At 69.5% G+C, this 56,316-nt stretch carries 52 protein-coding genes and 7 pseudogenes (2 of these 59 running past the window's edge); 26 read left to right on the forward strand and 33 right to left on the reverse strand.

Annotated features, from left to right (window positions below; all coding sequences use genetic code 11):
* Window positions 1-489: pseudogene (locus ACFVV1_RS27660) on the forward strand (cellulose binding domain-containing protein) (its annotated part extends 98 nt beyond the left edge of the window); the annotation flags it as partial.
* 115 nt (window positions 490-604) lie between these two features.
* Here the strand turns inward: ACFVV1_RS27660 and ACFVV1_RS27665 are convergent.
* The gene (locus ACFVV1_RS27665) at window positions 605-2,209 is read right to left on the reverse strand and encodes an alkaline phosphatase D family protein (protein WP_389994358.1); all 1,605 of its coding nucleotides are present in this window, start codon (window positions 2,207-2,209) and stop codon (window positions 605-607) included.
* A gap of 319 nt (window positions 2,210-2,528) precedes the next feature.
* Between ACFVV1_RS27665 and ACFVV1_RS27670 the strand changes: the two genes are divergently transcribed.
* From ACFVV1_RS27670 to ACFVV1_RS27695, 6 genes are all read left to right on the forward strand, one after another.
* A complete protein-coding gene (locus tag ACFVV1_RS27670; RefSeq protein ID WP_389994361.1) occupies window positions 2,529-5,453 on the forward strand; it encodes a family 78 glycoside hydrolase catalytic domain in 2,925 nt (974 codons plus the stop codon).
* Complete coding sequence (locus tag ACFVV1_RS27675; RefSeq protein WP_389994364.1) at window positions 5,450-6,757, forward strand: extracellular solute-binding protein; 1,308 nt, start codon at window positions 5,450-5,452, stop codon at window positions 6,755-6,757. The genes ACFVV1_RS27670 and ACFVV1_RS27675 overlap by 4 nt, the downstream gene beginning before the upstream one ends.
* Window positions 6,754-7,716, forward strand: coding sequence for a carbohydrate ABC transporter permease (locus ACFVV1_RS27680; RefSeq protein WP_389994367.1), 963 nt, complete (start codon window positions 6,754-6,756; stop codon window positions 7,714-7,716). The genes ACFVV1_RS27675 and ACFVV1_RS27680 overlap by 4 nt, the downstream gene beginning before the upstream one ends.
* A complete protein-coding gene (locus ACFVV1_RS27685) occupies window positions 7,713-8,597 on the forward strand; it encodes a carbohydrate ABC transporter permease (RefSeq protein ID WP_389994370.1) in 885 nt (294 codons plus the stop codon). Before ACFVV1_RS27680 ends, ACFVV1_RS27685 begins: the two co-directional genes overlap by 4 nt.
* Window positions 8,598-8,606: 9 nt before the next feature.
* Window positions 8,607-12,674 (forward strand): hypothetical protein, encoded by a 4,068-nt coding sequence (locus tag ACFVV1_RS27690; protein WP_389994373.1) that lies wholly within the window; start codon window positions 8,607-8,609, stop codon window positions 12,672-12,674.
* A gap of 321 nt (window positions 12,675-12,995) precedes the next feature.
* A complete protein-coding gene (locus ACFVV1_RS27695; RefSeq protein ID WP_389994376.1) occupies window positions 12,996-13,889 on the forward strand; it encodes a serine hydrolase in 894 nt (297 codons plus the stop codon).
* A gap of 55 nt (window positions 13,890-13,944) precedes the next feature.
* Here the strand turns inward: ACFVV1_RS27695 and ACFVV1_RS27700 are convergent, their stop codons facing one another.
* Window positions 13,945-14,523 (reverse strand): TerD family protein, encoded by a 579-nt coding sequence (locus ACFVV1_RS27700; protein ID WP_389994379.1) that lies wholly within the window; start codon window positions 14,521-14,523, stop codon window positions 13,945-13,947.
* 101 nt (window positions 14,524-14,624) lie between these two features.
* Between ACFVV1_RS27700 and ACFVV1_RS27705 the strand changes: the two genes are divergently transcribed.
* Complete coding sequence (locus ACFVV1_RS27705; protein ID WP_389994382.1) at window positions 14,625-14,861, forward strand: hypothetical protein; 237 nt, start codon at window positions 14,625-14,627, stop codon at window positions 14,859-14,861.
* A 19-nt stretch (window positions 14,862-14,880) separates the two neighbouring features.
* On the opposite strand, the gene tatA is transcribed toward ACFVV1_RS27705, so the two are convergent.
* A complete protein-coding gene (gene tatA / locus ACFVV1_RS27710; protein WP_389994385.1) occupies window positions 14,881-15,156 on the reverse strand; it encodes a Sec-independent protein translocase subunit TatA in 276 nt (91 codons plus the stop codon).
* 146 nt (window positions 15,157-15,302) lie between these two features.
* Here tatA and ACFVV1_RS27715 point away from each other — a divergent pair, with 146 nt between their 5' ends.
* Window positions 15,303-16,841, forward strand: coding sequence for an LCP family protein (locus ACFVV1_RS27715; RefSeq protein ID WP_389994388.1), 1,539 nt, complete (start codon window positions 15,303-15,305; stop codon window positions 16,839-16,841).
* Here ACFVV1_RS27715 and ACFVV1_RS27720 read toward each other — a convergent pair.
* Both ACFVV1_RS27720 and ACFVV1_RS27725 read right to left on the reverse strand, forming a co-directional pair.
* Window positions 16,832-17,113, reverse strand: a complete 282-nt coding sequence (locus ACFVV1_RS27720; protein WP_389994391.1) for a cation-transporting P-type ATPase — start codon at window positions 17,111-17,113, stop codon at window positions 16,832-16,834. The two genes, ACFVV1_RS27715 and ACFVV1_RS27720, sit on opposite strands and share 10 nt — an antisense overlap.
* A 107-nt stretch (window positions 17,114-17,220) precedes the next feature.
* Entirely contained in the window at window positions 17,221-17,598 is a 378-nt protein-coding gene (locus ACFVV1_RS27725; protein WP_389994394.1) for an ArsR/SmtB family transcription factor, read from the reverse strand.
* Between the two features lie 237 nt (window positions 17,599-17,835).
* Here ACFVV1_RS27725 and ACFVV1_RS27730 point away from each other — a divergent pair, with 237 nt between their 5' ends.
* The 3 genes and pseudogenes from ACFVV1_RS27730 to ACFVV1_RS27740 all read left to right on the forward strand — a co-directional run bounded on the left by ACFVV1_RS27730 (window position 17,836) and on the right by ACFVV1_RS27740 (window position 19,475).
* Window positions 17,836-18,102, forward strand: a complete 267-nt coding sequence (locus ACFVV1_RS27730; protein ID WP_389994397.1) for a GlsB/YeaQ/YmgE family stress response membrane protein — start codon at window positions 17,836-17,838, stop codon at window positions 18,100-18,102.
* A 29-nt stretch (window positions 18,103-18,131) separates the two neighbouring features.
* Window positions 18,132-18,296, forward strand: a pseudogene (locus ACFVV1_RS27735) (Tellurite resistance TerB); the annotation flags it as partial.
* A 328-nt stretch (window positions 18,297-18,624) separates the two neighbouring features.
* A pseudogene (locus ACFVV1_RS27740) lies at window positions 18,625-19,475 on the forward strand (acyl-CoA dehydrogenase C-terminal domain-containing protein).
* 18 nt (window positions 19,476-19,493) lie between these two features.
* Here ACFVV1_RS27740 and ACFVV1_RS27745 read toward each other — a convergent pair.
* Together ACFVV1_RS27745 and ACFVV1_RS27750 are read right to left on the reverse strand one after the other, a co-directional pair.
* Window positions 19,494-20,282, reverse strand: coding sequence for a thioesterase II family protein (locus tag ACFVV1_RS27745; protein WP_389994399.1), 789 nt, complete (start codon window positions 20,280-20,282; stop codon window positions 19,494-19,496).
* A gap of 70 nt (window positions 20,283-20,352) precedes the next feature.
* A pseudogene (locus ACFVV1_RS27750) lies at window positions 20,353-20,882 on the reverse strand (long-chain fatty acid--CoA ligase); the annotation flags it as partial.
* Between ACFVV1_RS27750 and ACFVV1_RS27755 the strand changes: the two are divergent.
* Window positions 20,795-21,064 (forward strand): annotated as a pseudogene (locus ACFVV1_RS27755) (ISAzo13 family transposase); the annotation flags it as partial. The pseudogenes ACFVV1_RS27750 and ACFVV1_RS27755 overlap by 88 nt on opposite strands.
* Before the next feature lie 49 nt (window positions 21,065-21,113).
* Window positions 21,114-21,542: a hypothetical protein gene (locus ACFVV1_RS27760; RefSeq protein ID WP_389994401.1), complete on the forward strand. Its 429-nt coding sequence runs from the start codon at window positions 21,114-21,116 to the stop codon at window positions 21,540-21,542.
* A gap of 242 nt (window positions 21,543-21,784) precedes the next feature.
* Here ACFVV1_RS27760 and ACFVV1_RS27765 read toward each other — a convergent pair whose 3' ends face one another.
* A complete protein-coding gene (locus ACFVV1_RS27765; protein WP_389994403.1) occupies window positions 21,785-22,132 on the reverse strand; it encodes a transposase in 348 nt (115 codons plus the stop codon).
* Window positions 22,133-22,404: 272 nt separating this feature from the next.
* On the opposite strand from ACFVV1_RS27765, the gene ACFVV1_RS27770 reads away from it, so the two are divergent.
* On the forward strand, window positions 22,405-23,640 hold the full coding sequence (locus tag ACFVV1_RS27770) for a hypothetical protein (RefSeq protein WP_389994406.1): 1,236 nt from the start codon (window positions 22,405-22,407) through the stop codon (window positions 23,638-23,640).
* Window positions 23,641-23,763: 123 nt separating this feature from the next.
* Here ACFVV1_RS27770 and ACFVV1_RS27775 read toward each other — a convergent pair whose 3' ends face one another.
* The 5 genes from ACFVV1_RS27775 to ACFVV1_RS27795 form a co-directional block, all read right to left on the reverse strand.
* The gene (locus tag ACFVV1_RS27775; RefSeq protein ID WP_389994409.1) at window positions 23,764-24,744 is read right to left on the reverse strand and encodes a LuxR C-terminal-related transcriptional regulator; all 981 of its coding nucleotides are present in this window, start codon (window positions 24,742-24,744) and stop codon (window positions 23,764-23,766) included.
* A 207-nt stretch (window positions 24,745-24,951) separates the two neighbouring features.
* Complete coding sequence (locus tag ACFVV1_RS27780; protein ID WP_389994412.1) at window positions 24,952-25,152, reverse strand: hypothetical protein; 201 nt, start codon at window positions 25,150-25,152, stop codon at window positions 24,952-24,954.
* Window positions 25,149-26,504 (reverse strand): serine/threonine-protein kinase, encoded by a 1,356-nt coding sequence (locus ACFVV1_RS27785; RefSeq protein ID WP_389994415.1) that lies wholly within the window; start codon window positions 26,502-26,504, stop codon window positions 25,149-25,151. Before ACFVV1_RS27785 ends, ACFVV1_RS27780 begins: the two co-directional genes overlap by 4 nt.
* Window positions 26,501-28,420, reverse strand: a complete 1,920-nt coding sequence (locus ACFVV1_RS27790) for a tetratricopeptide repeat protein (RefSeq protein WP_389994418.1) — start codon at window positions 28,418-28,420, stop codon at window positions 26,501-26,503. The genes ACFVV1_RS27785 and ACFVV1_RS27790 overlap by 4 nt, the downstream gene beginning before the upstream one ends.
* A 2-nt stretch (window positions 28,421-28,422) precedes the next feature.
* A complete protein-coding gene (locus ACFVV1_RS27795) occupies window positions 28,423-28,848 on the reverse strand; it encodes a hypothetical protein (RefSeq protein WP_389994421.1) in 426 nt (141 codons plus the stop codon).
* Window positions 28,849-29,539: 691 nt separating this feature from the next.
* Between ACFVV1_RS27795 and ACFVV1_RS27800 the strand changes: the two genes are divergently transcribed.
* A complete protein-coding gene (locus ACFVV1_RS27800) occupies window positions 29,540-29,899 on the forward strand; it encodes a hypothetical protein (RefSeq protein WP_389994424.1) in 360 nt (119 codons plus the stop codon).
* A 231-nt stretch (window positions 29,900-30,130) separates the two neighbouring features.
* Here ACFVV1_RS27800 and ACFVV1_RS27805 read toward each other — a convergent pair whose 3' ends face one another.
* The 3 genes from ACFVV1_RS27805 to ACFVV1_RS27815 all read right to left on the reverse strand — a co-directional run bounded on the left by ACFVV1_RS27805 (window position 30,131) and on the right by ACFVV1_RS27815 (window position 34,267).
* A complete protein-coding gene (locus ACFVV1_RS27805) occupies window positions 30,131-31,078 on the reverse strand; it encodes a glycosyltransferase family 2 protein (RefSeq protein WP_389994427.1) in 948 nt (315 codons plus the stop codon).
* 81 nt (window positions 31,079-31,159) lie between these two features.
* A complete protein-coding gene (locus ACFVV1_RS27810) occupies window positions 31,160-33,610 on the reverse strand; it encodes a glycosyltransferase (protein ID WP_389994430.1) in 2,451 nt (816 codons plus the stop codon).
* 159 nt (window positions 33,611-33,769) lie between these two features.
* Entirely contained in the window at window positions 33,770-34,267 is a 498-nt protein-coding gene (locus ACFVV1_RS27815) for a hypothetical protein (protein ID WP_389994433.1), read from the reverse strand.
* A gap of 384 nt (window positions 34,268-34,651) precedes the next feature.
* Between ACFVV1_RS27815 and ACFVV1_RS27820 the strand changes: the two genes are divergently transcribed.
* The 6 genes and pseudogenes from ACFVV1_RS27820 (at window position 34,652) to ACFVV1_RS27845 (ending at window position 39,965) form a co-directional block, all read left to right on the forward strand.
* Window positions 34,652-35,416, forward strand: a complete 765-nt coding sequence (locus ACFVV1_RS27820) for a winged helix-turn-helix domain-containing protein (protein WP_389994436.1) — start codon at window positions 34,652-34,654, stop codon at window positions 35,414-35,416.
* Complete coding sequence (locus ACFVV1_RS27825; protein WP_389994439.1) at window positions 35,370-35,738, forward strand: hypothetical protein; 369 nt, start codon at window positions 35,370-35,372, stop codon at window positions 35,736-35,738. Before ACFVV1_RS27820 ends, ACFVV1_RS27825 begins: the two co-directional genes overlap by 47 nt.
* Before the next feature lie 160 nt (window positions 35,739-35,898).
* Window positions 35,899-36,845: pseudogene (locus ACFVV1_RS27830) on the forward strand (ornithine cyclodeaminase family protein).
* A gap of 469 nt (window positions 36,846-37,314) precedes the next feature.
* A complete protein-coding gene (locus tag ACFVV1_RS27835; RefSeq protein WP_389994442.1) occupies window positions 37,315-37,599 on the forward strand; it encodes a hypothetical protein in 285 nt (94 codons plus the stop codon).
* Between the two features lie 523 nt (window positions 37,600-38,122).
* Complete coding sequence (locus ACFVV1_RS27840) at window positions 38,123-38,851, forward strand: lysophospholipid acyltransferase family protein (protein ID WP_389994445.1); 729 nt, start codon at window positions 38,123-38,125, stop codon at window positions 38,849-38,851.
* 64 nt (window positions 38,852-38,915) lie between these two features.
* Entirely contained in the window at window positions 38,916-39,965 is a 1,050-nt protein-coding gene (locus ACFVV1_RS27845) for an NAD-dependent epimerase/dehydratase family protein (RefSeq protein ID WP_389994448.1), read from the forward strand.
* A gap of 83 nt (window positions 39,966-40,048) precedes the next feature.
* On the opposite strand, the gene ACFVV1_RS27850 is transcribed toward ACFVV1_RS27845, so the two are convergent.
* The 7 genes from ACFVV1_RS27850 to ACFVV1_RS27880 form a co-directional block, all read right to left on the reverse strand.
* Window positions 40,049-41,623 (reverse strand): alpha/beta hydrolase, encoded by a 1,575-nt coding sequence (locus tag ACFVV1_RS27850; protein WP_389994451.1) that lies wholly within the window; start codon window positions 41,621-41,623, stop codon window positions 40,049-40,051.
* Window positions 41,624-41,779: 156 nt separating this feature from the next.
* Entirely contained in the window at window positions 41,780-42,553 is a 774-nt protein-coding gene (locus tag ACFVV1_RS27855) for an urease accessory protein UreD (RefSeq protein WP_389994453.1), read from the reverse strand.
* The gene (gene ureG, locus ACFVV1_RS27860) at window positions 42,550-43,227 is read right to left on the reverse strand and encodes an urease accessory protein UreG (RefSeq protein WP_389994456.1); all 678 of its coding nucleotides are present in this window, start codon (window positions 43,225-43,227) and stop codon (window positions 42,550-42,552) included. Before ureG ends, ACFVV1_RS27855 begins: the two co-directional genes overlap by 4 nt.
* Window positions 43,228-43,254: 27 nt before the next feature.
* The gene (locus tag ACFVV1_RS27865) at window positions 43,255-43,917 is read right to left on the reverse strand and encodes an urease accessory protein UreF (RefSeq protein ID WP_389994459.1); all 663 of its coding nucleotides are present in this window, start codon (window positions 43,915-43,917) and stop codon (window positions 43,255-43,257) included.
* 13 nt (window positions 43,918-43,930) lie between these two features.
* Window positions 43,931-45,652, reverse strand: coding sequence for an urease subunit alpha (locus tag ACFVV1_RS27870; RefSeq protein WP_389994462.1), 1,722 nt, complete (start codon window positions 45,650-45,652; stop codon window positions 43,931-43,933).
* The gene (locus tag ACFVV1_RS27875; RefSeq protein WP_389994465.1) at window positions 45,645-45,956 is read right to left on the reverse strand and encodes an urease subunit beta; all 312 of its coding nucleotides are present in this window, start codon (window positions 45,954-45,956) and stop codon (window positions 45,645-45,647) included. Before ACFVV1_RS27875 ends, ACFVV1_RS27870 begins: the two co-directional genes overlap by 8 nt.
* Before the next feature lie 15 nt (window positions 45,957-45,971).
* Window positions 45,972-46,274, reverse strand: coding sequence for an urease subunit gamma (locus tag ACFVV1_RS27880; protein ID WP_389994468.1), 303 nt, complete (start codon window positions 46,272-46,274; stop codon window positions 45,972-45,974).
* Between the two features lie 150 nt (window positions 46,275-46,424).
* On the opposite strand from ACFVV1_RS27880, the gene ACFVV1_RS27885 reads away from it, so the two are divergent.
* Complete coding sequence (locus ACFVV1_RS27885) at window positions 46,425-46,697, forward strand: hypothetical protein (protein ID WP_389994470.1); 273 nt, start codon at window positions 46,425-46,427, stop codon at window positions 46,695-46,697.
* An 89-nt stretch (window positions 46,698-46,786) separates the two neighbouring features.
* Here the strand turns inward: ACFVV1_RS27885 and ACFVV1_RS27890 are convergent, their stop codons facing one another.
* Complete coding sequence (locus ACFVV1_RS27890) at window positions 46,787-47,071, reverse strand: type II toxin-antitoxin system Phd/YefM family antitoxin (RefSeq protein WP_389994473.1); 285 nt, start codon at window positions 47,069-47,071, stop codon at window positions 46,787-46,789.
* 441 nt (window positions 47,072-47,512) lie between these two features.
* On the opposite strand from ACFVV1_RS27890, the pseudogene ACFVV1_RS27895 reads away from it, so the two are divergent.
* A pseudogene (locus tag ACFVV1_RS27895) lies at window positions 47,513-47,794 on the forward strand (ISKra4 family transposase); the annotation flags it as partial.
* On the opposite strand, the gene ACFVV1_RS27900 reads toward ACFVV1_RS27895, so the two are convergent.
* The 6 genes from ACFVV1_RS27900 to ACFVV1_RS27925 all read right to left on the reverse strand — a co-directional run bounded on the left by ACFVV1_RS27900 (window position 47,795) and on the right by ACFVV1_RS27925 (window position 52,954).
* Window positions 47,795-48,022: a hypothetical protein gene (locus tag ACFVV1_RS27900; protein ID WP_389994476.1), complete on the reverse strand. Its 228-nt coding sequence runs from the start codon at window positions 48,020-48,022 to the stop codon at window positions 47,795-47,797.
* Window positions 48,023-48,256: 234 nt separating this feature from the next.
* Complete coding sequence (locus ACFVV1_RS27905) at window positions 48,257-48,847, reverse strand: hypothetical protein (RefSeq protein WP_389994478.1); 591 nt, start codon at window positions 48,845-48,847, stop codon at window positions 48,257-48,259.
* 380 nt (window positions 48,848-49,227) lie between these two features.
* Window positions 49,228-50,634, reverse strand: a complete 1,407-nt coding sequence (locus tag ACFVV1_RS27910) for a hypothetical protein (RefSeq protein WP_389994481.1) — start codon at window positions 50,632-50,634, stop codon at window positions 49,228-49,230.
* A complete protein-coding gene (locus ACFVV1_RS27915; RefSeq protein ID WP_389994484.1) occupies window positions 50,594-50,962 on the reverse strand; it encodes a hypothetical protein in 369 nt (122 codons plus the stop codon). Before ACFVV1_RS27915 ends, ACFVV1_RS27910 begins: the two co-directional genes overlap by 41 nt.
* 188 nt (window positions 50,963-51,150) lie before the next feature.
* The gene (locus ACFVV1_RS27920) at window positions 51,151-51,711 is read right to left on the reverse strand and encodes a hypothetical protein (RefSeq protein ID WP_389994487.1); all 561 of its coding nucleotides are present in this window, start codon (window positions 51,709-51,711) and stop codon (window positions 51,151-51,153) included.
* Window positions 51,712-51,880: 169 nt separating this feature from the next.
* Entirely contained in the window at window positions 51,881-52,954 is a 1,074-nt protein-coding gene (locus ACFVV1_RS27925; RefSeq protein WP_389994490.1) for a YHYH protein, read from the reverse strand.
* Between the two features lie 785 nt (window positions 52,955-53,739).
* Here ACFVV1_RS27925 and ACFVV1_RS27930 point away from each other — a divergent pair.
* Together ACFVV1_RS27930 and ACFVV1_RS27935 are read left to right on the forward strand one after the other, a co-directional pair.
* Window positions 53,740-53,976 (forward strand): hypothetical protein, encoded by a 237-nt coding sequence (locus tag ACFVV1_RS27930; RefSeq protein ID WP_389994634.1) that lies wholly within the window; start codon window positions 53,740-53,742, stop codon window positions 53,974-53,976.
* Between the two features lie 111 nt (window positions 53,977-54,087).
* Window positions 54,088-55,011, forward strand: a complete 924-nt coding sequence (locus tag ACFVV1_RS27935) for an NADP-dependent oxidoreductase (protein ID WP_389994493.1) — start codon at window positions 54,088-54,090, stop codon at window positions 55,009-55,011.
* A 183-nt stretch (window positions 55,012-55,194) separates the two neighbouring features.
* On the opposite strand, the gene ACFVV1_RS27940 is transcribed toward ACFVV1_RS27935, so the two are convergent.
* The 3 genes in view from ACFVV1_RS27940 to ACFVV1_RS27950 are tightly spaced (each overlapping or abutting the next) and all read right to left on the reverse strand, a layout consistent with a single transcriptional unit that may run on beyond the window.
* On the reverse strand, window positions 55,195-55,560 hold the full coding sequence (locus tag ACFVV1_RS27940) for a TIGR02391 family protein (protein ID WP_389994496.1): 366 nt from the start codon (window positions 55,558-55,560) through the stop codon (window positions 55,195-55,197).
* Entirely contained in the window at window positions 55,454-56,185 is a 732-nt protein-coding gene (locus ACFVV1_RS27945; RefSeq protein ID WP_389994499.1) for a restriction endonuclease, read from the reverse strand. Before ACFVV1_RS27945 ends, ACFVV1_RS27940 begins: the two co-directional genes overlap by 107 nt.
* Window positions 56,182-56,316, reverse strand: the 3' portion of a protein-coding gene (locus ACFVV1_RS27950; protein ID WP_389994609.1) for a hypothetical protein. 75 nt of this gene lie beyond the right edge of the window; only the last 135 of its 210 coding nucleotides appear in the window; its start codon lies beyond the right edge, outside the window; the stop codon is at window positions 56,182-56,184. The genes ACFVV1_RS27945 and ACFVV1_RS27950 overlap by 4 nt, the downstream gene beginning before the upstream one ends.

Consider the following 56,316-nt stretch of genomic DNA (forward strand, 5'->3'; position numbering starts at 1 on the left):
GGTCTCGGCCACGACCGACCAGGGCGGCGGCACCGGGACCGGGACGCTCAAGGTCCAGTACAAGAACACCGATTCCTCGGCCACCGACAACCAGATCCGGATGGGTCTGCAACTGGTCAACACCGGGTCCGCCGCGGTGGATCTGTCCACGGTGAAGATCCGGTACTGGTTCACTCCGGAAGCGGCGCGAGTACCTTCGACACCGCGTGCGACTACGCGGTCATCGGCTGCTCCGACGTGACCCGCGGTGTGTCCTCGTCGGGCGGTTCCGCCGCCGGGGCCAGCCACTGCCTGGAGGTCGGCTTCTCCAGCGGCACTCCGGCCACGGGAGCCTCCACCGGGGAGCTCCAGCTGCGGCTGAACAAGAGCGACTGGTCGAACTTCGACGAGACCGACGACTACAGCCGCGCCACCAACACGGCCTATGCCGACGCCTCGAAGATCGCCGTCTACGCGGGCGGCACCCACTCCTGGGGCACCGCTCCCTGACCGGGTCTCGCCGTCGCAGTCCGCGCGGGCGGCGACGGGCCGGGCGCCGGACGAGGGACACACCCGGCACCGGCCGCCCCCTGCCGCTCTCCCGGCAGGGGGCGGCCGGTGTTTCTCAGGCGGGCTGGATCCCGGGGCGGCCCGCCTCGGTCACGAGCGAGGTGCGGGTCGAGATGGGGGCGCCGGGGGTGGTGACGTACGGGAGGACCCGGAAGTCGGCCCGGCAGCTCTCCCGGGTCAGTGCGCAACGTACGTAACCACGCTGGAAGTTGGTGAACTTGATGTGATCGTTGGCCGCGAGGAGCCGGGCGCCGGACGGGTCCAGGTCCATCCCGTCCTTCGTGGTGGAGATGGACGAACCGACGAACTCGACGCCGATCGTGGGCGATTCCGGGTCGTCGAAGTTCTGCTTGAGATCGGCGGCGAGGTGACGGTGCATGTCACCGGTGAGGACGACGGGGTTGCTGACGCCGCGGTCGGTGATCTCCTTGAACAGCCGTTGGCGCGCGTCCACATATCCGTCCCAGAAGTCCATCACGAACGACTGGCCGGGGCCGGGATCGGTGTCGACCTGGGTCACGGGGATCTGCTGGGAGATCATGTTCCATGTCGTGTCGGAGTGTCCGAGGCTGCGGTGGAGCCACTGCTCCTGTTCCGGGCCGAGGATGGTGCGGCCGGGGGTGAGCCGTTCGTCGCAGCCGCTCTTCGTGCCGTCGCCGCAGGGCTGGTCGTCGCGGAAGAGCCGGGTGTCGAGGATGTGGAAGGTGGCCATCCGGCCGTAGCGCAGGCTGCGGTACATCCGGGCCTCGAAGCCGTTCGGCTTGTTCGGCAGCCGCAGCGGCAGGTGTTCGTAGTACGCCTGGAAGGCCGCCGCCGCGCGTTGCCGGAAGACCGCCGGGTCCTGATCGGGTTCGTTGTCGGCCTTGGACTTGTCGCGTGCCCAGTTGTCCTCGACCTCGTGGTCGTCCCAGACGACGGCGAACGGGTGGACCTGGTGGGCGGCGATCAGGTCGGGGTCGAAGCGGTGGAGGGCGTGGCGGTTGCGGTACTGCACGAGGTCCATCGGTTCGGGGCGCAGTTCGGCGGCGACGGGGACGTTGCGTACGCCGCCCATGGCGTCGATGGCGTTCTCGTAGATGTAGTCGCCGAGGTGCAGGACCAGGTCGACGTCCTCCTCGGCGAGGTGCCGGTAGGCGGTGTAGAAGCCTTCGAACCACGCCTGGCAGGAGACGAAGGCGAAGTCGAGTTCCTTGGGGCGGCTGTGCGGCGGGGGTGCGGTGCGGGTGCGGCCGACGGGGCTGTGCACACCGCCCGCGCGGAAGCGGTAGTAGTAATGCCTGCCCGGTTGCAGTCCGGAGACCTCGATGTGGACGGAGTGGGCCAGTTCGGGCACCGCCCGGGTCCGCCCCCGGCGTACGACGGACCGGAAGCGTTCGTCGCGGGCGACCTCCCACTGGACGTCGACGGCGTACGGCGGCATGCCTCCGGCCCCGTCGGGAGCGAGGGGCTGGGGCGCGAGACGGGTCCACAGAACGAATCCGTCCGGCCAGGGATCGCCGGAGGCGACTCCCAGGGTGAACGGGTCGTCGTGGAAAGGCGTGTCACCCCAGGCGCTGCCCGTCGACAGGCCGGCCGCGGCGAGGGCCATGCCGACCGTCCCGCCGAGCATCACCCGTCTGCCGAACCCTCCGGTGCCGCCTGCCCCACTGTTGAGTCGCATGAAACTCGTCCCTTCGTCGGGCGGGATCCCGTGCGGTACGAAGTGGGATCGGCGCGTGATTTCACGTCCGCCCATGTGGTAATCACATGCTGGATATCACAGGGGAATCACAGGCCACAAGACCACGCACCGGTGGCCGCAATGCCGTTCACAAGCGGTTAGTTGGGGAGACATCGGCCATCCCCCGAGGCGACCGGGCGTGGCGTCGGCGACACCCTTGACACCCTTGACACCCTTCAGGGTGACTCATAGTCTCCACGCCACAGAATTAACGTTAGATTTCACATCGGGAAATTCGGTGCGACGGAAGGACGTGCTCGTGTCCGGTTCCTCGGCAGCGGATGTGCCCGCCTCCCGCCCCGCCGAAGGAACAGCGGCCGGGCACCGTCCCGGAGACCGGACGCTCCGGCCGTACGGCCTGCGGTGCGAGCACCGCACCACCCCGCTGGGGATCGACGAACCCGCGCCCCGGCTCTCCTGGCGGCTGGCGTCCGACCGTCGTGGCGACGACCCCGTGGCCTACCGGGTCCGGGTCGCCGAACACCCCGAGGACCTGGACGGGTGCGGTCAACTCCTGTGGGACACGGGCCGGGTGACGGACCCGGGCGCGACCGGTGTCGGGTACGCGGGGCCCGCCCTCCGGAGCCGTACGCGCTATCACTGGCGGGTCTCCGTCTGGCCGGCCGGATCGGCGGCGCCCGCCGAGGCCACGTCCTGGTTCGAGACGGCCGTCACCGACGCGCGGGCGTGGCGGGCGTCCTGGATCACTCATGATTCGCGGCCGGTCGAGGTCATGGACGCGCCCACCGAGGGTGAGTTCGCGCTCGACGACCACGGGCTGGCCCCGTGCCCCGTTCTGCGACGCGCCTTCACCGCTTCGGCAGACGCGCACGCCCGGCTCCATGTCAGCGCGCGCGGCCTGTACGAGGTCCGGCTCAACGGCGTACGGGTCGGCGACGCCGAACTCGCGCCCGGCTGGACCGATTACCACCACCGCGTCCAGTACCAGACGTACGACGTGGGCGAGTTGCTGCGCGAGGGCGAGAACGTGCTCGCCGCGACCGTCGCCGACGGCTGGTGGAGCGGATTCGTCGGCTTCGAACCGCGCCGGTCCGGGGCCCACTACGGCACGTTTCCCCAGTTCCTGGCCGAACTTCACCTCACCGGTCCGGACGGCCGGAGCACCGCGCTCGTCACCGACGGGACATGGCGCAGCAGTACGGAAGTCATCCGTCACGCGGATCTGCTGATGGGCGAGTGCCATGACCTGCGCCACGCCGCCGATGGCTGGGACCTGCCCGGCTTCGACGACTCCGGCTGGTCGCCGGCCCTGGTCACGGACGCCGATCACCGTCTGCTCGTGGCGTCCGTCGACGAGCCCGTGCGGGTGACGGCCGAGCTGCGCCCGCGCTCGGTCACGCGGATTTCTCCGCACACCCACATCGTCGACTTCGGCCAGAACCTGGCCGGGCGGGTGCGGCTGCGGGTCGGTGAACTCGCCGCCGGGGCGCGGGTAGTGATTCGCCATGCCGAGGTGCTGGACGACTCGGACCGGCTGTACACGGCCAATCTGCGCACTGCCGCCGCGACCGATGTGCTCATCGGGGACGGGCGCGCACACATCGTGTTCGAGCCGCGCTTCACGTATCACGGGTTCCGGTACGTCGAGATCAGCGGGATTCCGGAGCCGGCCGAGTCCGATGTCGTCGCCGTGGCGCTGCACAGCGACACCCCGTGGGCCGGGGAGTTCGACTGCTCGGACGCGGAGCTGCGCCGGCTCCACGAATGTGTCGCGTGGGGGCAGCGCTCGAACTTCGTCAGTGTGCCCACGGACTGTCCGCAGCGCGACGAGCGGCTCGGCTGGCTGGCCGACGCGCAGGTGTTCCTGCCCACGGCGGCGCTCAACGCGGACGTCGCCGCGTTCTTCACCAAGTGGCTGCGCGACATCGATGACGCCCGCACCCCCGACGGTGGCTTCTCCAACGTCGCCCCGCGTCTCGTGGGCGTCTGCGACGAGGGCGCACCGGGCTGGGGCGACGCGGGGGTGATCATCCCGTGGCACCTGTACCGCTGCTACGACGATCCGCGGTTCCTCGCCCGGGCGCTGGAGGGCATGTGCGCCTGGATCGACCTGATTCACCGTCATAATCCGGATCTGGTCTGGCGCAGGCGGGTGGGTCCGCACTTCTCGGACTGGCTCGCCCCCGGCACCCCCACTCCGCGCGACGTCGTCGCCACGGCCTGTTTCGCGCACAGTACCCGCCTCACGGCGAAGGCCGCCGATGCCCTGGGCCACAAGGACGTCGGGGACCGCTACCACCGCCTGGCCGACGACATCCGGAGCACGTTCGCCGAGCACTTCGTCACCGTCGAGCGAGCCGGTGCCGGGCCTCCCACCGTGCGGATCGCCGGGGACACCCAGACCGGTTACCTTCTCGCGCTCGCCTTCGAGTTGCTGTCCGGGGACCTCGTCGACGCCGCCGCGGACCGTCTCGCCGCACTCGTCGAGTCCGCCGGACCTGCCCTCCTGACCGGATTCCTCGGGGTCGCTCTCGCCGCGCCCGTCCTCGACGCGCACGGGCGGGCCGACCTCGCCCACGCACTGCTGAACCGTGCCGAAGTGCCGTCGTGGCGGTTTCCGCTGCGGCACGGCGCCACGACGATCTGGGAACGCTGGGACGGATGGACCCCCGGGGCAGGGTTCCGCGCACCGTCGATGAACTCCTTCAACCACTACGCGCTCGGGTCGATCGGCGAGTGGCTCTACCGCGGTGTCGCCGGCCTCGACCAGACGCCGGACTCCGCCGGATACCGGCAGCTGCGGATCCGGCCCCGCCCCGGTGCACTGCACCGCGCGAGTGCCCGCCACGAATCGGTCCGCGGCACCGTCGAGGTGAGCTGGGAGCGGCAGGGCGACCGGTTCACCCTGTGCGTACTGGTGCCGCCCGGCGCCACCGCCGATGTGTACGTGCCCACCACGGACCCGCGCTCGATCCGCGAATCGGGTGTGCCGCCGAGGGCCGACGACCGCCACATCACATGGATCGCGACCGCCTCGGACCACGTTCTCCACCGCGTGTCCTCGGGCGCGTACCGCTTCACCGCGACCTGTCCACCGGCAGACGGCCACGCCGGGACGCCTCCGAAGGCCCGGGTCCGGCCGTCGCTCACTCCGAGCCGACGCACATCAGGACCGGCGGCGAATCCCTCGCCCGCCCGTTCGCACGAGGAGGGCACACCATGACGACGGGTTCTCACAGCCGGCCGGACCGGGGCGCGGTCGGCCGCCGGGGGTTTCTCCGTATCGGCGGCGGGGTCGCGGCGCTCGCCGCCCTTCCGCCCGCGCTGACGGCCTGCTCGGATTCGGGCGGCGGCTCCGGCAAGCTGCGCATCGTCGGCGTCGCCGACCAGCAGAAGCCGGTCGAGGAGCTGGTCGGGCTGTATCGCAAGTCCCACCCCGACGACGAGTTCGCCACCTCCTTCGCGCCCACGGACCAGGTGCAGACAGTGGTGCGCACCCAGCTCGCGGGGGGCAACGCCCCCGATGTCCACGTGCTCTATCCCGGCAGCGGCAGTGCCATGTCCATGGTCGAGCTGGCCAAGGCCGGACTGCTCGCCGACCTGAGCGACCAGGCATGGACGAAGGAGGTCCCGGCGAACTTCCACCCCGCGTACCGGCACCAGGGCAAGACCTATCTGTATTCGGCGGGAAGCAGCACCATCGGCGTCATCTACAACAAGAAGGCCTTCGCGAAGGCCGGCGTCCAGCCGCCCAGGACGTGGAGCGAACTGCTCCATGTCTGCGCCGAGTTGAAGGCAAAGGGCGTGATTCCGATCGCGCTCGGCGCCCAGACTCCCTGGGTCACCCAACTGATCACGTACGCGCTGGTCCCCAACGCCGTCTACGCGAAGAACCCCGGCTTCGACGCCGAGATGGCCGCCGGAAAGGCGCACTTCCGCGGCTCCGGCTGGGCCGACGCGATGGGGAAGTACCAGGAGTTGCAGCGCCGGGGCTTCTTCAACGACAACCCCAACGGAACGACGTACGAGCAGCAGACCTCGATGGTCGCGAGCGGCAAGGCCGCGATGGCCGTCCAGGTCTCCGCCGTACTCGCCAACTTCCGTCAGGCCACGAGGACACCGGACGATCTCGGCATGTTCCCCTTCCCCGGCGGTGACGATGCCGCGAATCTGTGGATTCCGGCAGGCATCGTCGTCGGCCTCGGCGTCTCCGCACGGTCCAAGAAGGACGCCGGGGCGAAGCAGTTCATCGAATTCCTCGGCAAGCAGGAGAACGTGAACCGCTGGGCGCAGTCCGTCGCCGCGATTCCGTTCAAGCGTGACGCGTCCACCAGGATCGACCCCGTGCTCAAGGACTTCCTGCCCATCATCGACGACAACCGGGCCGTCCCGTTCATGGACCAGAGCTGGCCCAACGCCGAAGTGCAGCCAGCCCATTTCGCCGCCGTACAGAACCTCCTCGCAGGCAAGACGGACGTCGACGGCGCGCTCGGGCAGATGGACGAGGCCTACGGGAAGAAGTCGTGACGAGCACCTCCCAGAAGGCCGACCCGGGCACGGTCGGCGAGGCCGGAGGCGGACCGCGGACCGGCTCCGGCCGCCCGGTCCGGCACCGCGACCACACCACCCCGTCGTGGATCTTCGTGGTCCCGGCGCTCGTCGTGTACGGCGTCGTCGTCCTGTACCCGAGCCTTGCCGGGGTGATGTACGCCTTCACCGACTGGTCCGGCATCGGCGGCTTCTCCTTCACCGGCCTCGACAACTTCCGCACGCTGCTCGACGACAGCCGGGCCCTGGAGTCCGTCAGCAACACCCTGCTCCTCACCATCGCCGTGGTCGTCGTCCAGAACGGCGTCGGCCTGCTGCTCGCGCTCGGCGTCCACACCAACATCAAGTCCCGTGCGCTGCTGCGGCTGATCTTCTTCGCGCCGGCCGTCGTCAGCCCGGTCATGGTCGCGATCCTGTGGAAGTACGTCTACAACCCCGAGAACGGCGCCGGACTCAACGGTGTCCTCGGCGCGGTCGGGCTCGGCGGTCTGCGTCAGGACTGGCTCGGCGATCCGTCGCTCGCCCTGTGGTCCGTCGCGGCGATGGTCGTGTGGCAGTACGCCGGATACTCGATGGTCGTCTTCCTCGCCGGCCTCCAGGGCGTACCCGCCGAACTCCACGAGGCCGCGCGGATCGACGGCGCGGGCTCGTGGCAGCGCTTCCGCTACGTCACCTGGCCGCTGCTGGCCCCGGCCCTGACGATCAACCTCATGCTGTCGACCATCGGCGGTCTCAAACTCTTCGACCAGGTCTACGCCGCCACCAACGGCGGCCCCGGCACCTCCAGCGAGACGCTGTCGACCGTGCTGTACAAGGAGGCTTTCGTCTACGGGAAGTTCGGCTACAGCACCGCCGTCGCCCTCGTCCTCGCGCTGTTCGTCGCCGCGGTCTCCCTGGTCCAGCTCCGCTATCTGCGCGCGAGGGAGGTCACCGCGTGAGCATCGCAACGACCCGCGGGCCCGCGAAACAGAGCCCCGAACGCGGAGTGCGCCCGGGCCGCAGACCGCGGTACGGGCGGTACGCCCTCGAACTGCTCATGATCGCGGTCGCCGTCGTGTTTCTGTTCCCGGTGTACGCCCTGGTCACGCTGGCGATGAAGGACCCCCGGCAGATCTCCGAATCGCCCCTCTCGCCGCCCTCCCCGCCCACCTTCGCCAATTTCGGCGATGCCTGGTCCTCCGCTTCGCTGGGGCCCGCCCTGCTCAACAGCACGATCATCACCGTCGCGAGTCTGCTGCTCCTCATCGTGCTGGGTTCCACGGGGGCCTACTACCTCGCGCGCCGCGCCCGCGGTCTTGGCTACGGGCTGTACATCCTGTTCCTGCTGGGCATCGTGCTGCCGTTCCAGCTCGGCATGATTCCGCTGTACAAACTCGTCGACGACCTGGGCTGGCTCGGCACGTACCAGGGCATGGTGTTCTTCTACACGGGGATCCAGTTGCCGTTCACCGTCTTCCTCTACACCGGATTCATCCGGGCCCTGCCGCAGGACTACGCGCAGGCCGCGCTCATCGACGGCTGCAACCACCGGCAGGCGTTCACCCGGATCGTCTTCCCCCTGCTGCGTCCCATCACCGGCACCGTGATCATCCTGAACGCCGTGTTCATCTGGAACGACTTCTTCACGCCACTGCTCTACCTGGGCGGCTCCGACAAGGAGACCGTGCCCGTCGGCGTGTTCGCCTTCGTCGGCCAGTACGTCTCCGACTACGGGCTCGTCTTCGCCGGACTGGTGCTGGCGGCGCTGCCGATCCTGGTGGTGTTCGTGCTCCTCCAGCGCTATGTGATCAAGGGCTTCGCAGGCGGTCTCAAAGGCTGAGGACATCTCATGACACAACCGGTGCACCCACCGCTCCCCCCGGGCATCGCCGCGGTCCTCGCGGAGCCGCCGCGCGCCTTCTCGCCCACCGCCATCTGGTGGTGGAGCGGGGAACGGCTCGACCGCGCACGGCTGCGGGCGCAGTTGGAACGGTTCGCCGAGGGCGGTGTGCACAACCTCGTTCTCCTCAATCTGGCGCCTTCGGGCCCCCTGTTCGGCTCCGACGCCGACGACCCGCCCTTTCTGTCCGACGCGTGGTGGGCTCTGCTCGACGGCGTGTGCGAGGACGCCCGCGAACTGGGTGTGAGCCTGTGGTTCTACGACCAGCTCGGCTTCTCCGGTGCCGACCTCCAGGCGCGCCTCGTCGACGAGCAGCCCGCCCACGCGGGCCGTCGGCTCGACCGCGTGCGGGCCGACGTCGACACCACGGCGCCGCGGACCGGAGAGCTGCGGTGTCCCCCCGACGGGAGGCCCCTCGCCGGCCGCGCCGAACCCGTCGACGCAGCCGGCCGTGCGGTCGGCCCGGCGGTCCGGGTCGCGGTGGACGACGGGGTCGTACGGGCGCCCGGTCCGGGACGGTGGCGTCTGACGCTCCATCATCATGTGCCGCTCGGCTTCGACTACCTCGGTTCGACGGCGTGTGCGGCGCTGCTGGACCGCGTGCACGGGGAGTTCGAACGCCGGCTCGGCGACCGGCTGGGGACGGTCGTCGTCGGCTCGTTCCAGGATGAGTTGCCGTCCCTGCCCACCTGGTCGACCGGTTTCGCCGACGCCTTTCTGCGCCTTCACGGGTACGACATCACCGCGCGGCTCGACGCCCTGTACGACGACAGCGGGGACACGGACGCCCACCGGATCCGCCGTGACTATCAGGTGACCCGCGCCGAGCTGGCCGAGCAGGCGTTCTTCCGGCCGCTGGCCGCGTGGCACGACCGGCACGGCCTGCGCATCGGCTGCGACCAGCAGGACCCCGCCCGCGCCGGACACCCCCTGGCGGGCGTGGAGTTGTACGCCGATTACGCCCGTACGCACCGCTGGTTCTCCGCCCCCGGCTCCGACCACCACGGGGACGCCCGTATCCACTCCTCGCTGGCCCATCTCTACGGCCACCCCCGCACCTGGATCGAGGCATTCCACTCCACCGGCTGGGGCGTCACGCTGGAGGAGACGTTCGACTGGCTGCTGCCGTGGCTCCGCGCCGGTGCGACCCTCTACAACCCGCATGCCGTCTACTACACGACGAAGGGAGGCTGGTGGGAGTGGGCGCCGCCCGCGACCGACTGGCGTCAGCCGTACTGGCGCCACCACCGCGTCTTCGCCGACGCCGTGACCCGGCTGTGCGCGATCCTGAGCCTCGGACACCATCTGTGCGACATCGCGATCCTGCTGCCCACCACCACGGCCCAGGCCGGTACCGCCATGGACGGGGTGACGGACACGGCGGCGCGGGCGCAGTCCGCGTATCTGCAACTCACCGGTGACATGGCCTGGTTCCGTACCCGGCCGGGCGTCATGGACCGGCTCGGTCTCGATGCCGACATCATCGACGACGCGTCCCTGGCGCGCGCCCGGGTCACACCGTCGGACGACGGAGTGCGGCTGAGGGTCTCGGACGAGGCGTACACCGCGATCGTGCTGCCCGCATGCACGGTCCTCGAACACGACACGGCACAGCGGCTCGTCGAATTCGCCTCTTCCGGTGGGACGTTGATTGCTTTTGGCGCCCTCCCCGAGCACGTGATCGACTGCGAAGCGGCCGGTGTGCTCGCCGAGCTGCGCGCGTGCTTCACGGACGGCCGGGCCGTTTTCGTCCCCGGGCCGGACGATATGGCCGCGGCGCTCTCGGGGGTGCACCCGCTGGTCCGGGCCCCGGTTCCCGCACTCGCGCGGCGTGTGGACGACACCACGGTGGTGTTCCTGACCGCGGCCGCCCCGCGGGCGACCCGGGCGGCCGTCGCGGCCCCCGACGCCCGGGGCGCCGCGCTCGGCTGGCTGGATGCCCGATACGACTTCGACCCGGGCCGCTACGCGCGCGGCACACGGGTGCGGGTACGGGACGCGGGGGGCCCGGCCCTCCTGGTGGACCCGTTCGGCGGCGCGCCCCGGACGCTGCCGGTGCGTCCCGCCGATGACGATGCCCGGGCCGTCGAGGTCGATGTCCCCTTCGATACGGGTCCCGCGGCGGTGCTGGTCCTGCCGGCCCGGACCGTGGGGACGGCCACGGCCGAAGCGTCCGGGACACCGGGGACCGCACCTGCGGTCACCACCGTGGAGATCCCGCCGGACGCGGACTGGGACATGACGCTCGTCCCGACCCTCGACAACACCTGGGGCGACTTCGCCCGTCCCGCGACCGGCCCGCCCACCGGCCCGGCAGTCACCGAGTGCCGGACCTTCCGGCACCGGACGGAAGTGGCCGGGGAGGACGGCGTCCGGGATGGCTGGGCCAGGGGGCCGGACCGCGCCGACGAGCAGGCCGTGGACACGGTCCACGCGACGTTCGGCCCGCATGCGGTCGCGCTCCGCGACGGTCCCGGCCACGGCTTCCCGGTGACCCTTGAATGGTCCAACACGCTGGGCGTGTACAAGGACCCGGTCCACCGAGCGGTCCTCGGGCCCAAGGGGCATGTGCCGGAGGAGTTCGTGCACATCGGCCCCACGGCCGCCGGAGAGCTGGTGCGGGTGCGCATGGAGCTTCTCCTGGACGAGTCCTTCGACGGACATCTGGCGATCGGGGCCGCGGCGGCGAAGCGGGCCCGGCTCGACGGCGCCCCCGTTTCCCTGGACGACGGGGGCCACCTCGTGATGGGCCCAGTGCGCGTACCGGCGGGCCGCCGGCTGCTCGAACTGGAACTGATCCCTGATCAGGAATGCGACCTGCGGGCGCATGTGGCACTCGTACGCGATCCGGAGCGCTACCGGCGCCCGGAGTGGATTCACGCTTCCGGAACGATGGGCACGACGTTGCGCCTCTCCGCGCTTCCCGTCCGGGCCGTCGTCCAAGTGGCCGCACGTGTCCCCTGCGTACTGCGCGTCAACGGGCACCTGGTGGGCAGGCAGGGTGGATTCGACCCCTATGCCGAACATGCGGTGCCGCGCGTGCGACGCCATGACGTGGCGGCGACGCTGCGCATCGGTGACAACGACATCGCGGTGGAGACGTCCGGCGACGGCGACCGTGCGGTCCTGGTGGACGCGGTCTTCGAGGACGGGAACGGCGACCGCGTCGCGGCCCTGCACAGTGACGCCCATTGGTGGGCCGGGAGCGCGCGGGGGCGTGTGCCGGTCGCGGTGCGCCGCGAGCCGGTGGGCGACCCGGCCGCGCTGCATCTGCGCCGCCGACCCCATCCACTGCCGGGCGCCGCCTGGCTGGACCCGGACGCGGACGACGGTACGGTGGTGCCGGTCCGGTGCGCGGCCCCGGGGAGCCGGGGAGCGGTGGAGTGGCTGTGGTGCGAACTGCCGCCCGGGACCACCCGGTTGACCGCGTACGTGCACGGCGGAACGACGGTCTTCGTGGACGGCGCCGAGTACCCCGCGCCCGTCGTCGCCGTCGACGCCCGGGGCGTTCGGACCGTGGCGGTCGATCTGCGGGCCGGTGGCCCGTCCGGTCCCCGGACCGCGGCCCTGCGGATCCGGACCCGTCCCGGGTTCGAGGGGGGCGCCGCGCTGGCCGGCCCGGTGCGTTGCGAGGTCGGCCCCGGGCGGATTCGCGTCGGCGACTGGGAGACACACGGCCTGGCCGAGTACAGCGGCGGAGTGCGGTACCGCCGCGTGGTGACCCTGCCCGCCGAGGCCGCCACGGGGCGCGTGCGGCTCGACCTCGGACGGGTTCGCGGGACGGCGGAGGTGCGGGTCGACGGCGAGGCCGCCGGGGTGCGGGTGTGTTCCCCGTACGTATTCGACCTGACGGGCCTGGCCGGGCCCGGGGCCCACACCCTCGACATCGCCGTGTTCGGAACGCTGGCACCCCACCTGGACGCGACGAGCCCGACCCACTTCGCCTTCCCGGGCCAGCGCGTCAACGGCCTGCTGGGTCCCGTACGGTTGCGGGTCGGTGGCGGGCTGCCGGTTTGACGAATATCACATGACGACATGTCCCCTCATATCAGACATTTCCCCCAATGTGCTCAACATGGCTGCCTCTCCGGCGCGTAGGGTCGGCTTGGCCCATGAATGGGGATCCGGTCCGGTACGACTGAACCCCGACCCCCTTCATCACATCTCCGCCGCCCGAACAGATACCAGGGCGGCAACCTGCTGCGGCCCACCTCACTGCGCGGTTGCAAGCAATACGCGACGAAGCGCGCCCCTCAGCCGGCCAGGGCGAGGTCCGGCGAGACGACCTCCGACACACCGTGGGACCTCCGACACATCGTGGGACAGGACACAGCCTTCATGTACCGATCACCCGTATCGACCGGCGCTCGGCGCGGTGTGGCCGCCGCCTTGGCCGCATGCTCATTGCTCACCGCGTTCGCCCTGGCCACCCCGGCCTCCGCCGACACGGCCAGTGCCACGGCCGCCGGTTCGAAGGTCGTCTGCACGTCGAAGAGGCCGGGCCTGGCCGCCGCGCTGTCCCACGACATCGCCGGTGCCCTCGACAGTCGTCAGGGAACATCGTCGCTGGCCCTCTACGACCGGAACACCCAGACCACCTGCGAACTCAACGCCGGCACCCACTTCGACTCCGCCAGTGTCGTCAAGGTCTCGGTGCTCGGAGCACTGCTGCGGCAGGCCGAGGAGGCACACCGGAAGCTGACTCCGCTGGAGGTGGAACTGACCACCGCGATGATCACCACGTCGGACAACGACTCGACCTCCGCTCTCTGGCGCCAGATCGGTGCCGTCGGGTTCCAGGAGTTCCTCACCCTGGCCGACATGCGGCACACCGTTCCCGGTGCGGGTGTGAGCTGGGGTCTCACCCAAACGACCGCCGGCGACCAGCTCCGGCTGCTGCAGCTGCTGACGACGCAGAACGACGTACTCACGCCGGCCTCGCGCGCGTACGCCCTCGATCTCATGCATCGGGTCGCCCCCGACCAGAGGTGGGGAGTGCCCGCCGGATCGCCCGCCACGGCGACGGTGCAGGTCAAGAACGGCTGGCTGCCGCGCGCCACCGACGGATGGCGGGTTCACAGCGTGGGTGCCTTCACCGGAAACGGTCACGACTACGGCCTGGTCGTCCTCTCCAGCGGCAACCGCACCATGGACTACGGCGTCGCCACCATCGAAGGAGCGGCCCGCGTCATCCACCGCGACCTGGCCGGTGCGGCGGCAGCGGGCTACTGACCGGGCCGTGTGACCGCCTCCTCCCCCGCGCGCACCCTTCCCGGCACCGCACCACTCAGGCGATACCTACGCCGTAGTCGGTGGCGATACCCGCCAGGCCCTGTGCATAACCTTGGCCGATGGCGCGGAACTTCCACTCCCCGCCTCTGCGGTACAGGGCGCCGAAGACCATCGCGGTCTCACCGGCGGCGTCATAGGAGAGTTCGTAGCGGCACATCTCACGGCCGGTGAGGTTGTCCACCACGCGGATGAAGGCTTCGTCGACCTGCCCGAAGTTCTGGCCGCGCCGTTCCGCGTCGTGAATGGAGACCGCGAAGACGACCTGCCCCACCCTCTCGCCCAGCCTGTCGAGGTCGACGAGGATCTGTTCGTCGTCCCCGTCGCCTTCACCGGTCGTGTTGTCGCCCGTATGCCGAACGGCGCCATCGGGGCTGATGAGGTTGTTGTAGAAGACGAAGTGCTCGTCGGAGATCACCTTCATCTCAGGGCCGCAGATGATCGCGGACGCGTCGAGGTCGAAGTCGGCGGCGCCGACCGGCCGTGCGTCCCAGCCCAATCCGACCGTGACGTCCGCGAGCGGGGTGCCGTCCTGGTTGAGGACGACGTTCTGACCCTTGGTGAGGCTGACGCCCATGTGTACTGCTTCTCCCCATGGTCGAGTTGCGTCAGGGCCCGCGCTTGAGCCCCGGAGTGACGCGTTTCACAATAGTTTAAAGCTTGCGCAATAATTAAAGTATGAGCATGGATGCGAACGACTTCACCGGCTGGGAGCGCGCGAAGCTCGAAGGCGGCCCCGCGGACGGGGCATGGATGCGGGTCACCGACCGGCCCGCGGTGCTACAGGTCACTTTCCCCTGCCAACTGGATTCCCCGCCCGGGGACATGCGGGTTGAGGCCCTCTACCTCTATCGCCGGGATCCCCGGGTGCGGAGTGAGCCGCTGAGGTACGGCTTCGACGGCGCCAGCCCCTGACGGTGCCGCCGTGTCCCGTTCAGCGGGCGGCGTCGTTGCCTTCCGCGGCCGGGCGGGCCGGAGCCGGCTCACCCGCGGCCGGGATCACCGAAGGCGCGACCCGCACGGCCGGGCCGGGATCGGCGGCGGGACCCGGCGCGTCATCCTCCTTCATGGCCTTGGTCTCGCTCTTGAGGATGCGCAGCGACTTCCCCACGGCCCGAGCGGTGTCCGGCAGTTTCTTCGACCCGAACAGCACGATGACGACGATCGCCACAATCAGCAGATGCCAAGGCTCCAGCCCATTACGCAACATTTCCCGCCCTGCCCTTCACCTCATCGACCAGGGTGCGCACCCAGGAGTGGCTCCCACCGGAAAGCTTGCTACATTGCGCAACTGTACAACCTTGGGGTGGGGCGAGTCGTCCCTCTGTATCAACCGGACGGATGAGGGGCGTACCCATGGCAGGCACCCGCCGGCAGATGGCGTCTGCGCGTCACGACGACGCTCGATCCGCCGTACGCGGACGGCGGCGCAAGCGCAGCCGGGCGCGACTCGTGCTGGTGACGGCTCTGTCCCTGCTCGTGCTGGTGACGGCAGGGGCGGGGTGGATCTACCTCCGGCTGGGCGGCAACATCGAAACCTTCAGTTCGGACGGTATCTCCGACGACCGGCCGGATGCCTCCGCCTCGAAGGGGGAGAACGTTCTGGTCATCGGCTCGGACGCGCGCACCGGCGGGAACAGTGATCTGGGCGGCGGCGACAAGAGCGACGTCGGCCGCTCGGACACCGCCTTCCTGCTCCACATCTATGCCGATCACCAGCACGCCGTCGCTGTGTCCATCCCGCGTGACACCCTTGTCGACATCCCACCCTGCAGGCTCCCGGACGGGAGTTGGTCCAAGACGCAGACCAACACCATGTTCAACGCGGCGTACTCCATGGGCCAGACCGCCAAGGGCAACCCCGCCTGTACCCAGAACACCGTCGAGAAGCTGACCGGGCTACGTGTCGACCACACCGTCGTCGTCGACTTCAAGGGCTTCTCGGAACTGACCAAGGTCGTCGGCGGCGTCGAGGTGTGTCTGCCGCAGGAAATCTACCAACGGGATCTCAATCCCAACCGCACCACGCGCGGCAAGCTCCTCTTCGCCAAGGGCGGGCAGAAGGTCGCGGGGCAACAGGCACTGGACTACGTGCGCATTCGGCACGGCATCGGCGACGGCTCCGACATAGGCCGCATCAAACGCCAGCAAGCCTTCGTCGCAAGCCTGATCAAGAAGGTGAAGAGCGACGGACTCACCCCCGCCAAGCTCCTGCCGCTCGCGGACGCCGCAACCCGGTCCATGACCGTCGACCCCGGCCTGGGATCAGCCGACAAGCTGCTGTCCTTCGCGATGACGATGAAGGACATCGACCTGCACAACACCAAGTTCGTGACCGTTCCCTGGCGGTACCAGGGGGCACGGGTCGCCATCGTCGAGCCGGACGCCCATGCCCTGTGGGCGGCGCTGAAAGTCGACCGGACCATCGACGGCAAGGACGCCAGCAGCAAGAACGCCGGCGGCAAAGCCCCGGACGAGACAGCCTCGGCCTCCCCCTCGGCAGGTGCCGCTGAAGCGTTCTCCGGGGACGGCATCGATGTCGCCGTCTACAACGGCACCACCGTCACCGGACTCGCCGCCGACGCGGCGCAGACCCTCAAGGACCACGACTTCACCGTCACCAGCACCACCACGGCCGACAGCCAGGACCACAGCACCACAGTGATCGAGTACGGACCAGGGCAGAAGGACCGGGCGAAGACAGTCGCCCGCCTCTTCCCCGACGCAGAACTCCAGGCGGCTACCACGACGGGAATCAATGTGATCCTCGGCCAGGACTACGTGGACAACCCCGCAGCCACCGCCTCCGGTGAGCCGTCCTCCCTACCCTCCGAAGTGGCCGACGGTGCCCGCTCCGCCGACGACGACCTCTGCGCCGACCTCTCCTACGGCTGAGCGGAAACCTCCTTCCTGGCCTTGGCCCAGTTGGCATGCATCCGGTCCAGGCAGGACTGCGCCTGACTGCCGGGGTGCGCGCCGCGGGCGAATGCCGGCACGTTGCCCGAGAGCGGTACTGCGGTGAACGGATCGCGCAGACTGCGCAAAAAACGCCCGGGCCATGACACGGTCCGCCGGGCAGGCAGCGTGCTCTCGCCGAACCTGGCGAGGCGCGCGTCGGCTTCCACGTCCGTCAGCCCGCGGGGGCCGCTGTCCAGCGTGCGCAGCACCTGAAGCGCGGTCGGTTCCTTGCGGCATCCGGCCGACCGCAGGGGCTCTGCCCGGCACCGGAACGGTCCGCGGATCGGGCACCACGAGGCCCGGCCCCTCAGAGGTCTCAGGCGCCGGTCCCGCGGAGCGCGCGCACCGGTGCGGACGTACCGTCGGCGCGCGCGGTCAACTGGCCGACCATCAGCCGCACCACGGTCACAGTATCGGGGTCGTCCACGAAGTAGACCATCCGTCGGCCCTCGCGACGGGAACGCACGAGACCGGCGAGCTTCAGCTTCGTCAGGTGCTGGCTGACGGCGGGCAGCGCGCCGCCCACCCGCTCCGCGAGTCCACTCACGTCGCTCTCGCCCTGGGCCAGGGCCCACATGATGTGCAGCCGTGCCGAGGACGCCAGCAGCCCGAAGGCCGCGGCCGCCTCCGCGAGTACCTCGGCAGGTGGGTCCTCGAAGCTGTCGACGCCTGTCGCCACCGTCGTCCCTCCCATTTCCGCGGGGTCGCTTGCGAACCTTCCCAGTTTAGACCGCGATCCAGAACCCCGAGCGACGGCGGCCGCCTGCCGATGAGCCGGTCCACGCCCACGGACCGCCAGGCGTTCCGGCGCAACCAGCGCCGCCCTCGCCGCGTCTTCACCCTTATCTGTACGGTTGCGCAACCGGGCAATGCATCGCTGTCGGCCGGGGGAGCCTCCGCCCGGCGCGGTCCGAGAAAGGGAACAACGAACATGGGCATCATCAGCTGGATCATCCTCGGGCTCGTCGCCGGAGTCATCGCCAAGGTCCTGCTCCCCGGGCGCGATCCCGGTGGCCTGATCGGCACCACTCTCATCGGCATCGCCGGCGCCTTCGTCGGCGGCTGGCTCTCGGCGCACTTTCTCGACCGTCCCGTGGAGAACGACTTCTTCGACCTGACCACATGGGGCGCGGCAATCGGCGGCTCCCTCGTCCTGCTCATCGGCTACCGCGTCCTCTTCGGCAACTCGCGGGACTGACGAAAGCCCGGAACTCGGAACTTCTCCCGCTGAACAAGCTCACAGCCGGCTTCGCCCTCGGCAAGGTCAGCATCCCGCAGGAGATCGCCAAGGCAAAGGAGAAGCCCGCCGAGGCCCGTGCCGTCATCCAGATCGGCGGCGCCGACGGCGACTTCGACAAGACCGAGCAGGCCGTCGTCCGCAAGGCGTGCTACCGCCCTCGGCCCGCAACTGCACGCGGTTCGGGTGCACCCCGAGCAGTTCGACCCGTGGTTCCTCGCCGATCCGCTCCGCGCCCCGGCCAACGCCCGGCAGGCCGGAACACACGACGAGCTCCTCCCGCATCGACGTCCGCCGCTTCCAGGTCCGCCAGGCACCCTGGAGGCGAGCCCCCTCCGCCGCAGAGCACGAAGCGGGCGAAGGCGGTGAAGGCGCCGGGTGCCGCCTGCTGCCGGCTCTGTACTGTCTCCGTGATCCGACCCGCTCTCCACCGGCTTCCTCAACGCCCTCGAGTACGCCAAGGTCCGTACCCAGGGCGCCGATCTGACCGCTCTCGCGGACAAGTCGGCTCCCCGGGTGCCCATCCTGCGCCACCCCGACGTGCGCCGCTCGTTGCTTCTGCAGAAGGCGTACGCGGAGGGGCTTCGCGCCCTCGTCCTGCACACGGCCACCGTGCAGGACCGGATCGCCGAGGCGGAGGCGGCGGGCACCCGCGACGACGCTGCGCACGCCCTCAACGACCTGCTCCTCCCGATCGTCAAGGGCTACGGCTCCGAGAGGGCCTGCGAGCAGCTGGGGCACGCCCTGCAGACCCTCGGCGGCGCGGGGTACACGCAGGACTTCCCGCTGGAGCAGTACATCCGCGACACCCGGATCGACACGCTGTATGAGGGCACCACCGCCATCCAGGGCATGGACCTCTTCTTCCGCAAGATCGCCAGGGATCAGGACGGGGCGCTCGCCGCCCTCCTCGCCGAGGTGGAGAAGACCGCGGCGGACGCGCCGGAGAGCGGCGAACTCGCCGACGCGCACGCACTGCTCGGCCGGTCCGCGGCCCATCTCCAGGCGATGGCGACCGGTCTCGGCGGGCACCTCCTCGCGTCCCTGGAGGACCCCTCGGCCATCTATCAGGTGGGGCGCGGCACGACCCGGCTGCTGATGGCGGCGGGTGACGTCCTAGTGGCCTGGCTGCTGCTGCGGCAGGCGGGAGTGGCGGCCGGGCGCCTGGCGGACCCCGCGGCCGGGCGCGGCGGGCCCAACGCTCCTTCTACCAGGGGAAGGTGGCGACGGCAGTGTTCTTCGCCCAGGAGGTGCTCCCGCTGGTCGCGGCCCAGCGGGAGATCGCCGACCGCGAGGACGGCGTCCTCATGACGCTGGACGAGGACGCCTGGTAGGCCGGTGCGGCGGCTCCGTCAGTCGGTCGCGCGCCGCCGCCGCCCGACGCCGACCTCCCCGGCCACCTCGCGGATGACGTCGAGGAGGGGGGCGCGGTCCTCGCGGAAGTAGAAGTGCCCGCCGGGCAGGGCGAGCCGGCGGGTGATGCGGTCCAAGTGCCGGGCCCAGCCCGCGCTCTCGCCGACGAGGCGGTCCTGCTCCCCGGTGCCGCACAGCAGGGTCGCCGGGACCTCCAGCGGGGGCTCGGGTTCGTGGACGTACGTCTCGAAGACGCTGGTGTCGGCGCGGAGCGGGCCGAGGACCAGCCGGCGCAGCCGCGCGTCCGCGTGCACCTGCTCGGGCAGCGGGCCCCAGCGCGCCTCGGCCGCCGTGATCAGTTCCTCGTCGGAGAGGGTGTGCAGCGAGCCGGCCGGTCCGCCGGTGCCGAAGGTGTGCGGGGCGGGGCAGGAGGACAGGATCAGGTGCTCGGGCAGTTCGCGTCCCTCGCGGCGCAGCGCCCTCGTCGTCTCGTACGCCAGGAGGCCGCCGAAGCTGTGACCGAGCAGCACGTAGGGCCCGGTGAACGCGGACCGGGAGACCAGGCCGGCGACGAGGGGGCCGATCGCGGTGTGCGCGGGCTCCGCGCGGCGCGCGGAGCGGCCGGGGAGCTGCACGCCCCACAGCTGGATTTCCGTCAATTCGTCGGTCCACGACAGGTATTCGGCGCTGGAGCCGCTTGCGTGCGCGAAGACGTAGACGTTCAGCGGTGCTTCGGGGCGCTCGCGGCGGCGGACCAGCCAGCGCGCGGGTCGTGTACCGGGATCCATGGGTGCCTCGGGACGGTGAGGGGCAGCAACGGCCGCCGACCGGACCGTCACGGAATCACCAGGTCTACCATCACTCGCCGTAAAGCGCTTCGACCTCGTCCGCGTAGGCCGCCGCCACCGCGTCCCGCTTGATCTTCAGCGACGGGGTCGGCAGGCCGTTCTCCTCGGTGAACTCGCCCGCGACGACGGTGAACCTGCGGATGGACTCGGCCCGGAGACCACCGTGTTGGCGTGGTCCACGGCTTTCCGGACCTCCGCGATCAGTTCCCGGTCGCGGGTGAGCTCGGCGAGCGGCGTGTTCCTGGGGCGTTTGCGCACGGCGAGCCGGTGCTCGACGGCCTCGAGGTCCAGGGTGACGAGCGCGGCGTCATAGGAACGGTTGTCGCCGGCGACCCTGAACTCGCCGACGGGCGCGCGGCTGCCCAGCCGTTCCTCCAGGATCGCGGGTGAGACGTTCTTGCCGCCGGACGTGACGATGATGCCCTTCTTGCGGCCGGTGATGGTGAGGTAGCCGTCCGCGTCGAGCGCCCCGACCCGCCTACACCGACCAGGTCCTGGCCACCGTGCTCCATCTGCGGGTCGCCCTGGCCGCAGAACCTCTCGCCGTACTGTTCGGACCGCGATGCACCGCACTCTCCTGAAGAACAGGAAACTGCTCGACTCACACGGCATCGTCATCCCTACCCGCGACGACACCACCCGTCGTCCTCGCGGCCCTCCAGGCCAGGGTTCTCGCCCAAACCGCCGAGCCCCACGACAAGATCAAGACAACGTGTTGGTGATCTGCAAGCCCTTAGGCTGTTTCTTGATTCGAACGGGAGGGGCGGGAGCATGGCGATTTGGGGACTGGTCATCGAGACGACCGTGGGTGTCGGAGAGCGCAAGCACGCGGAGGCGTACGTGCTGACGCACGTGGAGGGTACGCGCGAAGAGGCTCTGGTGGAGCTGGAGCGGCGTGCCCGGAGCCATACGCCGGAGCACCCCAGAAGTCCGAAGCGCCGTCGGCTCTTCCGGGAAGGCGACGGCTTCCTTCTGGTGATCGACGGCGCCTGGCAGTCCTTCAGTACGCGGTTCACGGCGGCGGAGCTGCTGGACGACAGCGCCGCACCGGCCCCGCCGTCGGCGCAGACGGCCCCACCGGGGGCTGAACCGGATCCGGCGGACGCGGTGCCGCCTCCGCCCTCGACGCCGCCGGTGGAGCGCTATGAGGACGGAGTGCCGATGCGGCCGACCTGGTGGGGCCGCACCGACCTTCCGTGACGGCTGATGCACACGCCCGCGGAGGTGTCCCAGCGCTTGGTGTCAGCAGCACTTGGAGGACGCGTACGTCCTGCCCGCGGGCCCTGGCCGGGGCGGACGTCACGTACCCGCTGGCACGCAGGCTTGACCCACTGCCGGAAGAGTCTTTGCTCGGCCCGGACTGAGGTCAGGGCCAATGGTGGCCCCATCGAGGGTGGTCGTCAGCTACTGAATTGGAATGTGTGATGTCGGTCTGATCGTGGTCAAGCATCCATGGTCAGGCCGGTGCCGGTGAGGCAGCCGTTGATCAGGTGTGAACGGTACTGGATCTTCTTGAGGCTGTGTTTGACGACGGTGGCCGGCTGGTCGAGGTTCGCGGCGGCGAGGTTGCACACGGTGCGTTTGACCAGCGACCAGATGCCTTCCTGCGGGTTGAGGTCGGGTGCGTAGGCAGGGAAGTGGAACACCGTCAGCCAGTCGTCGTTCTCGGCGATGAAAGCCTTCATCTGTGGCATCAGATGAGTTCGCAGGTTGTCCCAGACCAGGACGATCGGCCCGTTGAGCTGGTTGTGTGCCCGCACGATCAGGTCGCGGCTGCCACGACCAGCCATGGCGCCTCAGCAGCCGCCATGTCCCCTCGGCCGTGTAACTGACAGTAGTGTCCGACGACGTTGATCAGGAAGAACAGCGCACCATTCGGTGCCCACCGTTTCCGTACTCGAACTGCGGAGTACTCCGCGTGGCGCACAGCGCCCCTGGTGAGTTGTCCGGTTCCAGACATGCCGGTTTCAGACAGTCGACGCCCGTTCACCAATTGGTAGTCGGACTCACAGACTGGCGACGCCCGCGGTTCCCCTACCGGGCACCCTCAGAAGGAGTCCACGTGAAGAAGACCCTCTCCATGGCGACGAGCCTGGCACTCGCCGCGACCTGTGCCCTCGGCATGGCGCTTCCTGCGCACGCCGCCGATGCGACCGGGGCCACGACCGTCACCAGCCGGTCGCTGCAGTCGTCCGTCGACACCTCCGGAATGACCCCGCAGACCAAGGCCATCGTCGACAAGATCCAGGCCAAGCTGCCCGCTGACTGGGAGTCGCGCCTCAGAGCAGCCCGTGCGAAGTACGGCCTGAACGAGTCGCCGTGGAGCGAGGTCCGCGACAGCGTGATCAACCCCGGCGACCACCAGTGCCAGCAGACCGAACTCACGACGTACGCCAACTCTCTCCTCGTTGGCATCAAGCACCCGGCTATCATCTTCAACCTCCAGTTCTACGGTGGCTTCGACTGGGCGGCCTTCGACGCGCTGATCTCCGGCAGGGAGTCGAAGTCGAACACCTTCGGCGTCAACGGCGAGTACACCCAGAAGCTCACCGCCGAGATGAAGAACCTCAAGCGCTTCTGGGACATCGACTCCGCGGGCATCCAGCTGGTACCCATGCACGGAGCGGACGTCCTCTCCAGCCCCGAGCGGCTCGCCCGCGTCCTTTCCGTGATGTACGGCAATCCGATCGAGGAGGCCCCACGGGAATGGGCGCTCGGCCTGGCCGAGCTGTTCATCGAGCTGATCGACTCGGAACCGGTGCTCCAAGGTGGCGCAAACCCGATGTTCACCTTCAACGCCTTCGCCTACAGCGAGAAGGACGATCCGCAGCCCCTAGGCATCTCCGACCGGATCGTCATGGGTGACGGCATCCTGCAGGGCATGTCCGCGGTGGATCTGGGCGATGTCGCGCCGAAGGGCATCCTGGGCCACGAGTTCGCTCACCATGTGCAGTTCCAGAAGAACCTCTTCGAGAGCGACCTGACCGGTCCGGAGGCCACCCGCCGCACCGAGCTCATGGCCGACGCGTTCGGGACGTACTACCTGACCCATGCCCGCGGCGAGTCGCTGAACGCCACCCGGCTCCTCAAGTCCGAGAAGTCGTTCTACCAGGTCGGCGACTGCAGCTTCACCAGCTCGGGCCACCACGGCACGCCGAACCAGCGGCTTGCCTCGTCCAGTTGGGCGGCGGGCGTGGCCAACGACGCGTCGAACCAGGGACACATCCTGCCGTCGCTCAAGTTCGACGAGCTGTTCGAGGCCAAGCTCCCCGACCTGGTCAAGCCGGACGCCGGCTGACGGCCGCCGCTCCCACCGCAGGGCAATGATCGCCTGAGCGGCCGAAGACCCGCGCGGGGCGGGCCGGATCACGCACCGACCCGTCCCTCGCGCCCATTGCACGGGCCCGACCAGGGCCGTGGTTCAGAGCCAGCCGCGGCGGCTGGCCTGGACACCGAGCTGGAACCGGGTCCGGGCGCCCAGCATCTCCTGCAGGCGGACGATGCGTCGGGCGACGGTCCGCTCACTCACCCCGAGCTCACGGGCGATCGACTCGTCGGTCAGCCCGGCACTGAGGTAGCTCAGGAGCTGCCGGCCCTCGTTCATCGGACTGGCCCCGCTCTCGGCTCCCTCACCGGCCGGGGGGAGCGGAACGGCCATCCGCCAGTACGACTCGAAGACGCCGATCAGCCCGTCCAACAGGCCCGACGGCTGGACGAAGACGCTGTGGTGTCCCATACGGTCCGGCGCGGTGACACCCACCACGGCCCAGCGGTCGTCGCAGACCAGGACGTTCAGCGCGACATCCGGGAAGACCCGCGCCTGCTCCCCGTGGTCGACACACGTGTGCGCCACCGCCAGTGCCTTGGGGTCCTGCAGGATGTCGGCGCTGTACACCACCCGGTAGGCGATCCCGCGGTCCAGCGCGTCCAGCATTCCGACGCTGACCTCCGGCACACGATCGCCCCCGCCCACCGGCCCTATCGACAGCCCACGCACCTCCGCCACGGCCTCGTCGTGGACCCGTCGCTGGACCGCCATGTGTCTGTGCGACGAGTCGACGACCTCGACATAGCTCGATCCCGAGGTGTGGTCGATCCAGAACCGTGACAGGACCGTCGCGCTCTCGTAGGCGATCCGGGCTTCGCGTGCGCGTCGTTCGGCGACGGCCTCCAGCATCGCGCGAGGTGGCTGGGCGGTCAGCCTGCCGTCCGTGCGCGACACCAGACCGATGTCGCTGAGCTCGGTGACCGCGTGCTGGAGGCTTTCGAGAGGCGACCCGACCAGCGTCGGCCGGTCGGTGAGGTCGGTCAAGGTCTGCGGACCCTGTTCCACCAGCGCGAGGTAGGCAGCCTCCGCTGTCGCGGAGAGACCGAGAGCCTGCAGTGGGCGCAGTTCGCGCACTTTCCCCCCAACCCGGCGGCGCTGCACGGCACCGCCCGCTGACTCCATTTCTACGGTGACTGTCCATCTGCTGAAGATCGCCAGCGTAGCACCGGCGTGAGCAGTAGACGGCGTTCGAGCGCCGGTCGACGCCGACCACCCAGCGGGCCCCGCATTCGGGACACTCTGCCTCACCCGTACCGCCCTGCACGGCCGCCAGGCGCTTGCTCAGACTACGAACGCCTTGGTCCGTGAGTTGTGCATCACCTCGGCCAGGGTGGGCGCGAGGCCGGCCAGCACCTCGACGGCCTCGCGTATGTAGCGGTGGCCCGCCGACGTCATAGCCTGTTCGGCCTGTTCAACCAGTTGTCGGGCCTGACTGGCGCGACCGGCGAGTCCGGTGGCGTCGCGGAATCCCGCGGTGGTCAACGTGTACCGCGTCGATCCGGCAGCCAGCGGCGCCAGGTGCGGCGCGGGATCCGTGGCAGCGGTGGCAGGTCCGCGGGCAGGGGAACCGTGTGGGTCCGCAAGGACGCCTCGTTCGTCGGATCGGGCTCGGGACCGCCGGTGTCGCCGGTGTCGTAGGAGCCCGGGGGGGGCGGGGGACTGCCGTTCGGAGGTGCGGCGACACTGCCCCCGGGCATGGTCGGAGGCTCGGGGATCGGCTCCCGCACAGGGCCGTCCACGCCCAGGGTGACGGTGCGGTCCGGTTGCGGCGTCGGGACCGGCTGCGGTTGTTCGGAGAACGTCCCGGTGTGAAGTTCGGGCTCGTCGTCCTCGTGATGACCCGGGTGCGCCGCAGGCAGGATGACGTGGCGCACGCCGTCCCATTCGAAGACCTTCCCCGCGTCTTCCCGCGTCTGGCGCCGGATGGCCTCGGGCAGCCATTTGCCATGGGCCAGCAACCGGGACACCTCGTCCGTCTCCGCTGCGGGCAACATGTTGATCAGCTCGGTGACCGAGGGCCGGGACAGCGGATTCTTGTCGAGGCAGGGGCGGATCAGAGAGGCAATCCGGTCCGGCATACGACTGAGGTCGGGTTCGTCATGGATGACCCGGTAGATCACCCCCACCAGGTTCGTCCCCTCGAACGGGGCGGTACCCGTGGCGGCGTACATCAGTGTGCACGCCAAGGCGAACACATCGCTCGGGGGCCCCGACTTGAGGCCCCGGACCTCCTCCGGCGACATGTATCCAGGGGTTCCGACGACCGCTCCCGTAGCCGTGAGGTTGCTCGCGCCGCCGAGAGCGGAGATTCCGAAGTCGATCAGCCGAGGGCCGTCCTCTGCGAGCAGTACGTTCGACGGTTTCAGGTCGCGGTGCACGATTCCCGCCGCATGGATCGACTCCAACGCACCGACCAGCCCCATCCACAGGGCCAGCAGCGTCGTCCGGGGCAGCGGCCCGAACACGGAGACCGCCTGGTGCAGGGAGGGCCCAGGAACGTACTTGGTTGCCATCCACAGACGCTCTTCGTCCATGCCGGACCCCAGAACGGCAGCAGTGAAATGACCTCCGACCCGCGATGCCGCGCCCAGTTCACGTTCAAACCGCTTACGGAACTCTCTGTCCTCCACGAACTGGTCGTGCAGCACCTTGACCGCGGCCAGCTGCCCCATGCGGGAGCGGCCGAGGTACACCTTGCCCATGCCGCCGGCGCCCAGTCGGCCGAGCAGCTGGTAGGGCCCGATCCACGCAGGATCCGAACGCCCCAGCGGGGAGCCGACTCCGGGGCCGATCCCCTCTCCGTCCCGTACGCCGTGCGTTTCCCGCCGGCTCACGGCGAGCCTCCGCGCGGCCCGGTGCCGTAGAAGATCTGCTCCTTGAGCCGCCGGTCCGCCTTCTTGCGCCAGAAGGCCAGCAGCACACGGTTCTCGACGGTTTCGGGAGCGTCCGGGCCCAGGACGCGGTTGAGGTCCGGGAGGACGGCGTGGAACTGGCGGATGGCGTCACCCACCTCACCCTGGACCCCCGTCCAGTGGGCCAGCCGCGCCCTGCTGACCAGCGTGGCTCTGTCATCGGAGCCAAGGACCCAGGCGATATCGCTCACCAACAGGCTGAAGATCCGCACGGCCTCCGCGGCTTGTCCCGTCTCTCCAGTCCAGTGGGCGAGCTGGCTGCGTGCGAGCAGGGTCTCGCGGTCGTCGGGGCCCAGCACCCGTTCGAGATCCAGTACCGCAGCGGCGAACAGCCGCCGCGCCCTGCGCCGCCGTCCCGCGGCGCCCGACCAGTGGGCCAGTCGCGAGCGGCTGAGAAGGGCGTGCCGATCATCGGCGCCCAGGGCCCAGGACACGTCCGGCACCAGGTCCGTGAGCAGCCGCACGGCACGCTTGCTCGCACCGGCCCGGCCCGTCCACTGCGCCAGGTTCATACGCCCGGTGAAGGTCTCGCGGTCCTCCGCGCCCAGGACGCGGGACAGATCGGGTACGAGTTCACCGGTCAGCCGCGCCGCCGCGGCCGGGTCACTGGCCTCCCCGGTCCAACGAGCCAGTCGGGCACGGCCGATGAGGGTCTCGCGGTCGTCGTGGCCCAGGACGCGCACGAGGTCGGTGAGGACGGAGGTGGTGAGGTTCAGCGCCTCATGATGTCTGCCCGACTCGCCCGTCCAGTGCGCGAGTTGGCTCTGGCCCACGAGCGTGGCGCGGTGGTGCGGACCGAGCACGCGCGTCATGTCACTGACGGCGGCGGTGGACAGTCTGAGCGCCTCGTCGGTGTCCCCCTCGCGCCCGGTCCAGTAGGCGAGGTTGATCCGCCCGACGAGGGTGGCCGGATCGTCCGGCCCCAGCGTCCGGGTGAGATCGGGCACCACTTCGTTCAGCAGACGCATGGCCTCGCCGGTCTGGCCCTCCTCACCACGGCGGCGGCCGAGGTCCCAGCGGGCCAGCAGCCCTTCCCGGGTGCCGGGAGGCCCGCCCACGTCGGCCTCGGTGACCGGTCCGCGTCTGGCACGCGGGCGGGGCCGGGCCAGGATCAGGAACTCCGCGGTGTCCGTTCCGCATTGCTGGGGCTCCGGCAGGCCCTTGGCCGGCAGCACCCGCTTGAGGTGCCGGAACAACGCGCCCAGCGTGACCTCGGCTGAGGACGTGGTGGCGATGCCGTCCCGCAGGGTCAGCAACAGCTCGCCGGTGAACGCGGTGTGCCGTTCGCCGTCCTGGAACCGGGCGGGCTCATTGGCGGCTGCCGACGTCAGCGTATAGGTACCCGTGATCTCCATCTGCTCGATGAGCGGCTCGTGCGTTCCGGACAGCCCACCTGTGATGGCACGTCCGGAGAAACAGCAGTCGAGGACGAGCACCCGGTTGCGCGCCGGAGTGGCCAGAAACGCCTCGCGAATTCCCTGGAACGGGAAGGCCGTGAACGACGGTGCCTCGCTGACGGACTTGGACAGGCCGAGATACAACTCGCGCCGCTCGTGGCCGATCAGGCCGTGCCCCGCGTAGTAGACGAGAAAGACGTCCTCGGCCTGGCGGGCGGCCTCCAGCAGCGGCAGTCCGAGATCCCTCGGCGTGGCCGGGTCGAACACGGTGCGGGTGGACTCCGTGGAGAAGGCCCCCGGCCGGCCTTCGGTGAGCAGTCGCTGAAGGTCGCGGACGTTGTTGCGTACGGCCGGGACGCCGGGCAGCAGGGCATCCTCGGTGTACTCGGCTGTGCCGACCAGAACAGCGCGTGAACGAGCCGGGTCGGGTGGGCGCATCATGCTCAGCCCTCCGCTTCGGACGCCTCACCGAGAGCGGGGGCGGCTCCACCGGGGAGCGCCCCCCTGCTCGTATCCGGGTCCGAATGCAGCGCCGTGCGCAGCAGGTTCTCGACCGCGTCGAGGTTCTTCGCGTGCTGGACCGTCAGTTCCGTACGCGTGCCGTCGGGGGCGACCACTTTGACCCGTACGGTGCTGCGGCGCGGCTGGCGCACGTAGACCGCGACCGCCCTGGCCAGTGCCGTCAGTGCGCCTCCGGCGCCGACCGCCACGATGAGTGTGTCGCTCCAGGCGCCCAGTTCGCCCGCATCGGGTGCGGACGGCGGAATGTGCACCCGTCCACGCAACAGCGCTTCATCGCTGAGCCAATCTCTGAGGTCCGCAAGGGAGTCGGGCCCTTCGGAGCTGTCCATCGCCAGCAGGGACTGCATGGCAGACCGCCTCTCCACCGCACGCCTTGTCTCATCGGGCCCGCGGATGGGCGGTCCCCCGTGTTCTGCTCCTCACATAAGTCTGCCACTTCGGGAATCGTGGGGGAGCCGAAAGGATGCGCTACGCCACCCGGAACTCCTCCACCTCCTCCGTATCCGACCCGCTCCGCCTTCGGCTGCGCTGCGTGCCGGGCTTCGCCCACCCTGGACAGCTCGGCCCGTCTCGGAACCCGGCCGGCTATCGGGCGGCTCCTCCGCTGTGACGCCCGACCGCAGCTCAGCGGCCTGTGGGTGGGGAATCAGGGTGAGCAGGTCTGCCCCATCCGCGAGCTCAGGGCGGGGAAATTCAAGGCTTCCGGGTCCGCGCCGGGAACGCCGCTCTGCCCCCGGTGTCGGCCTACGACGTGTTCGAGCAGACCTGGAGCCCGCCGATCCCGTTCCTGTTCCAACGCAGGTACGGCACCGAATACCGGCCCCTCACCCGCAGCTACATCCGCGAATGCCTGGTCGCGACTTCGCCGAGCGCCCAGATCACCGTGGCCGGCGATCCCCTGGAGTGGCGGCCCCACGATTCCGCAGAATCTTCGTCACCGACGCCATCCGCTCAGGGCTGTCGCCCCACATCGCGGCGAAGATCTGCCATGCCGTTCTGGACACCGCCATGGGCTGAGCCGCGATCTACCCGGAGGACGTGATCTCCCATCATCGGGCCTTCATCGCCCGCCGCAGGGCTGAACGCCCCAGCGAGGAGTACCGCAACCTCACCGCCACTGAGTGGGACGAGTTCCTCGCCTACTTCGAGCTGCGGAAAGTCGCTCCCGGGACCTGCGGGCGCGACTACGGGACCCCTCGTGCGCATGAGAACGCCTGCGTCAGATGTCCTCTTCTTCGGGTTGATCCCACCCGGATGCCGCGTCTGGAGGAGATCCACACCAACCTCATCGACCGCCTGCAGGAGGCCAGGGAGCAGGGCTGGCTCGGCGAGGCCGCCGCGATCGAGACCCCCGGGCCACCACAGTGCAGAAGCTGGAGGCCATGCGTGCGAGGCTGACGCGAAAGCTCGGTACGGACGCGGCCGGGCCGTCTACACGGCATCGGCCTTTCTGGTGATCGTCATGCCGGTCATCTTCCCACCGGCGGACGCCATCCGGACAGCGCCGAGTGCAAGGCTGAATACCGATCGACACTCGCTCGTTGCTGCGCATCCTTCTCGGGTAGCAGCACGCTGTGTCACCACCAAAAGTGAGACAGGGTCGTTAAATTGACAGACCAGTGGCAGCCGTCACGCGAGGGTGACGGGCTCGGCCGGCCTTGGTGCGGTCTGGTCTGCGAGGGTCTTCTCCAGGTGCTTGATGCGGTAGTGCTGCAGGCGAGCCATGCGTTGCAGGTCCATGGTGACCCGGAGGAACTGGTCCATCTCGACAGCTCGGCTGAGGATCTCATCGGGCACCCGCGTGTCGTACGGGCAGGCATCATGCTCCTGGTTGAGCAGGGCATGTGCCCAGGCCTGGGTGAGAGGCTTGAACGACGTGGGGTGGTTGGCCACGATCTGGGCCCGGACGGCGAGGTCGTTCTCGGCGGCCTCCACGTGGAGACCGGTGTCCTTGTTGCGTGCCCCGAACAGAGGCTCGGGAATGTGGTGGGCGTCGAATCCCCGCTCGGCGCAGCCGATCCAGAAGTCCCAGTCCTCGCCGGCCCGCATGCGCTCGTTGTAGCCGCCGACGGCCTGCCAGGCTTCGCGGCGGTACAACGAGCAGTAGAACATGATCAGCCGCTGGAGCAGCAGTTCCTTGCTGTAGGGCGGAAGCTCCAGTACCTGTGGCGTCAGGCCGTCGGCGTCGGTGAAGACGAACAGATCGGTGGAGGCGATGGCGATGTGCGGGTCGGCGTTCAGTGCCGCGGCGGTCTTCTCCAGCATGGTGGGGGCGATCACGTCGTCGGCGTCGAGCGGCAGGATGTAGCGGCCGGTTGAGGCTGCGATGCCGACGTTGCGCGCGGCGGAGACTCCGGCGTTGGCCTGGCGGAGCAGCCGAATGCACCGGTCGGGGTGGCGGTCGATGAAGGCCTGGGCCACGGCCGAGGAGTCATCGGTACTGCCGTCGTCGACGATGACGATTTCCCAGTCGGCGAACGTCTGCCCAAGAACGCTGTCCAGCGCCTGGGGCAGGTAGCCGCCGTAGTTGTAGCAGGGGATGACCACCGAAACCGCTGGTTCGCGGCTGTCGCTCATTCGTCGTCCTTCGCTTCGGGCGTGAGAGTCGTCCTTCGCTTCGAGCGAGCGGGGGACGGCCTTGCTTGACGGTTCGCGTGTTCAGACAACGGGCATGGCCCGTTCGCTGAGCGCCCCCGACCAGTGGTGGGGGTGCACTACTTCGAGTTTGGGCAATGCCCAGCAAGCGGTGCCCATGTCCCTGGCCAGGGCCGCCAGGCCCTCGGTCTCGATGAGGTGCTGGTACGGGACCGGTGGAAACACCAGTCCCGCGCGGTGCAGGTCCGCCCGTACCAGCAGTACGGTGCCGCCGACCGAGTCGATGCGGACGAGATCGTGCGTGCGCAGTTCGTCGAGATAGGCCCTTCCGAATCCCCTGGGGGGTTGCAAGATGCCGTCGCGGATCCACTGGTCCCAGTTCAGAGCGCCTGCTTCCGGCCGCAGGAGGAAGGTATTGAGGTCGAATGTGGGCCCGTTGGGCTCGCTGACACAGTGCGGCACGACGATGTCCTTCCGCGCTGCCAGCAGCCGCTGGACCAGATCAGGTGGGTAGCTGGTCACGTCGGCATCGATCCAGAGCACCCACTGCTCGTCGGTGAGGGCGCGGGAGAGCAGGTGGTTGCGCACTCTGGCCAGCGCGGACCTGCGTTCCCGTTGGACGCCGGGCTCCCAGCGCTGCCCCGGGAGGCGGACCCCGGCATGGTGTCGTACGAGCGTGACGCGGCGGTACCGCTGCTCGAGCTCGGGCAGCGCGCGCTGAAGCATGTCCCAGGTGTCGTCCTGGCTGTCGCCCTCGAGCAGGCCGAGGGAGATCGCCTCGTGCGGATAGTCCAGGCTGTGCAGGCTGTTCAGGTAGCCGGGCAGGAACCGGGCTGCGTCCTTGACCGGAGTGAGCACCAGGACCGAGGGGCGTTCGTGCATGGGCGCCGGGGCCGGCTCGCTGATCACCCATCTCGCCCGGTGTGGTCGCAGGGCGTTGGTATCCGTCTCGGCGCTGGGGCCTGGCTCAGCGCAGGTATCCGGCCCGGCGTTGGAATCCGCCTCGGTGTGGAGGAGGTCGGCCGGGTCCAGTGGCAGTCGCGCCGCCATCGCCATTAGCTGCTCGGCATAGTCGCTGCCGGTCCATACCGGGGAGGCGACATCGAAGATGCGCTCGAAGTGGGCGGGTTCGAAGGTGTTGTTCTCGTGGCACACATAGGTGCAGAGCTCCGGTACGTCCACGGAGACGACCCTGTTGCTGCTGACGACGTGGGCCGCTACGGGGGTGTCTTCGCCCCGGCGTTGCGCTGGGTAGCGCGGGAGCTTGGCCTTCGCGCAGAGCATGGAGCCCTCCCACACTCGCACGTGCGAGATGGCCAGTTCGCGGCGGGCGGGCCGCCACAGTCGCTGCCGCGCGAGGAAGCATGCCTCGGCTCCCAGCGCGACGACCGCTGCCATCTGCACCTCGATCCGTTCCGGGTCGTACAGGTCGTCGTCGTCCCACTGGCACACGTACGTCCCGCTCGCCCGGTCGACTGCGATATTGCGCAGCGCTCCGAGCGTCTGCCCGGTCGGCGGGAGCCGGTGGAAACGGATACGTGGGTCACCGAGACCGCGAACGTGCTGTTCCAGAGCGTCGCTCGGCCCGTCGTCCACCACGACCAGTTCTTTGTTCGGATAGGTCTGGGCGAGGAAGCACCGGATCGCACGCGCGGCGAGAGACAGGCGGTCTTTCGTCACCATCAGACAGGACACGGACGGCGCCGGGGTGTTGGAGGCCCAGCGGTGGCGCTGCGCGTCCAGGTCGAAGGCTCCGTCGGCTAGGGGCCGCAGGTCCTGGCTGATCCAGAACCTCACCCTCCTGTCCGACGAGGTCCGTGGCGACCAGGACTCCTCACCGGTCCAGCTCCCGGACCCGTGGTGCACAGCATGGGCCTGGTCAAGGTTGGTCTCCTGCGGTCCGAAAAGCTGGACCGCATGCGGGCTCACCTTGGGGTAGAGCAGCTCCGAGCCCACCACGGTGATCGAGCCGGACTCCGGGGTTCCGTCCAGCGCACGCGTGAGGAAGAAGGGGCCCGACACATCCAGTGCGCTGGGCAGGCGGTGACTGCGGACCAGCTCCCGATGCGCGTGCGCCCAGAACGGATGCCCCGGCCGCGAAGCGATGAACGCATTGCCCACGATGCGGCCCAGAGCCCGCTGGCGCGCCATCGGCAGGCGGGTGTGCAACTGGGGCTCGCACCCGAGCACGAGTTCGCGTCCGTCAAGCAACTCGCCCAACGGACGCAGGCACTCGACGTCCAGATCGACGTACACCCCGCCGAAATGGTCGAGCAGGAAATACCGGATGGCGTCGGCGCGCATGATCGGCTCGGGGTAGCCGTCGTAGATCGGAAGAAACCACGGATAATGTTCCTCGAGGAAGGAGCGGTTGTCCGTGTCAGTCCACAGTCGATAGCTCCACTCCGGATGGTGCCGTCTCCAGGAATCCGCCCACTCCCGCCATTGGGAGGGAACGTCCGTGTCCCCCCACGCCTGGTGGATCAACGCCGGAATACTGCTCTGCTCAGACATCCGCACAATGGCTCTCAATCACGTGATCGCGTTATGAGGTACAACGAAAGTCGGGCACTGAGGACCTTGAATCACTCGCGACTTCACCCGTATGGACGCCGCCGTCAGGAAAGTCATCCCGGCTCACGGTTTCAGTCCCCCCCTTGGGTCGAATGGCCGTCAGTGGTGGGAGCGCGTGGCGTGAGACTTCGTCTGGGCCTTCGTCCCGGACTTCGTGTGGGCCTTCGTCGCGGACTTCGTGTGGGCCTTCGTCACGGACTTCGCGTGGGCCTTCGTCTGGGACTTCTTCGGGGGCTTCTTCGGGGTGGCCGACTGATCCGCTCTGATGTTGAAGCAGTTGACGCTCGGGCCCTCGTTCTCCTCGGGGGTGATGAAGAGCACGTTCCCGACGTGAGAGACGACGTAGCAGTTGTTCAACTGCGAGCCATCACCTTTGAATTTGCCGAAGGTGCCCTCAAAATTGAGGCAGTTCACCTCGGGGAAGCTCGAAGTGCTGGACGAAACCCCGGCTTCCAAAATGACGAAGCAGTTGTTGATCTGAGTGCCGCTGCCCCCGTCGTCCCCGCCGCCAAAGCTGTGGGCATCTGCGACACCTGCTCCCAGCATGACGGTGCCCGATGCTGCAGCCAGGAGTGCAGCCGTTCTGCCAATCTTCATCGTGACCTCCAGGTTCTCTTCGCGGCTATTCCGCGGATCAGATTCCCATGATTTGATGGATAAGTCGAAACGCCGGTCGCGTGTTTCACCCGATTAGTACTCCAGAATCGGTTCGTGTCCTGAGCTGGTTCTTCTTTTGTAGTGGCAGTGGCGAGTGATGGCTTGGTGGTGCCTTCTCCGGGCCGACCATTTCAGTGCGTGGGCGACGAGGTCGCGATTGGCTCGCCGGCGAGGCAGGAGACGTCCAGGACGCACCGAATCTCTGCCCCGGTGAGAGGAATGGGCCTGGTGGGGTCGTTTCTGCAGCCCCCTGTACCGAACCTGAAAGCGTGATGTCGGTGCTCTTCATCTGACGGTGTCGGTGGTTCCGGTAGCCCTGGGGTCGTGACGTACGCGCAGGGCGGCGGGTTGACCGACGCTGAGAGGGCCGCCCAGGAGCGGATCCGGCTGCAGGCCGTGGAACGCTTCGAGGGCAGGAAGACGGACCGTGAGATCGCTGCCGCGTTACGGGTGTCGAAGCGATCGGTGGAGCGGTGGCGTCCGCAGTGGTGTGAGCGCGGCGAGGCCGGGGTCCTGTCGAAGGACTCCCCCGGGCATCCGAGGCTCAGCGAGACGCAAATTGTCGGGCTGGAACGCGAGTTGGAGCGCGGCTTGCTGGGTCACGACTGGGAGGACCCACGCTGGACGCCCGCCAGGGTGAAGACATTGATCGACCGGCTGTTCCACGTCCGCTACACCGTTGAGGGCACCTGGGCACTGCTCAAGCGTCATGGCTGGTCGTGGCAGCAGCCGGCCCGCAGGGCTTTTGCCGCCTTCACCCGTCCGGGTGAGGTGCAGAGAAGTACCGACTGCTGGAAGGCCGCCCGTGACAGCGACAGCACCAGCAGGCAGGAATGGCTCGCCACGAAGCGTGCCGAGGAGCAGGCGGCGAAGGCCTGGGCGGAGCAGTTCGACATGCCGCCGCTCGAAGGCCCGGCCAAGGCCCTCGCCCGGGGCGAGCGTTCACGCCACCAGTTGGTGACCGCCGCCCACACCGCTCTCGTCCGCGCGGCGCGCGGAACTGGACGAACTCGAAGAACAGCTGGCCAAGCAGTTGGCCGAGGTGCGGGCCGAGCGGGACGAACTCGCCGTCGCCAAACGGGTCCTTGAACGGATAACTGAGCAGCTCGCCAACGAGCGTGCCTCAACCGCGAAGCTGACGGCCGGGCAGGTGGGCGGACAGGCGGTGATGCTCATCCCACACCGCACATCGGGTGTGGAGGAGGCCACGCTCCCGCCGGACTACCAGCGCATCCTCACCGCCGTAGGGCAGGCCGTCGGACCGGTCATGGCCAGGCAGGTCGGCGAAGTGCTGGGAGTGGACGTCAGCGTGCGGGCCAAGCTGGAACCGCTGCGCGGGAAGCTGGTCAGACTGCCCGACCGCGGCCGGCTGCGGAAACTGCCCGACGGCTGGTTCACCGCCCGCCTGTGACCAGGCATGCCGCCACCGGTGATGAGGTTCAGCGATTTCGGCCGCCTCCGCTCCTGTTCCTCGCACAACTTCAGGCTGGACCAGGTAAGCGGCAGTCTGCGCCGGCGTGGTGCCGCCCCCTGCGCTGGCCGCGGCGGAACGGCGTGAGAATCTGACGCGCATGACCCGGATCCTGACCCACACGGACCTGTTGGAACTGCTGAACCCCTCGGACTGCATCCAGGTGCTGCGGGAAGGGTTCGCCGCCTCTGCGCAGAGTCCTCTGCCAGGACAGCGGGTGCGCACCGACCTTCCCTTCCCAGGCACCGCGACAGCCTTGCTTCCCGGGCTGCTTCCCGGGACCGACGCCTACACGGTCAAGGTCAACGCGAAGTTTCCCGGCGCGGCCCCGTCACTGCGGGGCGTGATCAGCCTCCACAGCGGCACGGACGGCGAATTGCTGGCCTTGATCGACTCCGCCACCATCACCGCCTGGCGCACCGGCCTCGCCGCGGCCCTGGCCACTGACCTGATCGCCCGGCCAGTGGCGACGGTGCCCACACGGTCGGCGTGATCGGAGCCGGAGCCCAGGCCGAACTCACCGTCCGTGGACTTCGCACGCTGCGATCATGGGACCGTCTCGTCGTTCACGACACCGACGCGCAGCGGGCGGCTGCCTTCGCGCGGCGGCACGGCGGCACCGTGGCGTCCACGCCGGCGGAAGTCGCCGCCGAGGCAGACGCGGTGGTACTGGCCACCTGGTCGCGCGAACCCCTGCTGCATCTGGAGGATCTGCTGCCTGGGCAGCACCTTACCGCGCTCGGCGCCGACGAACCCGGGAAGCAGGAAGTCGCCCCCGAAGTCCTCATCCGCGCGCGGCTGATCGTCGACGACGCCGCACTCGTCGCAACGCACGGCGCCCTCGCCAACGCCGGATTGCCCTCCTCTACAGCTGCCGCATCCCTTGGAGAGGTCATCCGCGGTGACGCCCCCGCCCGCTCCCACAGCCGGGAGATCACTGTCTACGCCCCGGTCGGCCTGCCCTGGCAAGACCTGGCCTTGAGCTGGCTGGCCTTCCAGCAGGCCGAGGCAACGGGAAGGGGAGCAACCTTCGATCTCCTGTCATGACCCGCTGCCGGCGTCGACGCTTTCGAAGGGCGGGGAGATCAACTGAGCAGGTTTGGACCGACCGGCAATTGGAGGGTGGAAGAAGGAGCGGGGCCGGGTGCGTGCAGCTGCAAGGCGGAGGATCGAGGCATGGCGGATGGGGCCTCCCCTGCTCGAGCGAAGCCGAGAGCTCGGGGAACATGGTGATTGACGACAACGCGGGAGGGGGTCCCCCCTGGCCCTCAATGCCTTGGGCGAGTGCGTGCCCAACCCCGCGACGCCGCCCCCCAATTGCCGGTCGGTCTTAGCCAGCCTCCTGATCAGGGGCGGCTGAGAACCAAAGAACGCGCCGAGGACACCTGCCCGCTTATCCACCAGTGCCGTCTGCCGCTGTCCACACACACCGTCAACCACCCTCGCCGACCTGCTACGACGCCATCTGAACGCGATACGGTCCAGCTGGCGGATCCTGCCTCCCGGGAGGATCGCGGTGATCGTCCTGGCCGTGCTGCGTCACCACCAGCGTCTGGCCGACATGGCCGGCGGGAACAACGTGTCCGAGTCCTCCGTCCGCCGTTGGCGCGACGAGTTGATCGCCCTGCTCGCCGCGCAGGCCCCGCGCCTGGACCGCGCCCTGAAGAAAGTCGCCAGGCGGGGCGGGGAGGTGGTCCTGATCGACGGCACCCTCATCCCCGCCCAGCGCCGCGCCGGAAGGGCCGACCGACGGAACTACTCCGGTAAACACGCAGTCACGGCCTGCACTTCCTCGCCCTGACCGACGAGAGAGGCCGCCTGATCCGGATATCCGCCGCCCGGCCCGGCCGTACCCACGAATTACTGCCGCCCGCCACGACCACGTCCTGGCCCACCTGCGCGCCGCCGGTCTCGGCGCCCTCGCGGACCTTCGATTCCGCAGCCTGGACAACGACGCACGTGACCCCGTGATCGTCACCGGCTTCACAGCCTCCCGCGCTCACAAGCCCGGCCTCCTTCTTCGAGCCCATCATGGCAACTGCCACTGACAGCGGCAGGCACTGTACGTGGATTGCCAGTGCACTGAACTCTCCGGACGTCGACAGCACATCGAGACGCCGGCGGACCACCACGCCCACACCGGCCGCGGCACGGAGAACCCGGCCTGACGCCTTGTCACCAAAGGCGGCGCAGGGTCAGCATTGACCCGCCCGAAGACGGATACACAAGACGACGGCTGCACCTAGGCTGTCCTCCCCTGAGATGTGCGCTGACCTCGCAGAATGCAGCCCTGGAACCGATCCGACTGAGCTGGGAGCCGCCCCGTGTTCTACTACGTGCTCAAATACGTCATTATCGGGCCGCTTCTCCGGCTGTTCTTCCGTCCCAGGATCGAGGGTCTGGAACACATCCCGGAGCACGGCGCGGCCATCGTCGCCGGTAACCATCTGTCGTTCTCCGACCACTTCCTGATGCCCGCGATCCTCAAACGGCGCATCACGTTTCTCGCCAAGGCGGAGTACTTCACCGGGCCGGGAGTGAAGGGGCGGCTGACTGCGGCCTTCTTCCACAGCATCGGTCAGATTCCGGTGGACCGGTCCGGCAAGGACGCGGGGCAGGCGGCGATCCGCGAAGGGCTCGGGGTGCTGAGCAGGGGTGAGCTGCTGGGGATCTATCCGGAGGGCACCCGTTCGCACGACGGCCGGCTCTACAAGGGCAAGGTCGGCGTGGCCGTGATGGCGATCAGGGCGCAGGTGCCGGTGGTGCCGTGCGCGATGGTCGGCACGTTCGAGATCCAGCCGCCGGGGCAGGTCGTTCCGCGCATCAAGCGGGTCACCATCCGCTTCGGTGAGCCGCTGGACTTCTCCCGCTATGCCGGTCTGGAGAACCAGAAGGCGGCGATCCGGGCCGTCACCGACGAGATCATGTACGCGATCCTCACGCTCTCCGGCCAGGAGTACGTCGACGAGTACGCGGCCAAGGTGAAGGCCGCGCAGGCTGAGCAGACCAGGCAGACCGGGCGGTCGAAGAAGTTCCCGAAACTGCGACGCTGACGGCGGATCCGCGCAGGGTGAACTCCGCTGGTCCGGGCCGCGGTCCCGGCCTAGCGTGCCTCTCATGACCAAGGGAAACGCATGGGTCCTGGGAGCGACGGGACAGATCGGGCGAGCGGCCGTGCGGGTGCTCGTCGAGGACGGCTGGGAGGTGACGGCCGCTTCCCGCGGCGGCGGCCGGGACGCGCGGTGGGACGACACGGTGCGCACGACAGCTCTCGACCGGGACGAGGACGGGGCGCTCGCGGCCGCGCTGGGCGACGGTTGTGACGTACTGGTCGACATGGTGGCGTACGGCGCGGACCAGGCCCGGCAGCTGACCGGTCTCGCGGACCGGATCGGTTCGGCGGTGGTCATCTCCAGTGGTGCGGTGTACGAGGACGATCGGGGGCGCAGCTTCGATACGCAGGACGAGCCCGATGGATTTCCCCGGTACCCCGTGCCGATCCCGGAGACCCGGCGCACCGTTCCGGCCGGCGATGCCAGCTACGGGACGCGGAAGATCCAGCTCGAGCAGGATCTGCTGGCGGCGGGGGACGCGCTGCCGGTGACGCTGTTGCGCGCGGGGGCGATTCACGGGACGTACTGCCGCTCCCCGCGCGAGCTGTACTTCGTGAAGAGGCTCCTGGACGGCCGGGAGCGACGGGTGCTCTCGTACGGTGGCAGGTCCCGTTTTCACCCCGTTCATTCCTCCAACCTGGCCGAGCTGATCCGGCTCGCCGCCGGGCGGCCGGGTTCGCGGGTGCTCAATGCCGGGGATCCGCAGGCGCCGACGGTCGCGGAGATCGGCGCGGCCGTCGACGCGGTGCTCGGCCGGAGCACCGAGACCGCGCTGATGGCGGGCGCTCCCGGGGAGGACGGCGTCGGAGGGACGCCGTGGAGCTGCCCCCATCCCATCGTGTACGACATGACGGCCGCCGAGCGGGAACTCGGGTACCGGCCGGTGACAGGTTACGCGGAGTCGCTTCCGGAGACGGTCGAGTGGATCGCCGCGCAACTGGCGGCCAAGGACTGGACGGAGGCATATCCCGCCATGCTGCGGTCGTACGGGAAGAAGCTCTTCGACTACGCGGCGGAGGATGCCTGGCTGGAGGCCTACGACCGGAAGGCATGAGGCGGAGCCGGTAACGCGAGAACGGGCGGCCGGTGGTTCCGGGGCCGCCCGTTCCCGCTACTTGTGACCGCTGGGTGTGACCGTTACGGCTTCGGTGTGGCGTGCGGGGCGCACGTCACGTCGCTGCGGTCGGTCCCTCCGGTGAGCAGATAGGTCTCCACCCGCTCGTTGATGCAGGGATTGACCAGGCCGGTGACACCGTGCGAACCGGCGTCCCGCTCGGTGATGAGGCGCGAGCCCTTGAAGCGCTTGTGCAGTTCGACGGCGCCCTGGTACGGGGTGGCGGCATCACGCGTGGACTGCACGATCAGCACGGGCGGCAGGCCCTTGCCGGTCTTCACGTTCACCGGGGTCTGCTGCTTGGCCGACCAGGTCGCACAGGGCAGGTTCATCCAGGCGTTGGCCCAGGTCATGAACGGGTAGTCCTTGTGCAGCCGGGTGTTGTCGCGGTCCCACCTCTGCCAGCTGGTGGGCCACTTGGCGTCCGCGCACTCGACGGCCGTGTACACGGCGTTGCCGTTCTCCGAGGAGATGTTCCCCGCGGTGTCCGACATGTCCGGGGCCGCGGCGTCGACCAGAGCCTGAGTGTCGCCGCCCAGGTAGTCGCTCCAGGTCCGTGCGATGGGCGCCCAGGTGGAGTCGTAGTACGGCGCGCTCTGGAAGAAGCCGATGAGCTCGGCGGGGCCGACGACACCGCCGATCGGATTCTTCTTGGCGGCGGCGCGCAGCTTCAGCCACGCCTGCTCGACCTTCTCGGGCGTGTTGCCGATGTGGAAGGCGGAGTCGTTCTCGGCGACCCACTTCTTCCAGTCGTTCCAGCGTCCCTGGAAGGCGATGTCCTGGTTGAGGTTGGCCTGGTACCAGATGTTGTCCTTCGCCGGGTCGACGACACTGTCGACGACCATGCGGCGGATGTGGTCCGGGAAGAGGGTGCCGTAGACCGCGCCCAGATAGGTGCCGTAGGAGACGCCCAGGTAGTTGAGCTTCTTCTCACCGAGGGCGGCGCGGATGACGTCCAGGTCGCGTGCGGTGTTCGGCGTGGTCATGTGCGGCAGCATCTCGCCGCTGCGTTCGGCGCAGCCGTCCGCGTACTCGGCGGCGAGCTTGCGCTGGGCGCGCTTGTCGGCCTCGGAGTCGGGTACGGGGTCGGCCTTGGGTGCCTTGACGAATTCCTGGGGGTCGATACAGGAGATCGGCGCGGAGTGGCCGACGCCCCGCGGGTCGAAGCCCACGAAGTCGTAGGCCTTGGCCGTGTTCGTCCAGAGCGGGTTCTTGTTGGTGATCCGGGTCGGGAACCGCAGCCCCGAACCGCCGGGTCCGCCCGGGTTGTAGAGCAGGGCCCCCTGTCGCTCGTCCTTCGTGCCGGTGCTGACGTGCCGGTCGACGGCGAGCTTGATCTGCTTGCCGTCGGGCCTGGCGTAGTCGAGCGGCACGGTCACCCAGCCGCACTGGATCGGCTTGGCCAGGGCCCAGTCGGCCGGACAGTCCTTCCAGTCGATGCCGGATTCGGCTGCCCGTGCGGCGGCGATCTGAACGCCGCGTGCCTCGGAGCCGTTGTGGTGGCCTTCGGCGGTGGCCGCCGGTGCGGTCACGGCGCCCGCTATGAGCGTGCCCGCGATCAGAGCGCCGGCTGAGCCGAGCACTGCTGTGCGTCTCAAGTGGAACCTCCCCCATGTCTGAAGCGCCGCCGGTGGCGGCGCGGTTCGATCGGGACCTCCCGCGGATCCTGTCGTTGTGAGGTTCCTGAGAACAGATCACCCACCCACTTCTTTACCGAATCGATAACCGGACAGCCGTGTCCCGCTGAGCGGTATTCAGCCCGCCGGAGTGTCGATTACGTCGCTCAGCGCGTCGTCCAGGACCCTGCGCAGCAGGCGCGCGTCGGGGGCAACCGCTGTCACCAGCACGGCCGGGCCGACGAGCGGCGTGAGGACGGCGGTCGGGCCCAGCAGTCGCGCTTCGGGACGCCCTTCGTCGAACGATGGGTCCACGACGAGGAGTTGGCCGACGGCCCGGTGGCCGCCCAGGACGGCCGCACCGTCCCAGCCCCCGGGTGCTGCCGGTCCGTACGCCATCTGCTGGTCGATCAGCGGACGGCCGGCGCGGCGCACAGTGAGGCGGCTGGTGAGGGTGCCGGTGCTCTCGCCGTGGCGGCCGAGGATCTGCTCCTCGCGCAGCACCAGGCGTGCGGTGGGGGCGAGTTCGGCCCGTGTGGTCATGTGCAGGAGGCTGCCGTGCGCCGAGACGAGCTGCTCCGGCAGCCAGCCGAGCTCGGCCCGCTCCCCCACGCTCAACTCGATGGCGTACGTGGCGGGTTCGGCGGCCGTTCCCGGTCCGGGCAGTGCGACGGTCGCCGCCGCCGAGTCGACGGTGAGCCGGGCGCCTTCCTCGGCCCGCGCCTCGATGGCGAGCCGGTCGCCGCCGAGCGGCGCGCTCATGGCGCCGACGACGGTGACCCGGGTGTACCGGCCGTTCACGGCCCGGGTCCGGCGCAGGGCGAGCGGTCCGTCGCTCTCCAGCACGGGAAGCGAGGTGACGCCCCGGCTGTCGAGGACCGCGGTGACCCGGGCGGTGGCCTGGACGCTCATGCGGTCCAGGCGGCGAGCCGCCCCCGCACCCAGTCGGCGACGGGCCCCACGCCCTCCTCGGAGGTGAGTGAGGTGAAGGCCACGGGGAGCGGCCCGCGCTGCTGTGCGGCGTCCCGGGCCATCCGGCCGAGATCGGAGCCGACGTACGGGGCGAGGTCGGTCTTGTTGATGACGAGCAGGTCGGAGGTGGTGACGCCGGGTCCGCCCTTGCGCGGGATGTCGTCGCCGCCCGCGACATCGATGACGAAGATCTGGGCGTCGACCAGCCCCTTGGAGAAGGTGGCGGTGAGGTTGTCGCCGCCGGATTCGACCAGGATCAGATCGAGCGGTCCGACGGTGTCCTCCAGGTCCTCGACGGCTTCCAGGTTCGCGGAGATGTCGTCCCGGATCGCCGTGTGCGGGCAGGCTCCGGTCTCCACGGCCTGGATGCGCTCGGGCGGCAGGACGGCATGGCGCAGCAGGAAGGCGGCGTCCTCGCGGGTGTAGATGTCATTGGTGACCACGGCGATGGAGAGCTGGTCGCGCAGGGCCCGGCAGAGGGCGGCGACGGTCGCGGTCTTGCCTGAGCCGACCGGTCCGCCGAGTCCGATGCGCAGGGCGCGGCGGGTGCCGTCGGGGCGGGCGGCATCGGCGCTCACGGCGGCGGGGCCGTGCTGGGTGTGGTCGAGGTGCATGGGGTTCGGCTCCTGGTTCTTGCAGTTCTACGAGGCGAACAGGCGGACCGGCCAGGCCGCGTGCGCCTCGGCGGCGATGTCGAGGAGAGGGGCGGAGGCGGCGGGCAGCGCGTCGATGGTTCCGTGCGCCGCGGCGGCGGCCCGCTCGGCGATCCGGTCGAGTTCGGGTGCGAGACGGGCGAGGACGGCGGTGGCCTCGAAGGGGTCGAGGGAGAGCAGGCGGACCACGGCGGTGGCCGGTGCGCTGACGGTCTCGTAGGCGACGCAGTGCGCGGCGTCCTCGGGCCCGAGTCCGGCGGCGCGGGCGGTGAGGCCGAGCACGACGGGCTGGTGGGCGCCGCGCGGCCGGGCCCGTGCGAGCGCGGCGAGTTCGGGGCTGGGCCAGGTGGCGCGGGCCGCCCGGATCAGCTGCCGGCCGAGCTTGCGCGCGACGGCCCGCAGCGCGGGCGACGGGGTGCGGGCATCGGCGGCCTCGTCCAGTGCGAGCGGGTCGTGGCCGTGGGCGGCCGCCGCGGCGAGTGCGGCGGCCGTGAGTCCGGTGGTGTGCAGGCGGCCCCGGCAGAACTCGGCGAGGTCCTCGGCGTTACGGATACGTCCCTCCTTCACGGCTGGTTCGGCGCCGCCGGAGTGGGCGTGGCCACCGGCTGGGAACCGGCCGTCGGCGAGGACGAGCAGCGCTGCGCGGCTCATCGGACGGTCCGCATCAGAAGAGGAAGTAGCGCTGGGCCATGGGAAGTTCGGCGGCCGGTGCCGGTTCGACCGGTTCTCCGTCGATGGTCACGGCGAAGCTGTCGGGGTCGACGTGGACCTGCGGAGTCGCGTCGTTCTCCCGCATGTCGGCCTTGGTGACGCCGCGCGTGCTGGTGATCGGCACGAACCGCTTCCCGAGGCCGAGGCGCTCGGGCAGATCGTCCTCGATGGCCGCGTACGCCACGAAGTTGAAGGAGTTGGCCGCGGGGGAACGGCCCACAGCGCCGAACATCGGGCGGGGCAGTACCGGCTGCGGGGTGGGGATGGAGGCGTTGGCGTCGCCCATCTGCGCGTACGCGATCTGGCCGCCCTTGATGACGGTCTGCGGCTTGACGCCGAAGAACGCCGGTTCCCACAGCACCAGATCGGCGAGCTTGCCCGTCTCCACCGACCCGATCTCCCGGTCGAGGCCCTGGGCGAGCGCCGGGTTGATGGTGTATTTGGCGACATAGCGACGTACCCGGTGGTTGTCGGCCCGCCCGTCGCCGGGGAGTGCTCCGCGGCGCCGCTTCATCACATGGGCGGTCTGCCAGGTGCGCAGGACGACTTCGCCGATGCGGCCCATCGCCTGGGAGTCGGACGAGATGATCGAGATGGCCCCGAGGTCGTGGAGGATGTCCTCGGCCGCGATGGTGGACGGCCGGATCCGCGATTCCGCGAAGGCGAGATCCTCCGGCACGGCCGGGTTGAGGTGGTGACAGACCATCAGCATGTCGAGGTGTTCCTCGATGGTGTTGACGGTGTGCGGCCGGGTCGGGTTGGTCGAGCTGGGCAGGACGTACGGCTGCGAGACGACGCCGATGATGTCCGGGGCGTGCCCGCCGCCCGCGCCCTCGGTGTGATACGCGTGGATGGAGCGCCCGGCGATGGCGGCCAGGGTGTCGGCGACGAAACCCGCCTCGTTGAGGGTGTCGGTGTGGATGGCGAGCTGGGCGCCCGTCTCCTCGCAGACGCTCAGGCAGGCGTCGATGACGGCGGGGGTGGCGCCCCAGTCCTCATGGATCTTGAATCCGAGTGCGCCGGCGCGCAGTTGGGAGTGCATGGCCTCGCGCGACATGGTGTTGCCCTTGCCGAGCAGACCGATGTTGACGGGGTACGCCTCCAGCGCCTCGAACATCCGGGCAAGGTGCCACGGGCCCGGGGTGATGGTGGTGGCCTTGGTGCCCTCGGCCGGTCCGGTGCCACCGCCGACCAGGGTGGTGATCCCGGCGGAGAGCGCCTGGTCGACCAGGGTCGGCGAGATGAAGTGGACATGGGCGTCGATGGCTCCGGCGGTGAGGAACTTGCCGTTGCCCGCGATGATTTCGGTCTCGGGGCCGATGACCAGGTCGGGGTGGACGCCGTCCATGGTGTCCGGGTTGCCGGCCTTGCCGATTCCGGTGATCCGGCCGTCGCGGATGCCGATGTCCGCCTTGACGATGCCCCAGTGGTCGATGATCACGGCGCCGGTGACGACCGTGTCCGGGGCGCCCTCGGCGCGGGTGGTGCGGGCCTGGCCCATCGACTCGCGGATCACCTTGCCGCCGCCGAACACCGCCTCGTCGCCCGCGAGTCCGGGGCCGCCCGAGCGGTCCTCCTCGATCTCGACGAGCAGATCGGTGTCGGCGAGCCGGATGCGGTCGCCGGTCGTGGGGCCGAACAGGTCGGCGTGGACCGCGCGGTCGAGTTCAGCCATCGAGGGCACCTCCGGTTTCGCCGCGCAGGCCGGGGACGATACGCCGTCCGGCGAGGGGGACGAGTTCGATGTCGACGGGTACGCCGGGTTCGAAGCGCACGGCGGTCCCGGCGGCGATGTTCAGCCGGAGTCCCCGGGCGGCCGGACGGTCGAATTCCAGGCCCGGGTTGGCCTCGGCGAAGTGGTAGTGCGAACCGACCTGGACGGGCCGGTCGGCGGCGTTGAGCACCGTGAGGCGGGTGACGGGACGGCCCTCGTTGAACGGCACGGGCCCGTCCCCGTAAAGGATCTCTCCGGGAATCATCGGTGGCACCGCCCGTCAGACGATCGGCTCGTGGACGGTGACGAGTTTCGTGCCGTCCGGAAAGGTGGCCTCGACCTGGACGTCGTGGATCATCTCGGGCACGCCGTCCATGACGTCCTGGCGGGAGAGCACCTTCCGGCCCGACGCCATCAGTTCGGAGACCGTACGGCCGTCGCGGGCGCCCTCCAGCAGATGGACGGTGATCAGCGCGACCGCCTCGGGGTGGTTGAGCCGCAGTCCGCGCGCCCGACGCTTCTGCGCCACCTCGGCAGCAACATGGATGAGCAGGCGTTCCTGCTCGTGCGGGGTCAGTCGCATGCTTCCACCTCACAGTCCTGTGCCCAGTACCGGCCCTGGGCGCAGCGAGACACTAGCCGCGTTCAACAGACTGTTGAACGTCGAACCGGTCTCTCGCGGCAAGGTATTGCACGTTAGAGCCGAAGTTTTTCCGGCGCGTTAACTGATCTTTTGCAGATCCATGGACATCAGGCCGCGCAGGCCGTTCTCCAGCACTTCGTGTTCGGCGTCACCGCGGAGAGCGCCATCTGCGCGAAGAAGACCTGCGCGGGCGGCTCACTGCCGCGGTCGGTCACCTTCTTCGAGGGCAACGGGGCGGGCGCCGCGCTGCTCACGCTGTGGGCGGCGCCGGGACTGCCGGCGGTGCTCATCGGCGGCCGACGCCGGGCCCGGCCTCCGGCCGCACCCGCACCCGGCGCCCCGGAGCCGCCCCTGGCGGCCTGACGCCCGTCCAGACATGCCGCGGTACCCCCGAAGCCCGCGACGGCCGGGGGCGTGCGGCGCTTCCGCGATATGGACCGTCGGCGCGGTGCTCAGGCGCCCGGCTCGGGATGCCCCCGGTGTTCCGCCGCGATACCGAAGCGCCGCCGTTCGCCGGGAGCGGACACGGAGGAGCCGATCGAGGAGACCGAGCTGATCACCTGCTCCTCGGCCGCCGCCTCACCGTTTTCGAGTCGCTCCAGGTCAGCGGCCGAAACGAGCGCCACGAGCGGCTTGCCGTGCCGTGTCACGACCACTCGCTCGCCGCCGTAGACGACGCGGTTGATCAGTTCGGCGAGCTCAGCTCGGGCTTGCGTCACCGGAATCTCGTAGGCCATGCTCCCTAGCCTATGTAATGTCCACCTGGTCCGCCGTGGTCCGTGGCGACAGCGATTATCCAGGTCAGAGGCTCTCGTGTGCTCCCGTGCGCTCTCGTTTGTGAGAGATGTGTGAGACGAGGTGAGACGAAGAGTTTTCTGGTTGCCCTGAATCCTGGCGGGTCTCAGCGGGGATCGACGCCTCACATGACGCGATCGGGCTGGTGCAGCCAGACGTCCTGGCCGTGAGGTCTCCCGGCCGGCCAGAAGGCGTCGGCGGGCGGCTCACCGAGACCGACATACCGCGCGCACAGCCTCGGTCTGGTCCCACAAGCAGCGCGGCCCGCGCCCGCCGCCGTCGCCGCGTGTGCCCTGTTCTCCCGAAGCTGCCGCGAAGCGGAAAGTAACTCTCTGCAATCGGAGTGACGCTCAGCCACGGAGAGTGATTCGGGGTCAAGGCCCTACCTCACCAACAAGGCCGAATACCTCCGCTACGACACCGCCCTCGCGGCCGGCTGGCCGATCGCGACGGGCATCATCGAGGGAGCATGCCGCCACCTGGTGAAAGACCGTCTCGACATCACCGGGGCCCGCTGGGGCCTGGCCGGAGCCGAAGCCGTACTGAAACTTCGCGCCCTGCGCGCCAACGGCGACTTCGACACCTACTGGGCCTGGCACGAACAACAGGAGTTCACCCACAACCACCAGGCCCGATACCGCAACACCCTCAGACTCGCAGCCTGATCAACCAACCAGCGCCCTCATTGGATACGCACCCATCCCAGTTCGCTCGCCCTGCTGCTTCTCGCGTGCCAGGAGCCGCGACAGGGTGTCCTGGTCCACCATCGGACCGCCCTGCTGGGACGGGTCGTTGGAGGGGTCGCCCTCGGACGCGCCGAGGACGGGGTGAATGGGCTGGCCGTCCTTGCGGTAGCCGAGCACGGTGCGCGGGTGGGGCAGTGGGCGAGACACGATGTCCTCCAAGCCGAGACGCCCCCGCGCCAATCACAAGGGTATCCGTGATGTCTCATACCGCCGCCACCCGACAACTGACATTGCCTCGCTATCGCCGTCGATCCCGGTCGGCCGTGGTTCAAGGACTGCAACACCGGTGCGGTGAACCTCATCTGCGAGATGAAGAAGCCGTAGCCACTGCACGTCTGCCCGGAGGTCCGTCAGCCAGGCGGGCCCCCGGGCGGGGCGTGGTCAGTGGACAGGACGCCAGTGCTCCAGCGCATCGTCCAGGAGCGGGCTGCCGGGGTCATCCCAGACCAGGGAGCCCCACACCAGGCCGGGCACATCTGGCCCCATGGCATCCGCCGGCCCTTCGGTGAGCGTGCGGTGCACAGTTTCGAGATAGGCGGCGATCGACGGATAGTCGGGCTTGTCGCAGGCCAGGTTGTCCGGCAGCGACCAGTAGCCGACACCGCCCGCGCCCACGTAGTGCCCGGACTCGGGGCCTGTTTCGTCGCCGGTCAGCCACGGAACCACCGCGGCGCCCCACCCGTCGCTGCGGCCGATCTCGGGCAACCGCGGGCTGAGCGCATCCGCCGGGCCGAGCAGGATCCCGCCAGGCAAGAACGCCCCCGAGCCGACCTCGCCCTCTTCCTCATTGGCCTCGATGTACTGGTGCTCCACACCGCCACACAGCCGCCACAGCGCGGCCAGCTCCGACGGCAGGGCGAACCCGAGGTGCTGCCTCAGCGCCGCGTCCGCGTTCGCTATCTCAGTCTCCGGCGCGGGGGGCAGCAGCGAGGCGTACGAGATGGGGGCGTGCTCGGCAAGCCAGTCGGTCACAGCTCGCCAAGCCACTGCGACGCGCTCGGCTTCAGCTTCATCGTGTGATTGAAAAGCCATTCGGCCACGCTACAAGGTGGCCTTCCCCGGCGGGTGGCACATTCAAGGCCACCCTCATCTCATCCGGCACCGCGCGGATGTACGCGGGCATGACAGGGGATGGTTCCCTTGTCGGCAGAACACGGGACCAGGGATTGAACGGCCTGCGCCGTGTGGGCGGTGTAAGCCCTCGCGCACATCACTCATCGCCCTTCCCGCCTGGGCCTCGTTCGCCTCCCCGCCCCTGGCGGTCCGCCCCCTCATCGTTGGGGGCTATGAGCGGTGCAGGACCCATCTCAGGGTCAGCTTCCGGAAGGCCGAGGTACTCGCGGACCGCCGCGTTATCTCCAGTCGCATCGGCGAGGAGACCCGCGGCCGCGAACGCACGGGACTGGATACGGTCGATCTCCTCCGGTGCGTCCTCGACGGGGTATCCGGCGTCCATGAGCATCCGCACCCCGGTCTCCAGGGACATGATTCCGGCCCCGTACGCCTTGACTACTTCGTCGAGGATCGCGGCCCGGTCGGTGGGTGTGTGGGGGCCGAACATGATCCGCGCCCTGGGGGTTTCCCCGGCGGGCCACCCCTGGCCGGCCTGGTGGAGGCGTGCGGCCATGTGCAGGAGCAGCGCGTACGTATGGGCGCGGGCGAGGCGCATGGAGGCGACGAGGGAGTCGAGGGGGCCGAGGGCGAGCTGCAGGGCATACCCGGATGGCAGGGCGGTCGGGTCGAGGGTGCCCAACCCCGGAGGTGATGCGGGAGTTCACGGCCACCCGGTCGATCAGGTGGTCCGTACGGGAGCGGGGCTCGGCGAGCTGCGGGGCGGTGTTCAGGACGTCCATGCGCCCGCCGTCGGCGAGTTGGAAGACGCTGCCGGGGGCGAGGGCGAGCGGCTTCGGCTGGCCGGTCGTACGGTCCACGCCGATGCGGGCCCCGGAGACGGACACGACGGGGGCGCCGGTGGTCGCTGCGGCGGCCGCGGCGTCGGTGTCGGTCGCGGACAGCTCGTCGAGGGCCTGGAGGACGGGGGCGAGGGCGGAGCGCCCCCAGTGCTCGCCGGGCTCGGGGATGCTGTTGGTGATGTGGACGACGGGGATGAAGTCGAGCATCAGGTCGAGGTGTTCGAGCACTTCGCCGTCGGAGCGGACCCGGAACGCGGCCTTGTCCTCGGGAAGGGTGTAGATGGTGTGGCCGCCCTTGAGATCGTCGAGGAGCCATTCCGCGTCGGTGAGGTAGCAGGTGATCCCAGACGGTTTTCCGGGCGCCCACGGGTAGGTGCGGCTGATCGTTCCGGGGTCGGCGTTGACCTTGTCTCCGACGATCAAGACGGGATCCCCGTCGGTGCCGTAGATCCATTCGTGGCGGGGGATGCCGTCCTGCGTCGCGCCCGGCTTCGTGGCTGCGCCGATCGGGCCCAGCTCGTAGGTGATCCTCCGTACGCGAGCTTTCAGGCCCTTCTCCTGGTCCTCGGGCAGCTCCCATGCGAAGTGCACGCGCCGCGGGTACTCGGCGGCGTCCATCTCCCCGTCCTCGGGCCACTCCGGGAAGTAGAACCCCGGGTCGTAACTCATCAGCAGGGCACGTCCCTTGGATGGCTCCCAGGCCAGGGTGTAGACGGCGTCACCGCACCGTACGGCGGAGCGTTCCGTCTGCTGCATGCGCAGCTCCAGGATCTCCTTCTCCGCCCACAGCCTCAGCCGCTCCTGCTCATCGGCCGCCTCCGCTGCGCCGGCCGGCGGGCTTGTCATCGTCGGCGTGCTCCTCGCCCGGGACGATGATGGTCTGCTCCGCACCGAGGAGGTAGCCGAGCACCGTGTCGATGAGCTTCGAGGCGTCGCCCAACTCCCGCCGCTCCAGGGCGGTGTCGTCTCCAGCGGAGGCGGCGGCGAGCTGCCCGGCCTGCCCCTGGTCGTATCCGGCGAGGAGCTTGTACGCGGACAGGCGCCGCAGATCCTCATCCGGCACCCACGTAGCGGCCAGCTCGGCGAGCGGTCCACCCGGCCTGCGCGGGGTCGCCATGACCGGCTTGTAGTTGAGCCACGACCAGACGTCGATCACAACATCGCGGATGCGCACCGCAGGCCTCCAGCGGCACCCCCGCGCCCGCACCTTCAGGCTACGGCCTCAGCCCACCTCGACGATGATCCCGCCCGGCTTCAGCTGTGCCAGCTTCACGTCGTGCCTGCAGGCGTAGACGAACGAGACGCGGTTCTCGTCACCGAGCTCCTTCGACAGATCCTGGAAGTCCCACTGCTGCCCGCAAATCAGCCTCTGTCGGCAAGGCCTGCGCCGGGGTGACGCCTCCACGCCTGACGCGCCCTGTGGGCAGAGCCCGGCGCTTTGCCCACGGGTTCTCGGGTGCTGGCTGGCCAGAACTGCACCAGGTACCGCTCCACCCCGACGGGCACGTCCACCGCCGCAAGCCGGGCTGCCTCGGCCCGGCCCGAACAGTAGGCGCGGACCTTCCACAGCGTGCCGGGTCGCCCGAGCTCCACCCGGCCTTCGCCGACCCCGGACATCGTCTCAACCGACAGGTTCCCGGTAATCGAAAAAATCTCTGCTTCGCCCTGGGCTTCCCAAGGTTCGTCACCGGTCACAGACGGCTCGCTGCTCCACGCCTCGGCTGTCAGAGCTGCCTCGTGGGTGTGCCCGGCGCTCTCGAAGTCGAGACGCATGGCGTAGGCGATCAGGAAATCCGCCCCTGGATCCTCTGCCCGCTCCTCGGGGAAGGGAGCGGGGACCTCCATGTCGTCCTCTTCCTGAAGGGCGAACGCATGGAACTCCACGGACACCCGAACTTCCTCGCGCGCCACCAACTCGGCCACAGAGAACTCCCGTATCTCCCGCTACCGTCGCAGGGACTCTATCCGGTGGCGACGGCCACGCTGCTGGCTCTGCCTCACGCAGGATCGCGACTGCCTGCATGCGGGCAAGCTGCGGAGCACGACCGCCCTGGCTTCGTTCAGTGCCCTCGACGACGAAAGCTTCCGTGGGTCAGTGACGTCTCCGTCTGCCGGGGCTTTCCACGCCGGATCCGGCCGCGGTCGGAGTCGGTTTCCACTGGTGGCACCAGCCGTGCCCGGACCCGGGGACCGTCACCGGCTTCCCCCGGAAGCATCCGATGGAGTACGGATACTCTCCGTTGAGGTGGTAGTGGTACATGACGACCTTCTTGCCGTCCCACGTGATCGCGTGTGTGTGACCGTGGCAGACGTCCAGATCCCTGTTCCTGACGATCTTTCCGTCCTCGCCGCGCGGCCCGTAGATCCCGAAGCCGTCGATGGCGTATCCCACGAGCGGTGAGTGCCGGGTACGGGCGTTCGCGGGCCCCCTTGAAGCCTTGCCGAAGCAGGTCTGCGAGGGGCCGTGGTAGTGGTACTGCGTCTCGTACGGATGGCCCCAGCAGCGGTCGAGAGGCAGGGCCGCATTGGGGTCGACCGGGCGGTCCTCGGCATCGGTGGCCACCTCCAGGTGGAAGGTGCCGCCGGCCAGAGCCATCCCGGTCGTCAGCTGGTCGATGCACGTGGGCTTCGCCGCGACGGACGGATTGCGCGGAACGGTGACGTCGAGGTTCCACGGCTTGATGGGGATCGCGGCGGCGTTGGGGTACCCGTGCGCGGGAATCTCCGCGTAGTACTTGTAGGCGGGGGTGCCCTTCTGGACGGGGAAGTGCCCGGTGGGATGGTCCGGGAGTCCGTTGCCCTTGAAGTGCCTCTTGGTAGCGGTCGTCGTCACCCGCAGTTTGCTGTGCCAGTGCATGGTCCCCGACACGAAAGGGCGCTTGAGTACGTCGATCACGCCGTGCGCGTCGATCCACGGGCGGTCGGGTCGGGTGAGGGTCCCCCCTTGGCAGGCGTAGAGGGTGTTGCGGGCGGGGGATGCGATCGACGTGCCGGTGGGGGGTGTGTGCAGGCGTGTGATCAGGCTGCTGTCTCCCCCACTGCGCGCGTCCGTGGCAGCCCGCGCGGGATGAGGCACAGCGGCGGAGCCGGCCGGGAGCATCGCCGGACCCTGTAGCGCGTAGACCGCACTGGCCGCCACCGCAACAAGTTTGAGCACGCCGTGCATGGATGCTCTCCATCTCGACATGGGCCGGAAGACGTCACACCAGCGGCCCCGTCCCCGCCGCCTGCACCACCTCACCACGCCCGCATGCCGTTGTCCCGCTGACACGAACGGGCAACCGGGTGGGCACCCAGCCCGCCACGCGGCGCGCGAGACCCTGGCGCACCACATGGCCGACAGCGGTCCGCGCGTCCGCCTTGTTGACCGGCGTCAGGCCCTGCTCGACAACCGGGGCCTGCAGTCGTCGTGACTCAAGACGGCGAGGAATCGGATGGTGCGTCGTCCGTGCGGCCAGTTCCGAGAGTGCGTCGTGGGCTCTGCGGGGCCGGGATGGGGGCCCCAAGCACTCCACGGGCTCGCAACTCGCTGAGGTCTGGGAGATGGACGCCGGGCAGTGCGTCGAGAAGGTCGGCCTCGGCGGCGCGGATGCTATGAGCGGGAGCCTCGGGGCCTGAGCCAAGAGTGCGGCGGGCGGTCACGATGATCACCGTAAGGGCCCGAGGTCGTGTCTCTGGTCGCAGCTCTGGTCGCACTCCTGGTCGCGCCTCACGTCGCGCTTCCGGTCGCACCTCTGGTCGCACCGGAAGCCATCGCCGAGGACGGCTCCGCAGGGCCCTGACCCGGGAGACAAGGGGACGTTTGGTGAACTCGCCGGACGTCGACTACTTCCCTGGAGAGCCCTCTACGCGGCGGCCCACTCGTGTGGCCGACCTCCGCGCCACTCCACCCATGAGGGGTCGTCGAGAAGGGGACCCGGGTCATCGAGCCCGGCTCGTCGCAGGAACTCGATGACGTCGATGTCGCTGCACTTCACTGTCCACCGGATCGTTGGCAGCGGGGATCTGTGGGTGAGCGAGTGCGTCATCACGTACGACGGGGTGCCCACCTACTCAGTGAGCATCATGGAATGTGCCCACGGGCATGTGGTGCACGAGCCGCAGTACTTCGCGGACGCCTTCGGTGCGCCTGAATGGCAGACAGCACTCGCGGAGCCGATGCCGCGCAGGAATATCGCCAAGGCCTGACCCAGGGCTAGCTTCGATCGGCAGCAGGCGGGCTGCAGGAGTTCGTGGCAGCCTGTTTCCGATCGCTCGAAGGGGGCGAAGCCTGAATCACCACGGGAGAGAGGACCTGACATGCAGGCCGTCGCCGTTCGAGACCGCGCCGCCGGTGTCGAGGGAATGTCGCTGACGGAGGTGCCCTACCCCCACCTCGCCGAGAACGACGTCATCGTGCGCGTGCATGCCGCTGGGTTCACCCCGGGGGAACTCGCCTGGCCGGGAACGTGGACGGATCGCGCCGGGCGCGACCGGACGCCGAGCGTGCCTGGACACGAGCTGTCGGGCGTCGTTGCCGAACTCGGGTACGGCACCACCGGTCTCTCGGTGGGCCAGCGAGTGTTCGGGCTGGCCGACTGGACCCGGAACGGCTCGCTGGCCGAGTACACCGCGGTGGAGGCTCGCAATCTGGCCCCGCTTCCGGCGGACGTCGACCACACGGCGGCCGCCGCACTGCCGATCTCGGGGCTGACCGCCTGGCAGGCCCTGTTCGACCACGGCCGGCTTACCGCGGGACAGACCGTCCTGGTCCACGGGGTCGCGGGCGGTGTGGGGTCGATCGCGGTGCAGCTCGCGCGTGAGGCGGGTGCGCGGGTGATCGGCACGGGCCGGGCCGGCGACCGGGACACTGCTGTCGGGCTGGGTGTGGATGCCTTCGTGGATCTGCAGGCCGATCGGCTGGAGGGCGTCGGGGAGGTCGATCTGGTCCTCGACGTGATCGGCGGCGAGGTCCAGGAACGCTCGGCCCCGCTGGTGCGGGCTGGGGGCACGCTGGTCACCATCGCCTCGCCGCCCGAGGTCCGTCCGCGGGACGGCCGGACCGTCTTCTTCGTCGTCGAGCCCGACCGTGCCCGGCTCGCGGACCTGGTCCAGCGGCTCAGGGACGGACGGCTCAAGCCGATCGTCGGCGAGGTCAGGGCGCTGGGCGAGGCACCCGCCGCGTTCGCCCCCGGCCGCCACGCCCGTGGCAAGACCATCATCCGGATCAGGGACGGCGGATAGCCGGCGGCAGAGCGCGCGGACGCCTGGCCCCCCGGGCCCTGGAAGCCGCCACCTTCGAGGGCCCCGCCGTCCCGCACCCGCCCGCCCGCCCGCCCGCCAACTCATCCAACGCGAAGCCCTACGCGCGGCCGTCCGCAGGCTCAAGGTCGACGCAGTCGAGGAATCCGGCTACAGCAGGCAGCGTCAGTTCTGCTCCGCGGCCGCGGCCCGCCGACGTGAGGCACGGTCGACCTGCCGCAGCAGCAGGTTGGCGAGCTGAATGATTTCTGCTGCCTCGACCGGGTCCTCGAAGTCGACAGTCCGGTGGCTCGCCGGGTTCTTGTACGCGCCGATCGCCCCGGCGAACAGAGCGGAGGCCGCATCCTGCTCGCCGCCTTCGGCTCCGGCGTCGGCGAGCGGCCCGCCGGCCTTCCCGTTCTGGTGCGAGGCGAAAGCCGGGGTTTCAGGAGAGAGAGGTCGGTTTGCGGGGCGGCGGGACGGCCCGGAGCAGTTCCCATAAGGGGCGTGAGCCGGACGCCCACACACCGAGGGTGTGGCGGTCGACGACATGGAGGCGCTGCTGCTTGGCGAAGGCGACGGCAGGCGCCGTGACGCGGCCGTTGGTGACGATCACCGCGATGTCGGCGCCGTGGACCTGGCGGGCGGTGCCGTTGAGGACCTGAAGGTCCGGGCTGCCCACCGCGGACCCGGCGAGGCCGTTGCGGCGGTGTTTGCACTGGATCACCCAGCGCCGCCCGTAGGGATCGGTGGCCTTCACATCAGCGCCCAGGTCCCCGCCGCCACCCACCCGGACGGCGTCCCGGCAGCCGTCACGGCGCATCAGGTCCCGTACCGCGTCCTCGAACCGGGAGTGGTGCAGGGCGTCCAGTTGGGATATCCCGTACCGCAGGCCCTGTGTGCGGACCGCTTCCCACCGCGCTCTCTGCTGCTTCTGGTAGAGCCAGCCGCCGCTGGCCAGCACCGCGAGTGCGCCGATGACGATCAGGATCCACCAGTGGGCCAGAAGCCAGTTGACGACGAACACCACCAGGGAGATGGCCAGGGCCGCGGCCACAAGGAGACCGATCAGCCGGTCGTCCGCGCGCTGCCGCCGCTTACCCGGCCTCCGGGAACGCCGCCGCGCCGACGGGCGCCTGGTCGTCGCCGCCCGCCCCTTACGCACCCGAGAGCTCACCGGCTGGACTGCGTGACGCCGCTCGCGAGCTGGCCCAAGAAATCCAGGATTCCCCGTCCCACCGGGGTCGGAGCGATAAGCACGCCCAGCGCCAGGACGATGACCACGGTGAACTTCTCGTCCAACCGGCT

The sequence above is a fragment of the Streptomyces sp. NPDC058092 genome, assembly GCF_042884935.1.
Classification (GTDB): domain Bacteria; phylum Actinomycetota; class Actinomycetes; order Streptomycetales; family Streptomycetaceae; genus Streptomyces.

Bases quoted from the DNA above. Each gene is read 5' to 3' on its own strand.
- ACFVV1_RS27665 (WP_389994358.1), bottom strand. From the start codon at position 2,209: ATGCGACTCAACAGTGGGGCAGGCGGCACCGGAGGGTTCGGCAGACGG.
- ACFVV1_RS27675 (WP_389994364.1), top strand. From the start codon at position 5,450: ATGACGACGGGTTCTCACAGCCGGCCGGACCGGGGCGCGGTCGGCCGC.
- ACFVV1_RS27690 (WP_389994373.1), top strand. From the start codon at position 8,607: ATGACACAACCGGTGCACCCACCGCTCCCCCCGGGCATCGCCGCGGTC.
- ACFVV1_RS27695 (WP_389994376.1), top strand. From the start codon at position 12,996: ATGTACCGATCACCCGTATCGACCGGCGCTCGGCGCGGTGTGGCCGCC.
- ACFVV1_RS27700 (WP_389994379.1), bottom strand. From the start codon at position 14,523: ATGGGCGTCAGCCTCACCAAGGGTCAGAACGTCGTCCTCAACCAGGAC.
- ACFVV1_RS27705 (WP_389994382.1), top strand. From the start codon at position 14,625: ATGAGCATGGATGCGAACGACTTCACCGGCTGGGAGCGCGCGAAGCTC.
- tatA (WP_389994385.1), bottom strand. From the start codon at position 15,156: ATGTTGCGTAATGGGCTGGAGCCTTGGCATCTGCTGATTGTGGCGATC.
- ACFVV1_RS27715 (WP_389994388.1), top strand. From the start codon at position 15,303: ATGGCAGGCACCCGCCGGCAGATGGCGTCTGCGCGTCACGACGACGCT.
- ACFVV1_RS27725 (WP_389994394.1), bottom strand. From the start codon at position 17,598: ATGGGAGGGACGACGGTGGCGACAGGCGTCGACAGCTTCGAGGACCCA.
- ACFVV1_RS27730 (WP_389994397.1), top strand. From the start codon at position 17,836: ATGGGCATCATCAGCTGGATCATCCTCGGGCTCGTCGCCGGAGTCATC.
- ACFVV1_RS27745 (WP_389994399.1), bottom strand. From the start codon at position 20,282: ATGGATCCCGGTACACGACCCGCGCGCTGGCTGGTCCGCCGCCGCGAG.
- ACFVV1_RS27760 (WP_389994401.1), top strand. From the start codon at position 21,114: ATGGCGATTTGGGGACTGGTCATCGAGACGACCGTGGGTGTCGGAGAG.
- ACFVV1_RS27765 (WP_389994403.1), bottom strand. From the start codon at position 22,132: ATGGCTGGTCGTGGCAGCCGCGACCTGATCGTGCGGGCACACAACCAG.
- ACFVV1_RS27790 (WP_389994418.1), bottom strand. From the start codon at position 28,420: ATGATGCGCCCACCCGACCCGGCTCGTTCACGCGCTGTTCTGGTCGGC.
- ACFVV1_RS27795 (WP_389994421.1), bottom strand. From the start codon at position 28,848: ATGCAGTCCCTGCTGGCGATGGACAGCTCCGAAGGGCCCGACTCCCTT.
- ACFVV1_RS27805 (WP_389994427.1), bottom strand. From the start codon at position 31,078: ATGAGCGACAGCCGCGAACCAGCGGTTTCGGTGGTCATCCCCTGCTAC.
- ACFVV1_RS27810 (WP_389994430.1), bottom strand. From the start codon at position 33,610: ATGTCTGAGCAGAGCAGTATTCCGGCGTTGATCCACCAGGCGTGGGGG.
- ACFVV1_RS27815 (WP_389994433.1), bottom strand. From the start codon at position 34,267: ATGAAGATTGGCAGAACGGCTGCACTCCTGGCTGCAGCATCGGGCACC.
- ACFVV1_RS27845 (WP_389994448.1), top strand. From the start codon at position 38,916: ATGACCAAGGGAAACGCATGGGTCCTGGGAGCGACGGGACAGATCGGG.
- ACFVV1_RS27855 (WP_389994453.1), bottom strand. From the start codon at position 42,553: ATGAGCGTCCAGGCCACCGCCCGGGTCACCGCGGTCCTCGACAGCCGG.
- ureG (WP_389994456.1), bottom strand. From the start codon at position 43,227: ATGCACCTCGACCACACCCAGCACGGCCCCGCCGCCGTGAGCGCCGAT.
- ACFVV1_RS27865 (WP_389994459.1), bottom strand. From the start codon at position 43,917: ATGAGCCGCGCAGCGCTGCTCGTCCTCGCCGACGGCCGGTTCCCAGCC.
- ACFVV1_RS27870 (WP_389994462.1), bottom strand. From the start codon at position 45,652: ATGGCTGAACTCGACCGCGCGGTCCACGCCGACCTGTTCGGCCCCACG.
- ACFVV1_RS27875 (WP_389994465.1), bottom strand. From the start codon at position 45,956: ATGATTCCCGGAGAGATCCTTTACGGGGACGGGCCCGTGCCGTTCAAC.
- ACFVV1_RS27880 (WP_389994468.1), bottom strand. From the start codon at position 46,274: ATGCGACTGACCCCGCACGAGCAGGAACGCCTGCTCATCCATGTTGCT.
- ACFVV1_RS27890 (WP_389994473.1), bottom strand. From the start codon at position 47,071: ATGGCCTACGAGATTCCGGTGACGCAAGCCCGAGCTGAGCTCGCCGAA.
- ACFVV1_RS27910 (WP_389994481.1), bottom strand. From the start codon at position 50,634: ATGACAAGCCCGCCGGCCGGCGCAGCGGAGGCGGCCGATGAGCAGGAG.
- ACFVV1_RS27925 (WP_389994490.1), bottom strand. From the start codon at position 52,954: ATGCACGGCGTGCTCAAACTTGTTGCGGTGGCGGCCAGTGCGGTCTAC.
- ACFVV1_RS27930 (WP_389994634.1), top strand. From the start codon at position 53,740: ATGACGTCGATGTCGCTGCACTTCACTGTCCACCGGATCGTTGGCAGC.
- ACFVV1_RS27935 (WP_389994493.1), top strand. From the start codon at position 54,088: ATGCAGGCCGTCGCCGTTCGAGACCGCGCCGCCGGTGTCGAGGGAATG.
- ACFVV1_RS27940 (WP_389994496.1), bottom strand. From the start codon at position 55,560: ATGTCGTCGACCGCCACACCCTCGGTGTGTGGGCGTCCGGCTCACGCC.